At 32.8% G+C, this 57671-nt stretch carries 48 protein-coding genes (1 of these 48 cut by a window edge); 13 read left to right on the top strand and 35 right to left on the bottom strand.

What is annotated here, in order from left to right; genetic code table 11:
- The 4 genes from FHK87_RS12135 to FHK87_RS12150 form a co-directional block, all read left to right on the top strand.
- A protein-coding gene (locus FHK87_RS12135) for a NifU family protein (RefSeq protein WP_140593211.1) crosses the window boundary here: on the top strand, positions 1-298 show its 3' portion. The gene continues 608 nt to the left of window position 1, outside the view; 298 of the gene's 906 nt are visible here — the last part of the coding sequence; its start codon lies off the left edge, out of view; the stop codon is at positions 296-298.
- Between the two features lie 163 nt (positions 299-461).
- On the top strand, positions 462-662 hold the full coding sequence (locus FHK87_RS12140; protein WP_140593213.1) for a dodecin family protein: 201 nt from the start codon (positions 462-464) through the stop codon (positions 660-662).
- Between the two features lie 147 nt (positions 663-809).
- Entirely contained in the window at positions 810-2915 is a 2106-nt protein-coding gene (locus tag FHK87_RS12145; protein WP_140593216.1) for a thioredoxin domain-containing protein, read from the top strand.
- Between the two features lie 218 nt (positions 2916-3133).
- Entirely contained in the window at positions 3134-3841 is a 708-nt protein-coding gene (locus FHK87_RS12150) for a hypothetical protein (RefSeq protein WP_140593218.1), read from the top strand.
- Here the strand turns inward: FHK87_RS12150 and tsaB are convergent.
- The 15 genes from tsaB to cyoE all read right to left on the bottom strand — a co-directional run bounded on the left by tsaB (position 3795) and on the right by cyoE (position 17246).
- Entirely contained in the window at positions 3795-4460 is a 666-nt protein-coding gene (gene tsaB / locus FHK87_RS12155) for a tRNA (adenosine(37)-N6)-threonylcarbamoyltransferase complex dimerization subunit type 1 TsaB (RefSeq protein ID WP_140593221.1), read from the bottom strand. The genes FHK87_RS12150 and tsaB overlap by 47 nt on opposite strands.
- Positions 4461-4565: 105 nt before the next feature.
- Positions 4566-5852 carry an efflux RND transporter periplasmic adaptor subunit gene (locus FHK87_RS12160; protein ID WP_140593223.1) on the bottom strand — a complete coding sequence of 429 codons (1287 nt, stop codon included), beginning with the start codon at positions 5850-5852 and terminating at the stop codon, positions 4566-4568.
- A gap of 80 nt (positions 5853-5932) precedes the next feature.
- Complete coding sequence (locus FHK87_RS12165; protein WP_140593225.1) at positions 5933-7267, bottom strand: TolC family protein; 1335 nt, start codon at positions 7265-7267, stop codon at positions 5933-5935.
- 129 nt (positions 7268-7396) lie between these two features.
- Positions 7397-8512, bottom strand: coding sequence for an efflux RND transporter periplasmic adaptor subunit (locus FHK87_RS12170; RefSeq protein WP_140593228.1), 1116 nt, complete (start codon positions 8510-8512; stop codon positions 7397-7399).
- A gap of 65 nt (positions 8513-8577) precedes the next feature.
- Entirely contained in the window at positions 8578-9843 is a 1266-nt protein-coding gene (locus FHK87_RS12175; protein ID WP_140593230.1) for an ABC transporter permease, read from the bottom strand.
- Between the two features lies 1 nt (position 9844).
- Positions 9845-11092 carry an ABC transporter permease gene (locus FHK87_RS12180; protein ID WP_140593233.1) on the bottom strand — a complete coding sequence of 416 codons (1248 nt, stop codon included), beginning with the start codon at positions 11090-11092 and terminating at the stop codon, positions 9845-9847.
- Positions 11085-11786: an ABC transporter ATP-binding protein gene (locus FHK87_RS12185; RefSeq protein WP_140593235.1), complete on the bottom strand. Its 702-nt coding sequence runs from the start codon at positions 11784-11786 to the stop codon at positions 11085-11087. Before FHK87_RS12185 ends, FHK87_RS12180 begins: the two co-directional genes overlap by 8 nt.
- A gap of 217 nt (positions 11787-12003) precedes the next feature.
- The gene (locus FHK87_RS12190; RefSeq protein WP_140593237.1) at positions 12004-12237 is read right to left on the bottom strand and encodes a hypothetical protein; all 234 of its coding nucleotides are present in this window, start codon (positions 12235-12237) and stop codon (positions 12004-12006) included.
- 30 nt (positions 12238-12267) lie between these two features.
- The gene (locus FHK87_RS12195; protein WP_140593240.1) at positions 12268-12816 is read right to left on the bottom strand and encodes a DUF420 domain-containing protein; all 549 of its coding nucleotides are present in this window, start codon (positions 12814-12816) and stop codon (positions 12268-12270) included.
- Positions 12809-13543 carry an SCO family protein gene (locus tag FHK87_RS12200; protein ID WP_140593242.1) on the bottom strand — a complete coding sequence of 245 codons (735 nt, stop codon included), beginning with the start codon at positions 13541-13543 and terminating at the stop codon, positions 12809-12811. Before FHK87_RS12200 ends, FHK87_RS12195 begins: the two co-directional genes overlap by 8 nt.
- Positions 13544-13553: 10 nt before the next feature.
- Positions 13554-14207, bottom strand: a complete 654-nt coding sequence (locus tag FHK87_RS12205) for a hypothetical protein (RefSeq protein WP_140593244.1) — start codon at positions 14205-14207, stop codon at positions 13554-13556.
- Between the two features lie 147 nt (positions 14208-14354).
- A complete protein-coding gene (locus FHK87_RS12210) occupies positions 14355-14714 on the bottom strand; it encodes a cytochrome C oxidase subunit IV family protein (RefSeq protein ID WP_140593246.1) in 360 nt (119 codons plus the stop codon).
- 25 nt (positions 14715-14739) lie between these two features.
- A complete protein-coding gene (locus FHK87_RS12215) occupies positions 14740-15723 on the bottom strand; it encodes a cytochrome c oxidase subunit 3 (protein WP_140593249.1) in 984 nt (327 codons plus the stop codon).
- Positions 15724-15771: 48 nt separating this feature from the next.
- Positions 15772-16353, bottom strand: coding sequence for a cytochrome c oxidase subunit 3 (locus FHK87_RS12220; protein ID WP_140593251.1), 582 nt, complete (start codon positions 16351-16353; stop codon positions 15772-15774).
- Complete coding sequence (gene cyoE, locus FHK87_RS12225; protein WP_140593253.1) at positions 16344-17246, bottom strand: heme o synthase; 903 nt, start codon at positions 17244-17246, stop codon at positions 16344-16346. The genes FHK87_RS12220 and cyoE overlap by 10 nt, the downstream gene beginning before the upstream one ends.
- 252 nt (positions 17247-17498) lie before the next feature.
- Between cyoE and FHK87_RS12230 the strand changes: the two genes are divergently transcribed.
- Complete coding sequence (locus FHK87_RS12230; protein ID WP_140593256.1) at positions 17499-18380, top strand: MBL fold metallo-hydrolase; 882 nt, start codon at positions 17499-17501, stop codon at positions 18378-18380.
- A gap of 67 nt (positions 18381-18447) precedes the next feature.
- Here FHK87_RS12230 and FHK87_RS12235 read toward each other — a convergent pair whose 3' ends face one another.
- The 10 genes from FHK87_RS12235 to FHK87_RS12280 all read right to left on the bottom strand — a co-directional run bounded on the left by FHK87_RS12235 (position 18448) and on the right by FHK87_RS12280 (position 35248).
- Positions 18448-19191 carry an energy transducer TonB gene (locus FHK87_RS12235; protein WP_226294218.1) on the bottom strand — a complete coding sequence of 248 codons (744 nt, stop codon included), beginning with the start codon at positions 19189-19191 and terminating at the stop codon, positions 18448-18450.
- Positions 19192-19300: 109 nt separating this feature from the next.
- Entirely contained in the window at positions 19301-20026 is a 726-nt protein-coding gene (locus FHK87_RS12240; protein WP_140593260.1) for an energy transducer TonB, read from the bottom strand.
- Positions 20027-20157: 131 nt separating this feature from the next.
- Positions 20158-20553: a VanZ family protein gene (locus FHK87_RS12245; RefSeq protein WP_226294219.1), complete on the bottom strand. Its 396-nt coding sequence runs from the start codon at positions 20551-20553 to the stop codon at positions 20158-20160.
- Positions 20543-20923: a glycine cleavage system protein GcvH gene (gene gcvH, locus FHK87_RS12250; RefSeq protein WP_140593265.1), complete on the bottom strand. Its 381-nt coding sequence runs from the start codon at positions 20921-20923 to the stop codon at positions 20543-20545. The genes FHK87_RS12245 and gcvH overlap by 11 nt, the downstream gene beginning before the upstream one ends.
- A 131-nt stretch (positions 20924-21054) precedes the next feature.
- The gene (gene sov / locus FHK87_RS12255; protein WP_226294220.1) at positions 21055-28275 is read right to left on the bottom strand and encodes a T9SS outer membrane translocon Sov/SprA; all 7221 of its coding nucleotides are present in this window, start codon (positions 28273-28275) and stop codon (positions 21055-21057) included.
- A gap of 5 nt (positions 28276-28280) precedes the next feature.
- Complete coding sequence (ruvA, locus tag FHK87_RS12260; protein WP_140593267.1) at positions 28281-28862, bottom strand: Holliday junction branch migration protein RuvA; 582 nt, start codon at positions 28860-28862, stop codon at positions 28281-28283.
- Between the two features lie 254 nt (positions 28863-29116).
- Positions 29117-31426 (bottom strand): NADP-dependent malic enzyme, encoded by a 2310-nt coding sequence (locus FHK87_RS12265; RefSeq protein WP_140593270.1) that lies wholly within the window; start codon positions 31424-31426, stop codon positions 29117-29119.
- A 308-nt stretch (positions 31427-31734) separates the two neighbouring features.
- The gene (locus FHK87_RS12270) at positions 31735-33666 is read right to left on the bottom strand and encodes an alpha,alpha-trehalase (protein ID WP_317133544.1); all 1932 of its coding nucleotides are present in this window, start codon (positions 33664-33666) and stop codon (positions 31735-31737) included.
- A 125-nt stretch (positions 33667-33791) separates the two neighbouring features.
- Entirely contained in the window at positions 33792-34718 is a 927-nt protein-coding gene (gene queG, locus FHK87_RS12275) for a tRNA epoxyqueuosine(34) reductase QueG (protein ID WP_140593272.1), read from the bottom strand.
- Positions 34715-35248, bottom strand: coding sequence for a mechanosensitive ion channel domain-containing protein (locus tag FHK87_RS12280; RefSeq protein ID WP_140593274.1), 534 nt, complete (start codon positions 35246-35248; stop codon positions 34715-34717). Before FHK87_RS12280 ends, queG begins: the two co-directional genes overlap by 4 nt.
- Positions 35249-35586: 338 nt before the next feature.
- Between FHK87_RS12280 and FHK87_RS12285 the strand changes: the two genes are divergently transcribed.
- The 8 genes from FHK87_RS12285 to FHK87_RS12320 all read left to right on the top strand — a co-directional run bounded on the left by FHK87_RS12285 (position 35587) and on the right by FHK87_RS12320 (position 43050).
- Entirely contained in the window at positions 35587-35886 is a 300-nt protein-coding gene (locus tag FHK87_RS12285) for a hypothetical protein (RefSeq protein ID WP_140593948.1), read from the top strand.
- Between the two features lie 115 nt (positions 35887-36001).
- Complete coding sequence (locus tag FHK87_RS12290; protein ID WP_140593276.1) at positions 36002-36523, top strand: hypothetical protein; 522 nt, start codon at positions 36002-36004, stop codon at positions 36521-36523.
- Positions 36524-37176: 653 nt separating this feature from the next.
- Positions 37177-37560: a tetratricopeptide repeat protein gene (locus FHK87_RS26230; RefSeq protein ID WP_226294242.1), complete on the top strand. Its 384-nt coding sequence runs from the start codon at positions 37177-37179 to the stop codon at positions 37558-37560.
- A gap of 96 nt (positions 37561-37656) precedes the next feature.
- Positions 37657-38133, top strand: a complete 477-nt coding sequence (locus FHK87_RS12300) for an SRPBCC family protein (protein ID WP_140593280.1) — start codon at positions 37657-37659, stop codon at positions 38131-38133.
- A gap of 197 nt (positions 38134-38330) precedes the next feature.
- A complete protein-coding gene (locus tag FHK87_RS12305; protein WP_140593282.1) occupies positions 38331-39341 on the top strand; it encodes an alpha/beta fold hydrolase in 1011 nt (336 codons plus the stop codon).
- A 181-nt stretch (positions 39342-39522) separates the two neighbouring features.
- Positions 39523-40374, top strand: coding sequence for a helix-turn-helix domain-containing protein (locus FHK87_RS12310; RefSeq protein WP_140593284.1), 852 nt, complete (start codon positions 39523-39525; stop codon positions 40372-40374).
- Positions 40375-40463: 89 nt separating this feature from the next.
- Positions 40464-41300, top strand: coding sequence for an NmrA family NAD(P)-binding protein (locus FHK87_RS12315; protein WP_140593287.1), 837 nt, complete (start codon positions 40464-40466; stop codon positions 41298-41300).
- Positions 41301-42123: 823 nt separating this feature from the next.
- Positions 42124-43050: a WG repeat-containing protein gene (locus tag FHK87_RS12320; RefSeq protein ID WP_140593289.1), complete on the top strand. Its 927-nt coding sequence runs from the start codon at positions 42124-42126 to the stop codon at positions 43048-43050.
- A 116-nt stretch (positions 43051-43166) separates the two neighbouring features.
- Here the strand turns inward: FHK87_RS12320 and FHK87_RS12325 are convergent, their stop codons facing one another.
- The 10 genes from FHK87_RS12325 to FHK87_RS12370 all read right to left on the bottom strand — a co-directional run bounded on the left by FHK87_RS12325 (position 43167) and on the right by FHK87_RS12370 (position 57575).
- A complete protein-coding gene (locus FHK87_RS12325) occupies positions 43167-44492 on the bottom strand; it encodes a cytochrome P450 (RefSeq protein ID WP_140593292.1) in 1326 nt (441 codons plus the stop codon).
- A 16-nt stretch (positions 44493-44508) separates the two neighbouring features.
- On the bottom strand, positions 44509-45531 hold the full coding sequence (ruvB, locus tag FHK87_RS12330) for a Holliday junction branch migration DNA helicase RuvB (protein ID WP_140593295.1): 1023 nt from the start codon (positions 45529-45531) through the stop codon (positions 44509-44511).
- 182 nt (positions 45532-45713) lie between these two features.
- On the bottom strand, positions 45714-47540 hold the full coding sequence (locus tag FHK87_RS12335) for a cytochrome c oxidase subunit I (protein ID WP_140593299.1): 1827 nt from the start codon (positions 47538-47540) through the stop codon (positions 45714-45716).
- Positions 47541-47582: 42 nt separating this feature from the next.
- Positions 47583-48659: a cytochrome c oxidase subunit II gene (locus FHK87_RS12340; RefSeq protein WP_140593301.1), complete on the bottom strand. Its 1077-nt coding sequence runs from the start codon at positions 48657-48659 to the stop codon at positions 47583-47585.
- Between the two features lie 34 nt (positions 48660-48693).
- Positions 48694-50022 (bottom strand): quinol:cytochrome C oxidoreductase, encoded by a 1329-nt coding sequence (locus tag FHK87_RS12345; RefSeq protein WP_140593303.1) that lies wholly within the window; start codon positions 50020-50022, stop codon positions 48694-48696.
- Positions 50023-50055: 33 nt separating this feature from the next.
- A complete protein-coding gene (locus FHK87_RS12350) occupies positions 50056-50709 on the bottom strand; it encodes a c-type cytochrome (RefSeq protein ID WP_140593305.1) in 654 nt (217 codons plus the stop codon).
- Between the two features lie 5 nt (positions 50710-50714).
- Positions 50715-51254, bottom strand: coding sequence for a DUF3341 domain-containing protein (locus FHK87_RS12355; RefSeq protein ID WP_140593308.1), 540 nt, complete (start codon positions 51252-51254; stop codon positions 50715-50717).
- Between the two features lie 6 nt (positions 51255-51260).
- Positions 51261-53018: an NrfD/PsrC family molybdoenzyme membrane anchor subunit gene (gene nrfD, locus FHK87_RS12360; RefSeq protein WP_140593311.1), complete on the bottom strand. Its 1758-nt coding sequence runs from the start codon at positions 53016-53018 to the stop codon at positions 51261-51263.
- A gap of 34 nt (positions 53019-53052) precedes the next feature.
- The gene (locus tag FHK87_RS12365) at positions 53053-56190 is read right to left on the bottom strand and encodes a TAT-variant-translocated molybdopterin oxidoreductase (protein ID WP_140593314.1); all 3138 of its coding nucleotides are present in this window, start codon (positions 56188-56190) and stop codon (positions 53053-53055) included.
- 62 nt (positions 56191-56252) lie between these two features.
- Positions 56253-57575 carry a c-type cytochrome gene (locus FHK87_RS12370; RefSeq protein ID WP_140593316.1) on the bottom strand — a complete coding sequence of 441 codons (1323 nt, stop codon included), beginning with the start codon at positions 57573-57575 and terminating at the stop codon, positions 56253-56255.
- Positions 57576-57671 lie beyond the last annotated feature (96 nt).

Genomic DNA, 57671 nt, shown 5'->3' on the forward strand with positions numbered 1-57671 from the left:
AACTGTATCTAAAAAAGAAATCGAAAAGCGAGCAGACGCAGACTTCGAAAAACTAGATGATGTTTCAAAAGATATCGTAAACATCATAGATGAGTATATAAAACCTGCTGTTGCCAGTGATGGAGGGAATATATTATTTGATTCTTATGATCCAGACAGCAAAGGTGTAAAAGTAGTATTACAAGGAGCCTGTAGTGGTTGCCCTTCTTCAACATTTACACTTAAAAACGGTATCGAAAATATGCTCAAAGAGATGCTAAAAGGTAAAGTGGAATATGTAGAAGCCATTAATGGATAGCGTAAACTACATCTCAAAAAATATTTTTTTTAAACAACTAAGAAAACTCTATTTGTAACCTCTATGCTTGTGTTATAAAACACTTCTTTATTGATACAAAAAATAAAGAAATTATATCGTATCTTTATAAAAGACACAAATTTTTAACTAAAAAAATTAAAAAATGGCAATTATTAAAGTTATAGAGGTACTAGCAAACTCAGAAGAAAGTTGGGAAGATGCTACAAAAAAAGCGATAAAACAAGCTGGCAAAACTGTAAAAAATATTCGTTCTGCATGGGTAGCCGACCAAAGCGTAGTTGTAAAAGACAATGAGGTAACAGAATTTAGAGTCAATCTTAAAATATCTTTTGAGATCAATTAAAAAATTAGATTTTATTTATAAAAAGCATCCTGATTAATTCAGGATGCTTTTTATATTTTTAGATAATCATAAAATAAAACAGAAATATTGATGGCTTGTTTTGTATATTACCTTTTTTACAATGTATTATAAAAGTAAATTCAAAAGATGAAATATTGGCTCATCATTCTAATCATTACATTAATTTCTTGCAATAGTCAAAACACTCCTCCGATGGAACAGCAGCATACATATACCAATGATTTGGTTCATGAAACCAGTCCTTATTTATTACAACACGCACATAATCCCGTTGATTGGAAACCATGGGGGCAATCAGCATTAGAACAAGCCAAAAAAGAGAATAAATTAATTATTATCAGTATCGGTTATGCAGCGTGCCATTGGTGTCACGTCATGGAGCATGAAAGCTTTGAAGATCCAAAAGTGGCAGAAGTAATGAACAAAAATTATATCAACATAAAAGTTGATAGAGAAGAGCGTCCTGATGTAGATCAAGTATATATGAATGCTGTACAGTTGATGACCGGCAGTGGTGGTTGGCCACTTAATGTAATTGCTTTACCAGATGGCAGACCTGTTTGGGGAGGCACCTATTTTCCTAAAGAAAATTGGATGGATGCCTTAGACCAAATTGCAGGTATGTATAGCAAACAACCCGAAAAAATTCTAGAATATGCACAAAAGTTAGAACAAGGCATTAAGTCCATAGATATTGTAGAGCCAAATAAAGACGAAATCAAATTTGATAAAGAGTTTCTAGCATCTGCCGTAAAAGAATGGAGCAAAAATTTTGATCATCAAAAAGGAGGAACAAAAAGAGTCCCCAAATTTATGATGCCGAATAATTATCAATTTTTATTGCGATATGCATATCAAACAGGAGACAAAGAGTTATTAACATTTGTAAAAAACACATTAACCAAAATATCATTTGGCGGTGTTTATGACCATGTTGGCGGAGGATTCTCCAGATACTCAACAGACGCAAAATGGCACGTTCCTCATTTTGAAAAAATGTTATATGATAATGCCCAATTAGTAAGTTTATATGCCAATGCCTATCAAGTTACACAAGATGACTGGTATAAAGATGTTGTATATGAAACTCTAGCCTTTGTAGAAAGAGAACTTACTAATACAGAAGGCGCGTTTTATTCATCTCTAGATGCAGATAGCACTACCCCAGAGGGCGAATTAGAAGAAGGAGCTTACTATGTTTGGAAAAAGGAAGAATTAAAGGCATTACTAAATAATGATTATGATCTATTTTCAAAATATTATAATATTAATTCTTATGGTTTATGGGAAAAAGAAAACTTTGTACTTATAAGAAATAGTAATCAAGAAGAGTTTTGTTCTCAAAATAAAATCACAAATGATGTTTTGAACCAAAAAATCAGTGATTGGAAAAAAATCTTGTTTCAAGAACGAGAAAAGAGAGCTAGACCAAGATTAGATGATAAAACATTAACTTCTTGGAATGCTTTAATGATAAAAGGATATCTAGATGCATACAGTGTCTTTGGGGAAGAAAAGTTTATAAATGCTGCAATTAAAAACGCAGATTTTATCATTAAGAATCAATTAAAAGACAATCAATCACTATTTCATAATTACAAAAATGGAAAAAGTACTATTAATGGTTATTTAGAAGATTATGCAATGGTTATAGAAGCATTCATTGTTTTGTATGAAAATACATTTGATCATAAATGGCTTGATATTTCAAAACAGCTTACAGACTATACACTAGAACATTTTTATGACGCAGAAAAAAACATATTTTATTTTACTTCTGATGAAGACCCCGCATTGATTACTCGTACTATAGAATCAAGTGACAATGTAATTCCTGCTTCTAATTCTGTAATGGCAAAAAATCTGTTTTTATTATCTCACTATTATGATGCTAACACCTATAAAGAAATTAGTAAAAAAATGCTTCATAATATAAAGCCACAGATAGGCCCATATGCATCAGGGCATTCAAATTGGTTAGATCTGATGCTAAACTACTCTTTTAACTTTTATGAGTTAGTAATTGTAGGAGAAGAAGCCAAAGCAAAACTTCAAGAATTAAATAAAATATACATTCCAAATAAATTAATTGCAGGAAGCGAAATAGAATTAGATAAGCCTTTACTTAAAAACAGATATACCGAAGGAAAAACGCTAATTTATACTTGCGTGAATAATTCTTGCCAATACCCTGTAGAGGAAATAAACAAAGTAATTAGCATAATAGATTAATTCTCTTTTTAATTATAAATCAGCCTTTTATAATTTACAGTTACGGTTTTCGCGTAAAAATTATATGTATTTTTTTCAAAAAAACACTTAATGAACTGTTAATTTTTAGGTGTTTTTAGTTTTTTATTATCAATACCGAAAAAATAATACGAAAACTTAAATAAAATTGGTGATATAGTGTGATTTATCTAAATTTATAAGACCTAAATCTATAAATTATGAAAAAAATACTACTTTTTTTATCATTAATATCATCATCTTTGATATTCTCTCAATTACCCAAAAGTTTATTAACACCTATTGAAAAAACATACACTTATGATGAGTATGAAGGCTCAATTTATATGAAAGGCAGGTATAAAGAATCTAGTGTAATAGACGAAAAATCCGGAACCTATGATACAAAGCTTAAGTATAATATTTTAACTGATGCTTTAGAATACACTTCAAATTCAGAATTATTTGAAATAACAAAAAGCGCAAAAATACACGCCAGAATTGATGGTGACTATTTTTACTATTGCAACTTTGAAACGCAAAGAGGCATGGAAAGGGACGGCTACTATATATTAGTAGAATTGACCGATAACTATCGTATTTACAAAAAATATACTCTAAAGATTACAGATCCTGAGCCTAAGAAGATGGTACAAGCAGGCACTCCTGAACCTGGAAGATTAAGAACTATTATAACTTATCTTATTGAAGAAAATGGAATTATAATGGAATTACCTATGAAAAAGAAAGATTTCTTAGCTACTTTTAGTGACAAGGAAGATGAGTTGAAACAATATCTAAAAAAGGAAAGCATCCGTTTTAAAAAAGAAGAAGATTTAATACGTCTTGTTGCAAGATATAATGCATTAAAAAACGCAGACGCTACCCCGTCACAAAGTCTTTTAAGTAATAGGGGTCGAAATAACTAACATTTTCGAACTCCTCTTTTATATATTTTTGATAGCTTAACAGAGCCATTTCTTTTGCAGAAGGTAGTTTATCTTTAATAAAGGTTGCATTGTCAATATCTGAGCATATTTGAGAAAATTTTTCTACTCCATTACCAATAAAAAATACGCTCTTGTTTTTTAAATATTCTGAGAAAGAAGTTTCTGTAAGAATTTCAGCTTTTGTTTCTCTTAATTCTATATGCTCTTCAGAAAAAACTGAAGAGTAGACCTCCATTCTTCTTGCATCAAGCATAGGAATGATATAAGCATTTTTTTTACCCATTACCTGCATTGCCAAAGTCTGCAATGTAGGTACAGATATTAATGGGATATCTAGCGCATAACAAAGCCCTTTGGCCGCAGAAACACCAATTCTTAACCCTGTATATGAGCCTGGTCCTTTACTTACAGAAATTGCAGATAAATCTTTGATAGAAATCTCAGACTCTTTGATAATCTCGTCTATAAAACTATGCAATCGTTCTGCGTGAGAATATGTCTTATTATAATCTTCCTTTAATAAAACTAATTTCTCATCTTTCACTAAAGCAACAGAACAATTTGTCGTAGACGTCTCAATGCAAAGAATATAAGCCATATAAAAAATTTTGGCAAAGATAATTGAAAACAATCTAGTATGGGAGTTCTTAAGATTCTTTTAATGAAACATTACTGTAAACAAATACTTTGATGCTGTATTTTCTTAATCTTTTTTGGTGCCTTGAGCATCCAAAGAAGTTATATTGTCACCATTTTTTAAAATCTTAGTCACAATGTTATAAGGACCTGTAACGATTTCATCTCCCTCTACTAAACCACTGGTTATTTCTATATTACTATCATCTTGAATGCCTGTTTTAATAACTCTTAATTTTGCTTTTTCACCTTGTTTTACAAAAACGCATTCATATTTTTTGTCTTCAGCAGTTGAAATTTCAGATGGCTCTGTTTTTGAAGATTTTGTAATACTGGTAGTATCATTTTTTATAACTATAGAGCTTATTGGTACACCGATCACATTTTCTCTTTTATCTGTAATTATATCTACAGTAGCAGTCATCCCAGGTCGAAAAGGAGAAAAATTTTCGGGCTTGCCCTCTATAAGATCTTTATATGATTCTTCAAGAATTCTAACTTTTACCTTAAAATTAGTAACCTGATCTGCTGTTACATCATTCTCTGCTGAGTTTGCTATTTCGGTTACTATGCCTTTGAATTGTTTTTTTAGATACGCATCTACCTCAACAATTGTAGAATCTTGAATATTAACCTTTACAATATCATTTTCATTAACATCTACTTCTACTTCCATATTACTTAGATTTGCTATACGAAGAATTTCTGTACCTGCCATTTGTTGAGTTCCCACAACTCTTTCTCCTAACTCTGCTGATAGTTTTGATATTGTGCCACTCATAGGGGCATAAATAGACGTTCTGCTTAAGTTGTCTTTTGCTTCATTTACAGAGGCCTGAGCACTTCTTACATTGTAATATGCCGATTTTTTTGAAGCTTCTGCAACCTCATATCGTGACACGGCAGCATCCCATTCTGACTTAGAAATTACTCCTTTTTCAAACAATCCTTTATTACGATCATAACTAAGTTTTGCTTCTTTGAGACTCGCTTCTGATTGTTCCAAAACTGCTCTAACATTTTCTAATGCCGCTTGAGATCTATTTAACCCTGACTGAATGATATCGGGATTAATACGCACTAATAAATCCCCTTTTTGCACTTGTTGCCCTTCTTTGATCGGTAATTCTATGATTTCTCCCGAAACCTCAGATGATAACTTCACCTCTACTTCTGGTTGGATTTTTCCCGTTGCAGATACCGTTTCTACAATATCTATATTTTTAATTTTTGTAATAGAAACTTCTTTATAGTTACCGTTTTTGCCATACCAACCTGCTTTTTTTCCATAAATAAGTAATCCAAGTACAACAACTACAATACCCAAAATCAGGAATATTTTTTTCTTATTCATAATGTAATCCTAATTAATACCTACACTTGTGAAAATACAATCTTTTATGGCATGTCATATCGAAATTAGAAATTTAATTTCTATAATTTAATGTTTGCTATTCGTATACCAAAGTAAAGTTCTAGTACTTTCAATTTAAAAATATAATCAAATTTATTTTGTACTTCTTGACTTTGCGCATTTTCTAGCCTGAATTTTGATTGACTAAAATCAAAAGCGTTTGTTAATCCTACATCATATCTATCTTTTGCATAGTCATAAGCTCTTTCTTGTGCTTTTACAGAAACTTGTGCAGCTTCATATGCTTCTGCAGAGGCTTTTGCATCTAAATATGCTTGATATACATTACTATCAAGATCTAATTGAGCTTGTTCTAACTGAAAAGCAGTTCGTTCTACATTGATTTTATTTCTTTTTACCTGACTTCTGGAAGCAAAACCATTCAAAATTGGCACATTAAGTTGTAAACCATAAGAGAATCCGTCATTTTCATACAACTGTTCTGTAAATCCTCTGTTCAAAAAATCATTATCTGCCCAACGTGTATTATACCCAAAAAATGCAGAGAGTGTTGGATAGTAGCTACCTCTCGATATTTGTAGATCTTTTTTTGCTATTAATGTATTTTGTTCGGCAATCTGCACCTCATATCTTGATTGTCTTGCTTTATTAACAATCTCATTAATTGGTTTTTCTAGAATTTCTGCGGTAGGTACTAAATATTCTTGTTCTGCTATATCAAAAATTTCATAGTCTTTGATCAATAGGTTTTGAGCAAGACTGATTAATGATATTTGAACTGCATTTTCTGCCTGTACAATACGAGTAAGTTCATCTGCCGAGGTTGCTTCTATTTCCAAAAGATCTCCTTGAGGCAGCACCCCTGCATCTACAAGTTCTTTTGTTCTTTTTAATTGTTCTATAGTAATCTCATGCTGTTTCTCAATTACTTTTAACGATTCTTTATTAAGTAATACTTGTAAATAACTATTAGCAACTAACAAAATAATATCATCTTTAGACTGAGCTAAATTATACTGATTCAACACTTTATTAATCCTTGCCCTCTGCAATTGTCTTAGATTACGTAGCCCATCGAATAGATTAACTCCCATATTTACAGAAGTTGTAAAAGAAGTAAAGGTATTCGTTTCAAAAGCATTGGTAACCGGGTTGATATTTGCCCCCGTGTTTGAAGACAACGTTCCTGAACCGCTTAATGAAGGCACAAAATTACCGATTGCCTCTAACTTATCTATAGAAGCGTTTTCTACATTAAGCTCTGATTGTTTTATGGTTATATTATTTTCAAGAGCATATTCTACACATTCTTGCAGTGTCCATTTTTTATCTTGTGATTGTCCTTGCGAGAATGATAAAATGGTAACTAATAAAATTAGAGTTTTAATTTTCATAGGTTTAAAATGCAAAATTCTTTTGTAAAATAAGAATATGCCCGGATGTTTTTTTGATTTCATACTAACAGCTGTATATGTATCTATTTAATCAACATTGTTACATTATATTGTAAAAACAAATCGAATTTAATTTTCATCAAATTCTTCTTCTTTAATTTGATTCCACACTTTTACTTTATCACTTTTAGAGATTCCATTTTTTATTTCGACATTAATTCCATCACTTATACCTAATACTACATCTTTCTGCTCAAATGTTTGCTCCCCAGTTTCTATTTCTACATAAGGTTTTTTTGTATTCTTGTCATATTGGATCAGGGCTTCTTTGAGTGCCATAACACCCTCAGCTCTGGCAAGAATAATAGATGCGTTTGCACTTAGTCCAGCTCTAATAAAAGTTGTATCTTTTTTATCCAGTGTTCCTTTGATTTCAAATTGTATTGCTCCATTTTCATCTTTTCCTTTTGGAGCAATATAATCCAATACTGCATCAAATTGTTTGCCTTCTATGGCTCCGACTGTAATTTCTAAAGGAAGATTTTCTTTAATTTTTCCTACTTCGCTTTCATCTACTTTTCCTTCAAAAATCATTTCTCCCACATCGGCAACGGTTGCTATTGTGGTTCCATCATTAAAATTGTTTGCCTCGATAACTTGATTTCCTACTTTGACAGAAACTTCTAGCACCATACCTGTTACAGTAGATCGTATTAGTGTATTAGCAACACTACCTAATCCTCTTGCTGTACCTGTCCTAACGATTTGAAAATTTTGTTTTGCAGATTCATATGATTGCTTAGCTTGTTTATAAGCAACATCAGCAGAATCAAACTCGTTTGCAGAGATGACTCCTTTTTCGAACAATTCTTTTTGTCTATTATATACTCTATCTTGATTCTCTAGATCGATACGTGCAGATTGTACTGCATTTTGTGCACTTTGCATAGAAGAAATATCAGGAATGACTTTGATTTTGGCTATTAAATCTCCTGATTTAATCTGGTCTCCTGCTTCTATATAAATCTCATCAATAATACCAGAAATATTAGGTTTAATCAAAACTTCTTCTTTTGGCACTATACTACCTGTGGCAACTGCTTTTTTGATAATGGTTTCGGTCGTAGCCGTTTCTGTCTCAAAGGTTACAGGCGCTTCTTGATTTTTTTGATATAGGTAAAATAAAGAGATTCCAAATACTAATACAATGAGAAGTAAAATAATAATAGTTACCGTTTTTTTCATTTTATTGATATTGATTAATGTAATATCCGGTTGTTAAAAGGATATAAGATTGATTGATTTTTTAATTATTCTGTTCGCAATGCGTCTATGGGTTTTGTTTTTATCGCTACCTGTGCCGGAATAAGCCCAGCTAATAATCCACTAGTAATCAGTATCACAAGTGCTACAAATATCACTACTAAATCTACACTTGGATTAGCAAACATTGTATCTTTGCTATCGGGATTTCCTTCCAACATTTTATTAATCAAATAGATAATCCCTGTAGAAGCTGCAATACCTGTCATACCAGATATAATGGTTAGAAAAATTGATTCTAATAAAATTTGCCCTCTAACTGCCCAAGGTGAAGCCCCAAGTGCTCTGCGTATGCCTATTTCTTTTGTTCTTTCTTTTACTACAATAAGCATGATATTACTAATCCCAATAATTCCTGAAAGTAATATAAGTACCCCAACAAAATAAGCAACACCATTAAGCGCTATAAACAAACCATTAACTTTATTAAATTCTTCATATAAATCAAAATTTCCTACTGCACGATTATCTTCAGGGTGTATTTTGTGATTTGTTTTAACGACTTCAATAATATCATCTTTTAATTCTGAAATTGACTCATTATCCTTTGCTGTAATAGCCATCCACCCTACTCTATCTCCAAAATTAAATGCCTGTGAAAAAGAAGTAAAAGGAACATATATTTCTTTTTGTCCTTCTTCTGCATCTCCATTGTTATTTCTCTTGGTATAGGTACCGATGACCATAAAACTTACTCCTTGTATTTTTATGTAGTCTCCTATAGGTTCTTCACCATCAGGAAACAATTCTTTTTTTACCCCTTCACCTATTACGGCTACTTTTCTACGATTACCAATATCTCCATAATTAATAAATCTACCTGAGGTAATACTAATCGGGTCTTGTCTTATAATCTCCGGATAGTCCCCAAATACATTGAAAGCACCTGTGTTTAATCCCCTAGTAACATTATTAGTTCCTCTAAAACCTCCTAATCGATTTCTTGGTGAAATATATTCTAATCCTGGCACTTGATCTCTAATTGAAGCTACATCTCCAATTTTGAAATCAAAACGTCTTCCTTTTGGTAAGCCTTTATATGGTTTTGATGCGGTTTGTGTCCACATAAACATAGTGTTTGTAGCAATATCACCAAAACCTTGTTTTACCCCATTTTCTAATCCTTTTCCTGCCGCTAGAAGGATCACCAATATAAATATCCCCCAAAACACCCCAAAAGCGGTAAGCAATGTTCTGAACCAATTTGCAGTCAGTGCTTCTAATATTTCACTCCATTGATCTCTATTAAACATATTATTCGTCTCTAAGTGCTACAATAGGTTTGATTCTTACTGCTCGCCATGCTGGAAAAAATCCTGCCAAAGCACCTGCAAGGATAAGTATTAATACAGTAGTAATAGCTACATTAAAATTTACTGAAGGGTTTGCTATAAAGTTTGTCTGTATCATCGGGCCAGCAAATTCTAACAACGTTAAACCTAATATCAGACCTGTAAACCCTGCTATTGTCGTCACAAAAATTGCTTCTTGCAAAATCATAGTAATAATAGAACCAGGCTGAGCTCCAAGTGCTTTTCTAATACCGATTTCTTTTGTTCTTTCTTTTACTATGATGAGCATGATATTGCTCACCCCTACAACTCCTGCAATGATTGTACAAATACCTACCCACCAGAAAAAGGTTTTAATCATAAACATCAAATTATAAAAACGCTTCGCTCCTTTCAAACTATTATTTACACCTATAGCTCTCTTATCTTCTGGTGAGATCACATGTTTTTCTTTGAGGTAGCCTTTCATAGATGCCACAAATTCTTGTGATTTGCGTACTGCAGTTTCAAAATCTTTTTCAGGTTTTAGTGTATAGGCTAGGCCATCTATCCCTTGTCCTTTGCTAAATATTTGTTGTGCTATTGGAGATGGAACAAATACTCTATCTTCTTCTCTTTCTCCTGCTTTATCATGAAATACCCCTACTACCATAAATGGAATATCATTAATTCTGATCAACTCTCCTATTGGATCTTTATCTTTTTTAAAAAGATCTTTTTTCACTTTATTTCCAATAACAACAACTTTGTTTCTCTCTTTGATATCATTTTGATTGATAAATCGTCCTGAAATCATTTCTTCATTTTCTATCATTTGAAAATCAGGAAATATACCTTCTACACCATAACTCCCTGATTCTTTTTTATAAGAAACTACAATCCCCCAATCTCTTGCTCTTGATGATTTATATTCTAGATACTTTTCATTTTTTCGATTAATAAAGTCATAATCTTGATTGGTCATTATGATTTCCCGACCCGGATTTAGTCCTTTATATTCTACAGAAGTTGTTCTTGTCCATACCCAAATACTATTTGAAGCATCACTTTCAAACTCTTTAGCTATACCATTTTGCATCCCTTGCCCCACTCCTAGAAGAAGTACAAGAATAAAAATCCCTGAAGCTACAGATACTCCTGTAAGAAATGTTCGTAATTTGTTTTTCCCTATGGCATCAAAAATTTCCTGCCATCGTTCTATATTAAACATATGCGGCTGCCTTTACTTGCTTAACAATGGTATCATCAATAATTACCCCGTCTTTAAGATTTACGATACGTTTTGTCATATCTGCTATATCCGGTTCATGTGTAACAATCAAGATCGTTTTTCCTTCATCATTAATCCCCTGGATTAACTCCATTACCTCGTAAGATGTTTTGGTATCTAGAGCTCCTGTAGGCTCATCTGCAAGCAAAACTTTTGGCTCAGATGCCAGTGCTCGCGCAATAGCAACTCTTTGTTTTTGTCCTCCGGAAAGTTCATTTGGAAGATGTGTTGCCCAATCTGCAAGACCAACCTTAGATAAATAATGCATCCCTTTTTCTATTCTCTCTTTACGTTTAATCCCTTGATAGTAGAGTGGTAATGCTACGTTATCTATTGCATTTTTGTAAGTGATCAAGTTAAATGACTGAAAAATAAACCCCAAAAATTGATTGCGATACTTTGCTGCAATCTTTTCGTTCAGATTTTTGATAGGCATACCATCTAGAAAGTAACTTCCTGTATCGGCTTCATCTAACATTCCTAAAATATTAAGTAATGTAGATTTTCCTGAACCTGAAGACCCCATGATAGAAACCAATTCTCCTTCTTTTACACTAAAATTAATTCCCTTAAGCACATGAAGAGAATTGCTTCCCATTTGGTAAGATTTATGTAAGTCTTTTATTTCAATCATAACATGAGATTAAAATTATTGAGTATTGATCTTTTTAACAATACCTATTATAAAAATGTTAAGACTTACCAACTAAATTATTTACTAAAAAGAGTTTTTTTAAAATAATTAAATATACTTGTGGTCAGTTAGGTCTTGTATGATAAGACTAACCATTATATATTTTTGTTACACGAAGAAACGTTATGAAAATGTTAAAAATTTAATCCTGATAAAATTATGGTGTATCAGTAGTTTTTGATTTTTTCCTGTTGTTATAAACAACATATCCTACGACACCTATCAAAACATAAGGTATAATCATAAGGTATACAATACCGTTATTAATTCCTTTTGCGGCAGTTTGTCCTTCTTCGCTTTCTAAAACTGCTCTACACATTGCACATTGAGCTTCTACCGGAACACTCACTAGCATTAAAATTAAAAGTATATAGACTAATTTTGTATTCATTTTCTTATGCTTATCATTAACATTTTTCATTTAATGGACATAGTATGGCGAAATCATTATATAAACTACAACTCCAGTTATAGCGACATATAACCAGATTGGAAATGTAATTTTTGCAATTTTTCTATGCTTATCAAATCTTTCTGAGAGAGCTCTCACATAAGTAATCAATACTAAAGGAATGATGATTATAGATAAAGCTATATGCGTTATTAAAATAAAAAAGTACACATAACGTATCACTCCTTCTCCTCCAAAAGATGCAGAATCACTTGTCATATGATAGGCAACATACATTACCAAAAACAATACAGAACAAAGAATTGCCCCTTTCATTAATTTTTCATGCAGCTTAATATTTTTATTCTTTATCGCCCATAGTGCTGCAATTAAAATTACAGCTGTTATTCCATTAATCGTAGCATAAATCGGTGGCAAAAAAGTAAGTGGTTCCACCTGAAAGCCCATCTTTCTTAGATTGACACCAAATAAGGCTGCAACAGTTATCGGTATAACTACAGATAATATTACAATCCACTTATTATATTTCTTTTCTACATCTGAAACGCTATTACTCATCTTCTTTCAATAATTTTTTTATGTCTTCTAATAGAATTGTTATTTGTTCTTCTTCACCATTTTCATCCATTTTCTCATCCACTCCTATAGTACCTCTATAATAAATAATTGGATTTCCAGAAGCATCATATCTAGACCTGATAAAACCTTTTTTGTCAATCAAGGCGAAGTACCCATTATGCTCAAAACCTCCAGGTACTTCTGGGTTTTCTGCAGCATAAATATTAAAACCGGTATTTGCAAGATCGTAAATACGTTCTCTATCACCAGTTAAAAAATGCCAATCCGGATTAGTGACTTTATATCGTTCTGCATACTTTTTGAGTCTTCCTGGAGTATCAAATTTTGGGTTGATTGTAAAAGAAGCCACACCGAAACCTTCTTCTTCTTTTAATTTATCTTGCAAATAGACCAAATTAGAAGTCATCTTAGGACATATTGTAGGACAACTGGTAAAAAAGAATTCTGCTATATATACTTTACCCTTAAAATCATGATTTGTAATAAGAAGGCTATCTTGATTCAAAAATGCGAATTCAGGCACTTTTTTAGGCTCTTCATTAAGTTTAATATAGGATAATTTTTCATTTGTAACAGGGTTTTCTGCACTCATCCTATCATTTGAAACGATTGAGGTTTCTTTTACTCTATTAACAATTTTAGGAATGAAAATAATTCCAAAAATCAATATAATAAATGAGATACCTACATAAGAATACTTTTTCATTGATCAAGAATTATTTACTATTACGATCTGCCTTATATTTTTTAAGTGCTAAACGATATTCAGCAAGAATTACTTTGACATCATCGGTCATCACATTTGCCAGATCAGCTACAGAGCTAGCATCATAACCATACGTTTTAGAATTATCGTCTTTTACACTTCCATCTCTTCCTCTTAAATTACCATCTTTATCAATAATAAACACAAAGTTAGTTGCTAAATTAGCATCCAATGTATGAGGAGTTTCTAAACTATTAAACAACATTTTTATCTTTTCTGGTGTACTAAAAAGAAATTTCCAACCTGAAACATCTGCTATATCGTCTAATTCTTCTAATAAGTCTTTTGCAGCATTTTCGCTACCAATTGGTAAGATCATTACAAATTGAAAATCCTTAAATTGATGGTTTTTTTTATAAATCTTCTGATTCAAGTTAAAGGCATTTCCTTGTTTGTTATACATATCCTTACCCAAAAAACCGAGGACAGTAATATTATCTTTGAAAGTAGCCTCTTGATTGGTTGAACTTTTTAAGACATTTACATCCAACACTTGATCGTTTAATACCGGTAATTTTGCAAAATTATGGACTCCCGAGGCAAAAAATAAATACGCAACTAATGGTAATACAAATAAAATACCTAAAACAAGAAATTTTTTCATTTCACAACTATTTTTCCTTACCCAAACAAAGTAGACAGAACAACTTCTTACCCACTATAATCTGTTGTTACAAATAATATATAAAATTAAAAAAAGACGGTATAAATACCCGTCTTTTTACAATGCTTTTAACTTATATGATAAAGATTAAAAATCCCAACTTACGTATCCTGATTTATAAACTTCATATATATAATCTCCTTCTGTAAGAAGTATAAAAATTAGATAACAAATTAAAAATACAGAGGTCCAAACGACAGATCTTCTTAATCCTTTTGTTTCACCTTCCATATGCATAAATGCCCATGTAATATAATATGCTTTCCAAATTGTTAGAATTATAAATATCCAATTAAGAAGCTTCATACTTACCAACTTAATATCTACAAGAAAAGCTGGTTTTATAATTCCTAAGATTACTTCTACTATTGTAATTACAGAAAGAATGATAAATACGTTCCATATTCTTTTTGTATTCGACTCGTGGTGTGCTGTATCGTGTGCCATAATAGTTATACTATCAATATTTTTATTAAACCAGGTAAAAGAAAGTAAATACAAATACCCAAACTAAATCTACAAAGTGCCAGTAAAGACCAACTTTTTCTACCATTTCGTAATTCTTTCTTCTTTCGTAAGTTCCTAAGATTACGTTGATAAAAATGATAATATTGATCACAACTCCAGAGAAAACGTGAAAACCATGAAATCCTGTTATAAAGAAGAAAAAATTAGCAAACAGCGGTGTTCCGTATTCGTTATGACGCAAATTAGCTCCTTCTACAATACCGATAGCTTCCGCATTTAATTTCTTTAATGATTCCTCTCTAGAAAGAACAGTCTTATGACCATCTTCGGTTAAGATTTGGGTTCTAATAAGAAGATCAGATTTTTTAGCAAAACCATTTCTTATTTCCTCAATTGTATAAGTTGGTAGTGTACCTTCATCAGTATACCAAATACCATTTTTTCTTTCGTGTCGTACTCTTTCTTTATGTGTATCAATTACCGCAACGTCGTTAAGAGAAACTCTATGTCCTTCTGCATCTACAAATTGAAGAATCTGTCCACCTTTGGTTTCTACAGCCCCATACTCTCCTTTTATAAAGTTTTTCCATTCCCATGCTTGAGATCCCACAAAAATAATACCTCCTATGATGGTAAGAAACATATATAAAATAACTTTTTTCTGTTTCATATGATGACCAGCATCTACCGCCAATACCATTGTTACCGAAGAGAATATAAGTATAAAAGTCATCAAAGCCACATAATACATTGGAGCATCTACTCCATGTAAAAAAGGAAAGTGATTAAACACTTCATCAGCGATAGGCCAAGAATCTATAAATTTAAATCTTGAAAAACCATATGCAGCAAGAAAACCTGAGAACGTAAGTGCATCAGAAAGGATAAAAAACCACATCATCATCTTACCATAAGTCACTTTGAGTGGCTTATTGCCTCCACCCCATAATTTATCTTCGGTGCCTGTATTAGGAACAGCTGTTTCCATATAAAGAATTTGGTATTATTAAATTTTTCACAAAAGTAAGGATTTTTATTATCTCACGAAATATAAAAACAAAAAGAGATAAACCCATAAAAAATCAACAAAATGCCAATACATAGCACCTAGTTCTAAACCAATGGTTTGTCCTTTTTTATACTTTTGTTTAAAATGATTATAAATTACTACTAAAATTACTAATAACCCGCCAATAATGTGTGCTAGGTGTGTTACAACGATTATAAACATAAAAGTTGATATAATATTTGATGTAGGACCAGTAAAGTGATACCCCTGACGAATTATATCATTAAAACCTTCAAATTGCAAAAAAACAAACACAACTCCCAATGCCAGTGTAGAGAGTAAGAGTATCGTTGCCAATCCTCTATTTTCTTTTTCTATTGCTTTTTTTACAAAATGAAATGTAACACTACTCGCAATTATAACAAATATACTGTAGATAAAAGGCATTGGAAAAGTAAGATCTATTTCCCAATCTTTTCTAGATTTGCTAACTACATATGCACTAGTAAGTCCTGCAAAAACCATTGCCATACTAATCATAGCAAACCACATCATGGTTTTTTTAGACTTATTAATTTTTTCTTGATCTGTACCTTGTGTTAAATCCATGCACGAATAAATTTATCTGCTACATAAACAATTTGCAATAACGTAATATATAAAACACTCATAATCATCAACCGCTTCGCCGTTTTTGCATCTCTTATCTTATATAATCGAATTGCATATTTCAACAAAACAAGTCCCAAAATCAGTATAATACCCCCAGATACAGGTGTGATATAAAGTTTACCTGTAACTCCAAAAACAGGAATTAAAGAGGTTACTATTGTCCAAACTGTATATATAATTACTTGTATTGCTGTTCCTTTATCCCTTTTTCCGGTAGGCAACATAAAAAAGCCTCCTTTTTTATAATCTTCATAAAGCAACCATCCTATTGCCCAAAAATGTGGAAATTGCCAAAAGAATTGTACCATAAACAATGTGCCTGGCTCAATTCCAAATTCATTCGTTGCCGCTACCCATCCTAACATAAAAGGTATAGCCCCTGGAAAAGCTCCTACAAACACTGATAATGGTGTTTTCGTTTTTAAAGGCGTATATAGACTTACATAAATAAAAATCGAAATCGCCCCAAACATAGCTGTTTTAGGATTAATATTATATAAAACAGTAATCCCGGCAATGGTAAAGATTGTAGCTATTGCAAAAGCAGTGTTCACAGACATTCTCCCCGAAGGAATAGGTCTATTTTTTGTGCGATCCATCAACTTATCAAGATCACGTTCTATAATTTGATTAAAAGCATTAGAAGCACCAACCATAAAGTATCCGCCTATAGCAAGTAAAATAAGAGTACTCCAGGAGATCACATCAACGCCCAGTAAATAACCTGCAAGGGAAGAAAATACAACACTCAATGCCAAACGCATTTTTGTGATTTCTTTAAAATCCTGTACAATAGAGGTTTTTACGGTATTAACTTGGGTAACGCTCAAATTTTGCACTTTTTTAGCTTATTTTTTATAAAAGTGGTGCAAAGATAATTTTTAAATGCGGTTTAGACAACAATATAACTAGTTATCATTCACCTTTTAACAACTGTATAAGGTAGCAAAACACTTCTAGTAGCAGAAAAACAAACCGTAGTCACACTTCTATGATTTTATAAACACCTTAATTTCAGCTTGTAATTTACAGATTGATTTAACGACCAAATCAACTTATCAAAACATACAAAACTTATTCTTATGAAGAAATTAATATTTCTGATAGCACTATTTTTTACAATTATTAGTGAAGCTCAACAGAATAAAGAGGTTACAATAACGCTCGATTCTATCTCCAAAAACATATACATGCTCACAGGGCAAGGAGGTAATATTGGAGTGTTCAAAAATGAAAAAGGTCTTTTTATCATTGACGACCAATTCGCAAGATTATCAAAAAGAATACTTACTAAGCTTAAAAGCATAAGCAATCAACCTGTCACCATGGTGATTAACACTCATTTTCACGGAGACCACACAGGAGGTAATAAGAATTTTACCGAGCAGGGCGCTACAATTTTTGCACAAAAAAATGTAAGATCTAGAATGGTATCCAAACAAAAAGAAAAAGGAGATGTTATCTATGAGACTTTACCTGTAATTACTTTTGATGAAGGATTACAATTATACTTCAAAAACGAAAACATAAAAGCATATCATGTACACAATGCACATACAGACGGAGATGCTATTATTTATTTTGCAAATGGAAATGTATTACATATGGGCGATACTTTTTTTAATGGCCGCTATCCATACATTGACTTAAAATCCGGTGGAGATATTAATGGATACATAAAAGCTTCAGAAAAAGCCTTATTACTCATTAATGATGATACTAAGGTCATCCCCGGCCATGGAAAACTAGCTTCTAAAAGTGATCTAGAGAATTTTTTAAAAATGCTAAAAGAAATTACCAATGCAATTCAAAAAGAAATTGATGCCGGTAAGTCTAAAAATGACATCATCAAAAACACATCTTTAACCGCTTTTTATGATTCAAAAGGATTTGGAGATGGTTTTATAAATCCTGAACGTATGAGACAAACAATCTATACAAGCCTCACCCAAAAAAAGAATTAAAAAGAAACGCCTAAAATCAAAATTCCAGATCAATATCTATTCCTTTGATTTTAGGCGTCTGCTATTATTATCCTTGTATTTTAAATACAATTGGCAATTGGTATTTTACAGTTACCGGTTTTCCCCTTTGTTTTCCCGGTGTCATTTCAGGAAAAAGCTTAATAACCCTTTCAGCTTCTTCCTTTAATTTAGGATGAGGAGCTCTAATTTGGATATTTTGAATAACACCATCAGATCCAACTTCAAACATTGTGTATATTCTTTGTATCCCTTTCAAGCCATATCTTTCTCCAAGACCAGTATTAAATTTTCTAGAAACAATTTTTCCAACTTTTTCAGAAAAGCATTGTGCTTTTTCTTTATTAGTACCCATTACTTCGCATCCAGGAAAAACAGGCACATCTTCTACCAGAATAAACGGCACTGTAACAGGCTCATCATTGTCATCAATATCAACAATATCGCTTGGATTGACAGGAGTAGACTTTACTGGTTCTTCATGCTTATACTCCTTATCCATATCCTTGATAACCTCATCATCTTTAACAATTTCAGGATCTGAGAGATCAACAGATTTTTGAGGTTTTACTTTAACAGCCAATTCTTTTTCAGGCTCTTTTTCAATAACAAAATCATCCATAGTAAAATTAAATTCTTCTTCTACTTCGGATACAGTTGTAGTTGAATTGATTATTGGTGAAGCAGTGTATACTTCAAATAAAACATAGGTAAATAAAAGACTTGCAATAAGTCCAATCTGAAAATTCAACAAAGTACTTTTTCGTACATTAGCGTCGTGCTTGTTACTCATAATATTTAGATTTAACGTTACAACTAAACCTAAATCAACAAGCATACCAAAAAAAGAATCCCGCTACTTATGTAACGGGATTCTGATATTAAAAACTTTATATTCTGTCTTAGTCTTGTACTTGGAATACAATAGGAAGCGAGTATAATACACCTACAGCTTTACCTCTTTGCTTTCCTGGTGTCATTTTAGGAAGCAACTTTACTACTCTCTGTGCTTCTTTTTCTAATCTTGGGTGAGGTCCTCTTGCTTGAACACCTACAATATTACCTGCTCTATCGATTTTAAACCTTACATAGATACGGTTTACACCGGATAATCCTAATTCACTACCAAGTTCTGTATTAAATTTACGGTTAACAAATTTCTTAACCTTATCACTCATACATTTTTTCTTAGCTGCGTTACCTCCAGCTTTTTCACATCCTGGAAAAACAGGTACATTCTCAATAACTGCAAATGGTACATCTGCAATTTCTTCTTCTTCTTCTACATCCTCTACTTCTTCTACCTCAACAATTTCTTCTTCTTGATTTGTCTCTGTAGATTCTATAATAGTTTCTTCTACTTCTTCTTCATCTTCTACTACGTCAATAATCTCTGGAGCAGGAGGTGGTGGTGGAGGTGGTGGTGGTGTATTCAAGTTTTGAGTAATTGGCACATCTTCTTCTTCTAACTCGTCAAGATTCACCTGACCTATATCAATATTACTTCTATCATAAGTTTTCCACTCTATTCCTTGCCATGTGATAAAAAGAACTAGGATAAGACCTAATTGAAGGAATAAACCGCTCTTTTTACTTAAATCTGCTTTAGGATTTTTCTTTGGTTCCATATTATTTAAATCATTATAGGATTGCTAAAATAGCTAATTTCTTTTGTAATTTCCAATTAAAGATCGAAATGTAAAATAAAAAATACTTTTTTTAACTTTTATTGACCGATTATTTGAAATAAAAATCAATATTAATTACTTATTTTTCTAAATGCAATTAATTTATTTTTAAAAAGACTACATATTATCACCACAAAAACTGTTCCGCTTGTATTTGCAATCATGTCATACCAATCAGAACTTCTATAATTTGTAATCAAGGCTTGCAAGATTTCCATCAATCCACCGTATAGAATGCAGATTATTGAACTTATCAGTATGCTTTGTCTAAAATTCCTGTTTTGTTTCTCTGAAAAGAAAAAAAACAAAAACCAGATTAAAGTCAAACCAAAATACGCAATAAAATGACCTATTTTATCGCTTCCTTGAACTCTTATCGGAACAGGAGATGCAATTTTTGCAAGAGATGCCCAAGTAATGATTAGCATAGCTAAACTTACTAAAGCAAAAAGGGTTTTATGCCCCAATAACTTCCTTATAGCCATCTGCAGACAATAAACTATCGATCTGAGAAGTATCTGATATTTTTATTTTTATCATCCATCCTTCTCCGTAAGGATCATTATTAACCAACTCCGGATCACTTTCAAGGGCTTCATTAAACTCTATAATTTCACCTGATAAAGGCAAAAACAGATCTGATACTGTTTTAACAGCTTCAACGGTACCAAAAACCTCTTCCTGATCTAATTCTTCTCCCATTGTTTCAACATCAACATAAACAATATCACCTAATTCGCTTTGCGCAAAATCTGTGATCCCTACGATAGCGATATCATCTTCTATTTTAATCCACTCGTGGTCTTTTGTATACTTTAAATCTGAAGGAATATTCATTTCTAAAATGTTTTTTTATTTGTTTAATTTTATAGAAGACGAAAATAAATTTATTTTATCAGATTTTCAGAACAACAGACAAAAAAATATCATAAAATGATTTTCACTGTCTATTAAACAATAAAAACACTCTAATTTCCGAAATTGTATCTAATAGTAAAACCTCCTCTAATAGTCGTTTGTGGAAATGCTGTTGATATCGAATATTCTGAGAATGTGTGATCATAAAAGAATAATGCGGTTAGGTTCTTACTCAATGCATAATCCGCAGTAAGCTTAACCCCATAAATATCTTGTCCCGCAGTAATTTGAGTATTATCTACATCCAAAAACCTGGTAAATGTTTCATTTCTTCTTAGAGAAAGGTCTGCTCTAAGATTAAGATCACTCTTAATGATTTGTTTTCTACCTGTAATCCTAGTTGCAAAAGAAAGATCTTTTAATCTATAACCTAAACCAATTATATACTCGTTTCCTTGAATTTCTGTAAGCAAATTATTATCAAAACTTAAAGACAATGCTCTATCTTTTTTCCATTCTGCAAGAATTTTTATAGAACTTTTCATCTCCATATCTAATCGTACAAGAGGGCTAAATTGCTCTGTTAGATTGATATTAGAAAATAGAATTGGATTTCTGAAATTACCTGATTGATCTACATCAGTAGGGTTTCTAAATTCTAAATTTGTTTGAAATTGATTTATAGAATAATTTGCTCGATATCCATGAGCTACAGAAAATCTCTTAAAACGTTTTTTAAACCATTTTAAGTTCATTAAACCGGTATATTTTACATCCCAATTAGGCAAAGGCACATCTCGAAAAGCCCCTTTCTGCACTTTTGAAGGATCAGCACCAGAATATGCAGATAAAAACGCAGGTAAAAGAACCGCTTGATTTGTTTTACCAAATCCTATAGGATAGCGATAGCCATTAGGCTCTTGTTCTTCACTTCTTGGAAAATTAGTTGTTCCATAAAAATCTTCGGCCAAACGATCTGCAACAACTTGTCTATTTTGTCTAAACTCTTCAAATGCTTCAGAATTAAACTCATCACTGGTTTGAAAAGCTGTACTGATAAGCATTGTAGAAATCGTGAAATTACCAAAAGTATTAGGAGTAAGTGAAGAATATGGGTTATCTACATCTATATTACCATCAGTATCAAGATTCACCCTATAATTTTCGGTATAGGTTTCAGAATAATTTCTATTTGCACTAATATCAATTTTCAGATCTTTAATAAGACCAAGAGACGCCTGAACATTCAATTGTCTTCCTTCAACTTCTCTATATTGCTCATTAAAATCTTGATACAAAGTTAACCAACCATTACGAGCTGCTATATCTCTTATTTCTGCTTGACTACCAAAAACAAAACCTGCTCCCGGCTTAAGGGTTCCCATAAACCCTGGTTCTCTTACATATCCAGGCAAAAAGATTCCATTATCCTGTTGATAATTAATATTTACTTTTTTGATAGCTGTAAGTAAACCTATGACAGAATTATATGCTTTTTCTCCTACAGTAAGCTTTCCTCTTCTTTTTCCTGAGCTACTGCCTCCTGATGCTTTTCTAGAAGGTTCTGGTTCTCCCAGAGCTTTAGCATTTTTATCTTTATTCTTCTTATCAGATTTTTTCTTTGATTTTTTTCGTTGCCCTGGTTTTTTCTTTGTTAATCCTACGTACTTATAAAGCGTATTCATATCTAAAGACCCGTTCAATGTATGCACATTAGCATTTTGAACTGTATTCCCCAAGTCAGGAATATCCTCTAACGTTTTTAAAGCTTCACTTCCTTTTACCCATTGAAAGTCTGCATTATAAGAATATGTTCCCCTTATAAACTTAAAAAGAGGTATTTTATTAATAGGAATCTCATAATTAACCTGTAATTGCTGATTAAGTGTGTTTGCATCTCCTATATCAAAAAATCCACTCCAGATATCTATCTCATTATCTACATTATTATTTTCGTCTATAAAATTCTTTACGATTCTATTATTAGAAGAGGTAAAACTAAAATTCAATGATTTTGATAAGTTGTAATTTATTCCATATTGCCAATCATAAAAGAAATTACGCTGAAACAAGGTTGGAGGAGATATATTATCTTCATTATCTGACAGACTAAGATCTCTAAAAACCTGCTCATTATACTGTCGATTAATATTAGTCCCTACAGATATATTTGTTGGAAGAAGGTTAAAATTAAAATCCTTGAGTATATTCAAATATTTACTTTTGCCTAAAAACTTAGCGTTTTTAAGAGGCTCTATTTCCTTTGGCTGAAAACTAAAATCATATGTAGCCCCTACTCTTACTGTTTGCTCAAGAGATCTTTCTATTTCAAAATCTCTATGGTCTTCTTGGTTATATGTTCCTGAAAATGTTAAATTTTCTACATCATATGGCATAGGTTTTTTATCCCCTGTTCGTTCTTTACGAAGACCAATAACATTAAAACTTTGCCTTTTTGTATAACTTGTAGATTGCCTTTCTATACGTTCTCGTTCTTGAGGATCAGCCGTATTATCTAATCTATCTTGCAATTCAAGGTCTTGAAATTCCTGATCATATTGAGGTGTAATCAATTCTTCTCCTCTACTATAGTTAAAAGGTATCTGAAGTCCCCATTTTTTAGGAAATAATTGTCCTAAGTTTACATTAGTTGTTAGGTCATATTGTTTGATATCTTCAAGACTTCTTTCATTAGGCCCTTGCTCGATCCCCCCAAATCCTATAGTGCTTATTCTACCCGAAGCACTAATGTTTGCAAAATCAGCAATATTAGCATCCAAACTACCAACAGTAGCCCATCCACCTCTATTTTTAAGATCGCTCAATCTCATTTCATTAAACCAAACCGTACCGGATTGATCGCTTCCACTATCATTTTTTATCCCTACCATTAATACTCTAATGTCACCTAGGTTTGGATTACCTTTTATCCCAACTCTTAAATTATCTGGTCCCGGAAAAAAGTTTAAATCTGTAGAGGCAAAATTTTGATCGCCAATTACATTTGATTTTATTCTTTGAAGCACTTCTAAAGGAAGGCTTAATCGGTTAGCATCCGGCCAGGTTTCTTCAGAAGTAGGAGAGGTATCTGTTCGATCTGAAACCACTAATGGAAGTTCTATCTGATAAAAGTTATCGGTAAAATCGTTACCCATTCTAACAAAAGCGGTAAGTTCTCCATCATTGATAACAGGCTCATTCGGTACGCTTTCGGCATGTAAAAACAATTCGAGATTCTCATACTGCCTCATATCTACATTAAAGTTCTTGTAAACTCCTCTTGCATCTCCTGATTGTAATCTATTTACTGTAAGCGCCAAAGACCGTTCATCCTCTCGAATGATATTGTTATTGTTATTTAACTGCTCTCTTACTACTCCCGGGGGGACAATATAATTAGGTGTTTCTTCCTCACTCACAGATGTAACAATCACCTCACTATCACCAAAGACATTGATACCACTAGTTGGGTTTGTAGTTGTATTCCCTTCAACAACGTATCGTCTATAATCTCCTCTTACCAAATCCATATTTGCAAAACGCAATAATGTAGGTTGAGAAAAATTAGTAAGATACATTCTCATAAATCGTATAGATCTAAAGTCGCTAATATTTATAGATCTATCCGGCTCATATATTGGAACTTTGAATCGTACCCACCTTGTGCGGATCACACGACCAAATGCATCAGTCTCAATATCTCTAACATCAGAAATATATCCTGTACCTCCATCATTTCCGATATCCATTCCTCTAAAAATCGGAATTTCATACTCAAAATAACTATTAATAGTATTCATTGTATTATCCCTATTCACGTCTTCTGCTGTAGGAAATGTAGTATTACCTCGATCATCATTTGTTACAGTAGTAGGAGAGTTCCCTTCTACTCCATTAAAATTTCTATAGCGTTCAAGAACATTACCTTCTGCTTGTAAGAAATATGTGTAGTTATCACCCGAAGGATCATCTAAAGACTGAAAAGCTCCGTATTCTGGTTTTTGTCTCTCATCTGCATCACCTAATCCATCAAAACCTGTATCTTGATTTACTCTTGCCTGTCCTTCTGTATCAAATGCATAAATCAAAGATTGGTTAACAGGCACTCTAGCATAATCAGTATCCAAAACATTTGCATTACCAGTACCGTCGGGCAATCCATTTTCATATTGTTTTCGACCATCTTTTAATACATCTTCACTAATATTACCCAAGTTAAAAACTATAGTTCCTCCCGGATTATCTATATCATCATATTGAAAAGGATCCAATAACCAGAATTCTATAAATTCTACATTTGCCTGTTCAAAATTTGTAGAGGTTAATTGTCTTGTAATCCCTGCAAAATTATCTCTAGGATCAGGAGCAGGAAGACTGCTTCCCGGAGCGTAAGCAGGATTAAAATTGTACTGACCTCTTGTACCCGGATCGTAATTTAAATCTAATGTAAAAAGCGCTAAAGATTGCCCCTGTACGACATCGGTATCAGGAAATACCTCATCAATAAACACTCTACGAGCAGTATTATCAGATATATCTTCTTCAGAGATCCCGCTAGGTCTACTATTACTATAAAATATCGGATCGATAGAATACCAGGATAATTTTGCTCTTCTATATCCTGATTCGATCCCATCAACAATTTCTTCACTGTTAGGATCATCAGGATTTCCAAAACCTACAGGCACACTACTAAGTTCCCATGATAATGGCGAGCTTACATCTACACGAGTTTGTGCCCCTTCAAAATCATCAATGTATGTAGTTACTTTACCATCAAAGTCAGCTCCTCTCGGTGCTCCGGCAATCAAATAAGCTCCTTCAGCTCTTACAGATACATTTGATGGTACATCTGTATCTATATTCGGAAGTTTATTCACCAGTCGAGTCAGCAAAGGAACCTCTGTAGCATAAGATACATTCAATCCTAATATTGTATTATTGATAGGTTCAAAATCATAATTGGATTTTTGCGTAATCGGTCTTTCATTTAAATTTAAAAATGTTCCTCCTACAATAAAATCGTCATTAAACTTATGTTCTATGTTAATTCCGGTAAATCTTTTTGTTTGTTGTCCAAACACAGCATTATTCTCTGTAGAAACCTGAATTGGTGTGTTTGAAGCTAATAAAGCCTCATCTAATATAGTCACCCTACCCAACTGATAGTTAACCGTATAATCAACTCCCTCTTGCAACACTCTTCCTCCCGCAGTTACAGTAACAGAACCTTGTGGAACATTGAATGCTCCAAGAGATATCCCATCCTGACCAGAGGACTTGTATCGCCCTTTAAGTTGAAAATAATTTTTATCCGCAGATCTTTGCTCTGCTATAACTTTTGTTTCTGTATATAAGTCTCTAAATACATATTGTTCTTGATTTGGATTATAGCTACCGGGATTATTATAATCTCCTCGTACAGGACCATTATCAAGCTTATCAAAAAGATGCCTTCCAAAAGGTTCTATAGTTGAAAAGATAATTCTACCATTTTCAGGATCTATAGTTATACCCGGCACATAATCAAAGAAACCATCACCACCTTGAATAGGGTCATTATTAGGATTAAGACGATCCATATTAAATACCTGAATAAGTGCTGTTCTTTCTACATCTTCAGGAAGTGCTACAGAAGAACCTTCTGCAGTTGTAATAAAATTAACAGGTGACGGATTTGTATATAAAATATTAAGTCTGAAATCTTCTTGTTCTAGTCTAAAAGCACCTGTACTATAAATGTTTTTCATCATCAGATCCCAATTTGGTAATCTTACATTTATAATAGGACTCTTAAGCATTTTAACGACTAAGTTCTGGCTCGATCCGGCAGTTACAGCATCTGTATCTATTCCTGTATTATTACCTACTGTAGCATCTACTCCATCATTGGCAAATTCTCCTACCTGAAATACTTCTCCTCCAACTGTATATTGAAAAGCAACCCCAAGCACTTCGTCATTATTCAATCGCTGATTCAAAGAAATGTATCCTAATTGCGTATTTACAGTATACTCACTTTCGTTTAGTTTTCTAGCATTTTCTAAAATAGCATAATCGAATCCCTCATTAAAAGAAGAAATAGCCCCTGTAAAACCTCTTTGCACGGTTGATATTTGTCTTACAGCTTCTGTGACAGGACCTGCCCCTCCTATTCTAGTAGGATCAAGATCATTATTACTATTATCAGGAAATGCTCCTGAACCTGTATTAAAGAGAGATGCAGGAATAGTAAAGTTACCTGCTACGGGAGCCTCACCTAAATCTTGCAATGCAACAATATTACGAGCATTATTAAGAGTTTGCGCACTAGTAGCTCGATTGGTAACCCAAACCTCTATTCTTGTAATCTGTACATTATTGTTTATAAAAGGATAATTTGCCAATGATCGATCATAGGTATCTCTAAAATAATGAGATAAGAAAAAATGCCTGTTTTCGTCGTAATCAAGGGCAAAAAGTTCAAAATCTTCGACCGTTCCTCCTCCTTCTACACTTACAGATCGAGTTTCAGAATTTTGTTCTGAATAGACCCCGGTAATTGTAGTTCTACCAAATTGAAGCCCCATTTTTACTCCAAAAAGACTTTGAGCTCCTTGGATCAAAGAACTGTTAAGCGGCATATTAACATTACCGACTTCTATACTTTGAATGATATCATCTTCTGTAGGAGTATATTCTAATTTTAATTGATTTTGAAAATCAAAAGTTGATTCGGTATCATAATTAGCTGTAATTTGAAGTCTTGTCCCGATTTTACCTAACAAACTCAAGCTGATTCTTTGATCAAAGTCAAAAGTTATATTACTACGGTTACGAGGAGAAAAAGCAGGGTTATCTTGTTTGGTAAACAAAAGTCCCAAATCCATTTCTACAGAACCTTGAGGTATAATTTCTATCTCATTACTACCAAAAACAGATTCAAAAAAGTTAGAATTTACATAAAAAACAGGCAATAGGTTTTTACGCTGCTCTTCACTGCCTTCTTTTTTTCCACTAAAGGCGTCTATTTTCTCTTTAAAATATGATCTTCGTTGTTCTTCGGCTACCAAAGCTTCAAATTCTTCGGGCGTCAAAAATAAAGGATAGCGAACATTAAAATCCCCGAGCATTTCACGATAAATATATCGATCAGTCACAGGGTCATATTCATATTTGGTCACTATACTATTGGGGTCAGGTAGTGTAAGTTCTCCTAAAGAATATGTAGTACTTGTAGAATCACGAACGGTTTCATTCTCTTGACTATATAATTGTGCATTGCAAAAGAGTATTGCAAAATATAGTATTACCTTAAAAAAACCAGAGCGTAATCGATGTAGTGAACCCAATGTTTTTATAAATTTTTTAGTGCTTGTTTAATAATATTTTCTACGGTTTGTTCGGGGGCTTCTTTTAAAACTCTATCAATTGCTTTCTCTGCAAGTTTTCTGTTGAATCCTAGAGTTTCTAATGCTGATAACGCTTCTTCTTTATTAGTATTGTTTTGGGATACAGAAACTTCATCAATGTCATAAACTTTAAGAATTTTATCCTTTAAATCGATGATTACGCGTTGTGCTGTTTTAGCTCCAATCCCTTTAATAGACTGTATTGTAGCCACATCGTTTGAAGCAATAGCTTCCTTAACCTGATTCGGGTGTAATGAAGACAACATTGTTCTTGCAGTACTTGACCCTATCCCCGAAACTGAAATTAAAAGCCTGAATATTTCTCTTTCTGATTTTTCGGCAAAACCAAATAAAGTATGAGAATCTTCTTTAACCTGAAGGTGAGTATATAATTGTATTGCTTCTCCTTGCGGAAGTAAAGAGAAAGTATGCAGCGAAATATGTAATATATATCCTACGCCTCCACATTCGATTACGACATCTGTTGGATTTTTTTCGACAAGCTTACCTTTGATATGTGTGATCATTTGCTGAGTTGATGTTAAGCAACCAAATGTAATAAAATTATAATATATAAGCAGTATACAAAGAAGTGCTTAACAAAATAGTTCTTAATACTCTATACAAATTTGAAATAAGAAATTTCATGTATTCTCATATTGAAAACATCAAAAAACAGTAAAGGATTATTTCTTTGATAAAGAAATAATCCTTTACTATAATTTTATACATCATAATATTATAAACCGATAGAGTTATAATTTACTTTTAAATAATGTAATTACACCCCTTTTTCCATTAATGATAGATGTAATTCTCTTTTTTCTTTCTCCTGGGCATCAATTACTGCTACTGCTGCCATATTAATCATTTCTTCCACACTCGCACCTAATTGAAGGATATGTACAGGTTTTCTCATCCCCATCATAATAGGGCCAATTGATTCTGCATTGTTTAGTTCACTTAATAATTTGTAATTACTATTTGCTGCATCTAGGTTTGGAAATACCAGTGTATTTACTTTTTGCCCATTGAGCTTAGAAAATGGAAACTTATCTTTGCGCATTTTTCTATTTAATGCAAAATTCATTTGTAAACCTCCATCTACAACCAAATCAGGATAGTATCTATGTAAATATGCAACTGCATCCTGTACTTTTGTCGCTGTTGGATGTTTTGAAGATCCAAAATTTGCATACGACACCATTGCTATAATAGGTTTAATCCCAAACATTTCTACAGTTCTAGCTGTCATCTGGGCAATCTTTGCCAGTTCTTTGGAAGAAGGGTCTATATTGATTGAAGAATCACTAATAAATAAAGGTCCTTTGTCTGTCATCATCACATTCATTGCTGCTGTTCGAGTAGCGCCTTTGGCTAAACCTATTAGATCCAACATAGGCTTCACCACACTTGGATAACTTCTTGCATAACCAGAAAGTAATGCATCAGCATCACCTTCATTAACCATCATTGCTGCAAAGTAATTACGTTCTCTCATCTTCTTTTCGGCATCATATTGAGTAATTCCTTTACGTTTATGTGTTTGCCAATATTTTTTGGCATATTTATTTTTACGCTCAAGTTCTTCGTCTGCCTTGGGGTCTATAATTTCAATTCCTTCGGGAGAAAAATCAATTTCACCCATCAATTCTAAAATCAGGTCTTTACGTCCTAACAAAATAGGTATTGCGATTCCTTCTTCTTTTACCGTTTGAGCAGCTTTTAATACATCAAGATGATCTCCTTCTGCAAATACTACTTTTTTAGGATTGGTTCTAGCTCTATCAAGTAATAATCTCACTAGTTTATTATCATTACCCATGCGCTCTAGAAGTTCATCTTCATACTTTTCCCAATTGGTAATAGGCTCTTTTGCAACACCACTTTCTATTGCAGCTTTGGCAACCGCAGGAGGAACTTTTGCAATAAGTCGAGGATCAAAGGGTTTAGGGATAATATATTCTTTTCCAAAATTTAATCTCGTCTCTCCATAAGCAATATTTACTTGCTCAGGAACAGGTTCTTTTGCTAATTCTGCCAAGGCTACAACCGCAGCCATTTTCATCTCTTCATTAATAGAAGTTGCTCTGACATCTAATGCTCCTCTAAAAATAAAAGGAAAACCAAGTACATTATTCACTTGATTAGGATTATCACTTCGACCAGTAGCCATGATAATATCATCACGCGTCTGGATAGCAAGGTTATAATCTATCTCAGGATCTGGATTAGCCATTGCAAAAACGATGGGATTGTCTGACATCGAAAGCAACATTTCTGGTGTTACCAAATTAGCCATAGACAATCCTATAAACACATCTGCATAGTGCATTGCCTCTTCTAAGGTATTTAGATCTCGACTTGTAGCGAATTCTGCTTTTTCTTTGGTAAGGTTTTCTCTATCTTTTCTGATCACTCCCTTACTATCAGTCATTACAATATTTTCTGCTTTGGCACCAAATGCTTTATATAAACGTGTACAAGATACTGCAGCTGCTCCTGCTCCACTTACGACTATTCTAACATCTTCAATTTTTTTGTTGGCGAGTTCAAGTGCATTAAGCAAAGCGGCAGCAGAAATAATTGCGGTACCATGTTGATCATCATGCATCACTGGTATATCAAGCTCTTCTTTAAGTCTTCTTTCTATCTCAAATGCTTCGGGAGCTTTAATATCTTCTAGATTAATACCTCCAAAAGTGGGTGCTATATTTTTTACGGTTTCAATAAAAGCATCCACATCTTTGGTATCTACTTCTATATCAAAAACATCTATATCAGCAAAAATCTTGAACAATAAACCTTTACCTTCCATTACTGGTTTAGAGGCCTCAGGTCCTATATCTCCTAATCCCAAAACAGCAGTACCGTTAGAAATCACTGCCACCAAATTACCTTTGGCTGTATAGCGATAAGCATTATCTTTATTTTTTTCAATTTCAAGGCAAGGTTCGGCCACACCTGGAGAATATGCAAGAGAAAGGTCTCGTTGTGTTGCATATTTTTTGGTTGGCACTACTTTGATCTTACCGGGAGTAGGCTTTGCGTGATATACTAAAGCTTCTCTTCTTTTACTTTCGATACTCATACTCAATCAAGATAAATGTGTAAAAAATTATATTTTCAGATTAGAAACCTGATCATAAATATCTAAAAAAATATCTACTATCAATATGATAACTTTGATTTTAAAACCGCTTTTTCCAAAAAAAGCAGATCAAAACTAAAATATATAAGCCAATTTTGGTCTGGTCTCTTGTTTAATATCTATTACAAAGGTACAAGTCCGAATGAGATGCAAAAATTAAAAGGGAGTAATCTTCAAAAAAATACAAATCAGAGGAGCAAATCACTTTTTTGGATAGATAATATTAATGATTACATGAGTTTTAGGCATTATTCTTTAAAAATACTATCAGGATCGGTCAATTGATCTAATTGAGACCTCAATTCTTTATTGATAAGACTTATCCCTAATTGATAGGAAGCATTCATCCAACCAAAACCACTAGGTGTAATATAATCGAACTCGGTCCCTACATTACCATATTCTGCATATACTTTATGAGTACAATTCACAACATCATATTTTTCAGGTATTGTACCATTGTAGTCCACAGCATTTTTTGTGATCGTCCACAACCATCGATATATGAGTTCTTGGGCTTCTTCTTCATATCCATAATTAAGCAATCCTCTCCACATCATCATTTGGTGTGGCGCCCAACCATTGGGGAAATCCCATTGCCGTTGTGGAGCATTTGGATTTGAATGATCTGCAATATCTCCTGTTCCTGCCAGCCCTCCTTTTTGCATCAGGTTTTTAAATAAATTCTTTACTAATGATGCTGCCTGATCTTCTGTACATAATCCAGCCCACAATGGATAGTAATTTGTTGTAGATTCTATTTGAGCCTGACTTTTTGTAACAAAATTATAATCATAGAATACTCCTACTTGTTCATTCCACATCAAAGCATTCATTAGTTTCTTGCGTTGTTCTGCTTTGCTAAGCCAATATGCAGCATTATATTTTTTATTTGCAACAGTAAAATTATCTTCAAATACATTCTTGATTAAGTAGGCAATATCTGTTTCATATTTATACAACGAACTATTTAATCCGACTGTATTAAGGTCAGCACAAACGGCATCGAGTCGATTAGAGGTATCGTGACCACTTTCTCTCATGGATCTATCATGCGTAAAATACTGATCGAGTTCTACATCCTTAATTCTTTCATCCTTATACTGCTCTACAAAAGAATTAAAATCCAATTCATGTTTATCTGCATATTTTTTCAATACAACATCAAAATGTCCTTCTTCAGTTTCAGGAGGAATTCCTACCCCTTCTCCATAAAAACGGTTAAGCCCTGTTGATGTTAACCGAACGTCTTTTTGCATCCAAACATTTTCATACTCCTGTATAACCATTTTTAATTGATCTGATATCCATTCTTTTGAAATCTGGTGATTATGTTCATAGATTTCTTTGATCAGAGAACTAAAGAAGGGAGGTTGGGTTCGCGTAAGGTAATAGCTTCTGTTTGCGTTTAAGATTTTCCCATAGTGCTTTATTTGATAACTAAAATTTTCTGCCATGGCTATAGCAAGGTCGGCTCTACCATCAATAAGTAATCCTACTGACTCAAAATAGCTATCCCAACCATACATTTCATTAAACCTACCTCCCGGAACGACAAAAGGAACGCCTTTGACTTGTTGGTCTTTGTGTGTGTATGCTAGATTAAGAATTCCAGGTTTATCATTTATGCTTTTTACAAAATGTGGAGTAATCTCTTCTGGTAGTTTAACTACTTTTAATTTTGAGAATTCATTTTCTAACTCATTAAAATATCTAAATGCTATTGAATCCTGATGAGGAATATATAATCGAAGTGTATCTACATCAGACTTTGTATCCCCTAATACTTTTTCTAAACCTTTTTTATCAATTGATCGTGTAAGATTATCCCAGTATCGAGTTTTGATCAAACGAGAAATCCTATAACTAGGCATTTCTTTTACTCTATCCAAACGAATTGTATCTTTTTCTTTTAAGATTGCTAGTTCTTGAAGAAGGTTTGACAAATGATACGTACCTTCTATTGTAGATGAAGTTCCCTTTGTATTTATAAAATCAAATTTTTTAGGTCCTTTGTCTTCAATTGTTATTTTCTTATCTCCATCAGTATCTTCTTGTTTTAGAAGATTATTCATGATCTCACTGTAGCGTATTGGTTCTTTGGTAGCTTCTTGTTTACAACTATTTAGTATAATTAAAGAAGATACAATGAGCATATATTTTAACTGAGTATTCATCATTTTTGTTGGTATTGTTAAAAGAAACAAGTAATAAAAATAATGATAAAGTTGTACAATCCTCATGTCACCACTATATTCTTAGTATTTTTTCAGATTTGTAATGTACAAAATAGAAATTCGAGCATTTACTCTCCTAAAAACTTGATATTTCTCTGCAATCCAGAAAATTTGGTTCGTTTTACAGCAGATTTTTGAAATATTTTTGAGAAAACTTCTTGTGTAATTTCCTGCCAATCTTTTTTAGACATTTCTAATAATTCCGGCTTTGGGTTAAAAAGAGGTTCATTATGTGGTTTAGAAAATCGATTCCATGGACATACATCTTGACATACATCACAACCAAACATCCAATCATCAAATTTATTTTTATAACCTGAAGGGATTTCATCTTTGAGTTCAATTGTAAAATAAGAGATACATTTACTTCCATCTACCACATAGGGTTCTACAATTGCCTGGGTAGGACAGGCATCTATACAAGCTGTACAGGTACCGCAATGATCGGTTACAGGGGTGTCATATTCTAGTTCGAGATCGATGATCAATTCTGCAATAAAATAAAAAGACCCTACTTGCCTTGTAAGTAAATTGCTATTTTTACCAATCCATCCCAAACCGCTTTTTGCGGCCCATGCCTTATCGAGAACCGGAGCAGAATCAACAAAAGCACGACCATGTACGTCTCCTATTTCTTCTTGTATAAAAAATAAGAGTTGTTTTAATTTATCTTTAATAACAAAATGATAATCTGTGCCATATGCGTATTTTGATATTTTGGGCGCTTCAGGATCTTGCTGTCCGGCAGAAGGAAAATAATTAAGTAGTAATGAAACGACACTTTTAGAACCCTCAACCAATTTGGTAGGATCAAGACGCTTATCAAAATGGTTTTCCATATACTTCATCTCTCCATGCATATTCTGATTAAGCCATTTTTCTAACCGAGGTGCTTCTTGTTCTAGAAATTCTGCTTTAGAAACGCCACAAGACAAAAAACCAAGCCGTTTGGCTTTGTCTTTGATCAATTGGGTATATTGCGTTTTAGAATTCACTTTGATTTGTTTTCTTCTTCATATTGCCTCTCGGTAACATCTCCCATAATCTGAATTCCTTTTTGTATAACCAAAGAAGTAGGTAACACAATGCTTTCGCCACGATCAGTAATCATAAATAAATAAAACCCTGTGATATCTTTGACTTGTCCTGTCCAATTAAAATCTTTATCCAAAACACGAATGCGATCTCCTATTCTAACAGGATGGCTAAAAAATAATATAATACTTGCAGTAAGATTTGATAAGATAGACCATTGCGCAAAAAATGCAATCCCAAGTATTGCTAAAATTGAAGAAATAAAAACCGTAAATTGTTCTAAATTAACTCCCCATATGACTACTATTGCAATGGCTGCTCCTGTATAATGAAACAGATAAGACAGGTTAATGATCGTTCTTCTCCTATTTGGGTTTATCGATCGTAGTACCGAGAATTTTTTGATCACTCTTTTTGTCATTAATAAAATCAAAAATAGCATCAATACTATAGCAGCAGTAAATAAAATTTCGTCTCTATGATCGATCATAACAGGAGGATTGTAAAAGCGGCTAATAATGCTGTAAAAATACCAAATAGACGATTAAAAGAAATGATATATCTTATTATTGTAGAAAAAATAATTGTTTTTTTAGGTTTTGATATTTGAAATGGGAACATTATACAAACCACATGGTAACAAAAACAACTACATTTCAAATCTTTGGATTGCCATATATGATTCTAGAAACATTAAAACCTTTAAGTTTGTAAAAAATAGAATCAGAATATGTGTATTGGTACATGTATTGAATTGTTGTAACATATTAAATCTGAATTGTGGAATTAAGTCAAATGCATAAACAAAAATTAAAATGGACAACTCGAATGGCATTCGCAAGTTGTGGAATTTTACTTTTTGCACTTGGAATTAACTTCCTTCGAGAACCTCTGTTAGGAATTAAAGAAGGTTATGCACCACACAATTTCGGATTTAACTTCATCTTTTTTATACCTTCTATGTTAGCTGCTCTTATTCTTGGTTTAGCTGTAGTAGGACGGATAATAAAGCACTGGAAGACATGGAGAGATCTGAACAAAAAATGGATTTTGATCGGAATGTCAATACCAGCAATCGGACTTTGGACATTTATGATTGTTAGAATGATTATTATTGTAACTGAATAAACAAAAAATATATCACAACAAATTGTATAGCTTATTACAGCTGGATTCCTTATTGGAATGTTTCCTTCGGAAAATTAAGCAACAAGCCATACACAAAACGTTACAACACACTACTATGAAAAAAGAAATAATTCCAATATTGATCAGTATTCTTCTCCTACTCTACTCAATCGGAATTACACTCCTCACAAATTATGTACTGAATTATAAGCATTACTTAGGAATAAGTCTCATTGGAATCTCCACAATACTTTATTTCAAGAACAAAAAATTGTTTGCTTATATATTCGGATTGACATTAGTACTCGGAATTACAAACTTAATTGACATTTATTATTCGAACATTATATTTAGTATCGGTCCTATTAACTTCAACCCAATCTTTTTAGCTTTGTTAATTATATTCCTTGCCCTGAATAAAGAGCAATTAAACGAAATGTTTCCTGAAAAAGAATTGACTGAACAAGAGTTAGCTGACAAAAATATTGAAGCGGAAAAGCTAATTAAAAGTTACCAACTAAAGTTCAAATCGAAACCTGAATCGGAATTGAAAAATATTGCGGACGAAAATAGCGGATATGTGAATGAAGCAAAAACTGCAGCGCAACGTATTCTAAAAGCAAAAAACGTGCTCTAACAACCTACATTTGACCATAGCAATTAATTGGTTAATCGAAAGTTGTTGTAGTTTCGATAAAGTTCTGAATTTTTATAAGTTTAACAATAAATAAAAATTCACAGAAAACCGAAAAGCTAGGTAACATTTTGCGCTACTACGACACATACATTTAGCGTTGTGCATAATTAAAACAAACTATGAAAATAATATTTTTAGTATTAATATTCATTTCAACTATTGGATTAGCTCAAGATAATCCAACAAAATTAAAATTTGACAAAAAATATTATGAAGCGGTTGATAAATGAGTTGCATTTCCCAAAAATGAAACAGATTCGACATTCTATTATGGATTTATATACATAGACGAACAAGCAGGATTTACTTACCAATTAGGAAATACTTTTAAAATCGACAGTTTAAATAATTACTTACCAAAGGCAATTGACTCAACTGTTAATTCAAAATATAGAATTGAACAAAATTGGAAACCTGTTTCAATCATCCCAAAAGAAAAACTTAGCGAATTAAATTTACCTGCTGAACCCAGTTGGTTAAAATATTATAAAGAAAATAGCAATAAAGTCTCATATTTAAAAAATATTGGATACCATTATAATCATGTTGGTGCTAGTGAACTAGCCCTAGACCCTCTTCTAAAAGCTTATGATATAGAGCCACATTTTGACGGTCTTGAATTTGAATTATCTTTTGCCTATAACCATTTAGGACAATATGAAAAAGCAATTCTAATTTTAAAAAGGGCCATTGAAAACAATCCTAAATACTTTTATTTCTATAGAGAATTAGGGTTTTCCTATAAGAATTTGAACAGAATTGAAAAGGCTGAAAAAACATATCGTAAGGGAATTAAAATGTCCAATAATAATTTTGAAAAAAGTGAAATGGCAATAAATATGGCTCAATCATATTTTGAATTGAGAAACAAAGAAAAATTTGACGAATGGGCAAAATTGACTAAAAAATATGCTAAAAAAGGTTCAAGATATGCTCAGTTCATTGACTTATTTGAGCAAAAGTGGAACGAAAAATAAGTATAAACAGCATGACTTATAAAATAACCGATATCAAGTAAAAGAAAGAAAACTCCCAAAATATTAAAGTTGAAAACCTTACTATAATATAAATTTATGCCGAGAATTGAGTTAAGAACTGAAATTAAAGCCATTAAAGAAGTAGTTTTCGACCTCTCTCGAAGTATTGACTTACATAAAATATCAACTGAACATACGAATGAAACTGCAATTGCAGGAACAACAAGTGGGTTAATAGGAATGAACGAAAGCGTAACTTGGCGAGCAAAACATTTTGGAATTTATCAGAATTTGACTTCCAAAATAACTGAATTTGACCGACCGAATTACTTTTCGGATGAAATGGTTAGTGGAGCATTCAGCGAATTTAAACACGAACATCACTTTGAGGATTCAAACGACGGAACGTTGATGATTGATCTTTTTGATTATAAATCACCACTTGGAGTTTTAGGTAAGTTAGCCGATAAAATATTTCTCGAAAAATATATGACTGATTTACTAACTGAACGGAATCGAATTGTAAAAGAGTATGCCGAATCAGACAAATGGAAACAAGTATTAACCAAATAAAAAGTACATATGACAACAAAATATATGTGATCATAGCAGCTAATTGATTAATCGAATAGTTCATGTATATTTGATAAGGCGAAATGCTTGCAAAAGATAAAAGTTAGCAATCAATGCGCAGAAAAATCAAAAAATACTTGAATATTTTAGCTACGTTTCATGCATGCACTTTTTGTCTGTCATTAAAGCAAATTTGAATGATAAAAAAGATAAAGAAATTTCTTAAAAAGTTTTTTCAAATTATTGGGATATTACTAGTACTAATTATTTTAGCCGGTTTGGGGTTTCGTTTGCTTGGTCCTGAATCTCATAATCCAGAAGGGAAACTCATTGATGTTGATGGCACTAGATTACATATAAATGTTTCTGGAATAAAAAACAACAAACCTACTATTATTATAGAAGGCGGCGCAAGTGCATCAACAGAATATTATCACTGGCTAAACGAAGGACTAAAAGATAGTTTGAGAGTTATTAGGTATGATCGCGCAGGAAATGGATATAGCGATTTAAGCGATAAATCTCGTAACGCAGAAACAATTGCAAAAGAGCTACATCAACTTCTAGAAAAAGCCGGAGAAAAACCACCCTATATCTTAGCAGGACATTCAATGGGAGGGCCATATATTCGCGTTTTTACAAAGCTCTATCCAGATGAAGTTCAAGCGTTAGTTTTTATAGATGCTACGCATCCAGAACAAGTTGAAAGGTTAAACGCTGCATCAAAATCTTCATTTAGATTTAAAACCACACTTTTTCTATTGAATACGGCTGCCTTTTTTTCAGATCTAGGTGTTATAGGACTTTTTGAGAGTTTTTCAGAACCATTATTAGCTGGTCATGGATTACCAAACGAAATCAATGAGAGAACGAGAGATTTTGTATTGAACGGTAAACGTACAAGAGCATATAAAAGAGAGATTGAAAGCTATCATTCTTCACTAAAAAGTGCAAGTACGGCTAATGATTTTGGCTCATTGCCTATCAAGGTTTTTACTGCAATTGAAATTGACAAAGAAGCGTATCGTAAAAGTGGGATTGATCCCGATAATTTTTTAAATGAGAAAATATTAACACAAAAAGAGTTTATCCAATTATCAACCGATGGCGAACAATTTCTTATTAATGGCAACCATCAAACAATTTTCACAAAAAAAGAAAACGCAGATTTCATAAATAAAGAAATACTTAAACTTGTAAGAAAATAAAAAATTAAAAAAGTAACAAGTACAACAATAGTCATAAATAATTGCTCATTCTCGTCTATTTTGGGAATTCCATAAGAATCTCCAACTTACTATGTGATTATTAAGTTGAGTGCAAATTCATACAATCATTCACAACCGAGATCATTAACAATAACAAAACCCCATTAAGATCAACAAAAGGATGAATCGTGAAATAATAGACATACAAGATTATACGATCCTATTGGAAGAGGCTTCTACCAACACCAATTCAATCGATTCATGTTTTTTTGACGAACCTGTAATTGCTATAGCTTTTTATGGTGCTGGAGATGTTGGTCTAAAAGTAAAATTTGAGGAAAAAATTAAAGAATTCAATCATACCAAAGGTATGGTGCTCTCTTTTTATGCAGATAATAAAGTAGAATTTGAACATCACGTTTCTAAACATAAATCGCTAAAATGTTTAGTGATAGCAACAACCATTAGAAACATTGACAAATTACCTAATGGTGAAGGTCACTTTTTGGAAAAGTTTTTACATCAGTTAGTACACCCAAAAGATCATTATGTCGAAGGCCCGGTATTTAATATGAGTCCAGAAATGTTTCAAATAGTTGAACAGTTTTTCAGCAATACATATCAAAGTGAAATTAAAATGCTGTTTTATAAAAGCCATATGACAGCTTTACTTTCTCACTATTTTGGACAATTGGCAAAACAGCAAAATACAAAACTTAACACTTCTCAACTTCAAAAAATTAATCTAGCCCAAGAAATATTAGTATCCAATTTAGATAATCCTCCTTCTTTAACAGAATTAGCACATAGAATCGGAACCAATACCAATAAGCTAAAAATAGAATTCAAAGCGCAGTTTGGTGTCCCTGTTTTCAAATACTTACAAAACAAACGTTTAACAAAAGCTTACAACTTAATAAAGAACGAACAAAAAACTATTCAAGAAGCGGCCTGGGCCGTTGGTTACGATAGTTTAGGTTCTTTCTCTAACGCCTTCGAAAAAAAATTTGGCTATAGACCTAGTCAAGTATAAAATTCTTTTCGAATAAATCATAATTCTTTTTGAATAAGTTACTGGTTTACAGCAACTATAGATTTGCATCATAATTTGAACAATTTATTATGAAATCAAACATTTTAGTTATCGGAGGAACCGGAAAAACTGGTCGCCGAGTAGTAGAGCAATTACAAAACAAAGGAATTAAACCTAGAATTGGTTCAAGAAATTCAACACCAAGCTTTGACTGGAACAACAAAGATACTTGGACTAATGCCTTAACCGACACCGAAAAAATGTATGTTACCTATTATCCTGACCTGGCTGTTCCGGGAGCCAAAGAAGCTATAGAGAGTTTAACCTATTTAGCAAAAGAGTTAGGAGTAAAAAAAATAGTTTTACTTTCTGGAAAAGGTGAAACCGAAGCAGAAACCTGTGAAAAAATCATTATAGATTCTGGCATGAAGTACACCATAGTTAGAGCTTCTTGGTTTAATCAAAATTGGAGTGAAAGCTTCTTTTTAGAACCTATTTTATCGGGAGAGGTAGCATTACCGATGTCTAATGTCTTAATCCCGTTTGTAGATGCTAATGATATAGCCGAAGTTGCCGCAACCGTTTTACTTGATGATTCTTATAACGGAGAAATCATCGAAGTAACAGGCCCAGAATTAATTACTTTTAAACAAATTGTAGATATCATTTCAAGTGCTAGTAATAGAAATTTAAACTTTTACGACATTACATTAGAACAATATGTAGAAGGCATGAAAAAAATGCAAATACCTGATGATGTTGTTTGGTTAATTGAGTATTTATTTAGTCATGTTTTGACAAATCCAAAAAATCAGCTAGTCGTTAATGACATCGAACGCGTTTTAGGCCGAAAAGCAAAATCATTTTTAGAATATGCTCAAGAAACTGCTAAGACAGGGATTTGGGATCAGGTAAAAGTCAAATAATCATTATCAATTTCATATATAAGTAATAGCGATTTCAATCTCAATTCGAGTCGCTATTATTTATATTATATAATTTACTTTTAGAGAAATAACACACATACACGTTAGACGCGAACAAAGACAAACTAAAATAGAAAAGCTAATAAGATTAACAGTCATTCATTACTATCAGATTTAAACACGCAAATCTCAAAAGTTTACCAAATCATTTCAATAATCTTGAAAACTTATAAGTATTAAATATAGGATATATAGGCATTGAAAAACTAATTAGTGATTTTTATCAACTCAAAAAATTGAACACATTAGATTTAGGAAATTCAAAATTACCAGAAGAAATCGGCAATATGAGAAATATTAAGTATCTATTTATTGATTCAGCCCAAATAACCAAACTATCAAAAGCCATTTCTCAGCTGAATTCTTTATAAATGTTAAATTTATATGGATTGAACCTTTCGCTTACAAAATATATTTATTAAAAAAATTAATGACATTATATATCAAAAAATATTTTAAAAAAGTTGGAATACCAAAAAAGGACATAAAAAAGAAGTTACCAAATTGTTTCATTTGAGCTGATTAACGAATACTTTACCAATATTAGGTACAATTCCAAAGCAATTTAGTATTAAGTGGAAGGTTGTTTCCTTTTTGTAACAGCACTAAGTTTCTATAGATTTAAGAAAAAATAAAAATATATAGATTGATTGATTGGTTCAAGTATATTTGCACTGCTACCATTAATACATTTAGTATTACATATCAATTTCCAAGGCAACTTTAAAAATCAAAAGATTAAGAATATTAAAAGCTATCGATAATGAAAAATATCTTAACTATAATAATATTATTTACTTTAACCACTCAACTATTTGCTCAAGAATTTGAGTTAATACCTTATAGGATAGATAATAAATGGGGGTTTTCTGATTCAAATAAAAAAATATTAATCAAACCAAAATTTCAAGACGTTATTCCTTTTAATAAAGGTTATGCTGCATTTAAATTAAATAATAAATGGGGGTTTATTGATGTTAAAGGTAGAGAAATTGTAGAACCCAAATATGATTCGATTTCTGAATACTTTCAGAACCTTTTTATTGGAGGTGATATTAGCTCCCCTATATACAAAACAGGAATTAAAGTCTACGAGAATAATAAATCTTTTTATGTGGATGCTAATGGAACTATATTCAAAAATAATCCTGAAACAATCTATTTTGTTGATGATGAAGAGGAAGAAATTGAAATAATCGAAAAAAATGGTAAGTACGGAATAAAAAATATCTTATTTGATCGAACTGTAGAACCAAAATACGATTCAGTACAGATTACACAAATTGGAATAATAGCTGAACTCAACGGCCAGTTTGGTGTTATTAATTTAAATACATTTTCTGTAATAGTGCCTTTTGATTACAAATCAATAGCGCCAACAGAAGATGGGCACGGTTTTTATGTAACAGATGAGAAAGGTAAAGTTGGCTATTTTAATAGAAATGGAAATGAAAAAATTGCTCCTAAATATAAAGCTTTAGTTAAAATTTCATATTCTGAGTTAGAATTTATGTTTAGTCACAATGAAGAAATATATGGTTATATAAATGTAAGTGAAGAGCCTGTAAAAGTTATTAAACCAAAATACTTGATTATTGGTAAATTTATAAATGGCTATTCAAAAATCAAAAACAAGAATGGAAAATACGGATATATCAATCATAAAGGTGTTGAATATTTTGAAAATTAATTAATTGCAGTTTGACCAATCAAAATCAATTCTCCTAAAAGTAACTTGACCACTCTGTTCTTTAAAAGAACTATAATTAACAATCATTCATTACTATATCAGGTTTAGAACACTTCTTATCTTGGTGTACACTTTAGTATTGCATTTTTAGGTTTTAATGTAATAAGTGGTTCTATTTCTATAGTTGTCCGATCAGTACTTACTTTATACTTTCTTATCAAGGAGCTTATCGTCAAAATCATTTCATACATAGCAAAATTATTACCAATACACATTCTAGGTCCTGCTCCGAAAGGAAAATACCAATCAGAATATTCTTTTTTATCAATATTAGGATCAAATCGATCTGGATCAAAAGTCTTTGGATTTTTCCAGAAACTCTTATGTCTATGAATTTCAAAAAATGAAATTAAAACCGTTGTATCTTTTGGTAACTCAAGGGATTTATATTGATCATCTTCAATTGTAACTCTATCAGAAAAATAAACAGGTGGATACAAACGCATCGATTCTTCTATGCATTGTTTGGTATACTGAAAATTCATAATCTCTTGCATCGGATCTACATGATCGTCTAATAAAGATACTTCTCGATATACCTTATCCTGAATCTGTGGATGCATAGCAAGTAACATAAATGTAAATGTTAGTGCATTTGAAGTGGTTTCATGACCAGCAGTAAAAAGTATAAGAATCTCATCAATAAGTTGTTGATTGCTCATTGCTGTACCATCTTCATATCGAGAAGATAAAAGCATATCCAAGAGATCATTGTATTCTTGATCAGATTTTTTTCGATCTTCAATTATTGTATTAAGAATGTTTCTAGCTTCTTGAGTGAGTTTAAAAGTCTCTTTTATCTTACCTGTAAGATGAAACCACCAGCGCTTATAAGGTTGTCGTATCTCTTTAATCAGTGATTTTTGAGCTGATTCTGTAATAAATTGCAATCTGGAAATTGTATTTCCTGTATCGGTATAACTAAATAAGGATTTGGCTACAATTTTGAATGCTAAATCACTCATTAAAGGATATATATCAATTCCTTGATTGGGTACAATATTCTGAAGTTCTTCTTCTATTACAGACTTTATAGTAATAACTAATATTTCTAATTTCTTTTTATGAAATGCTGGTTGGATTAATCTTCTCTGCTTTAACCATTTCTCACCACTTGATGTTAATAAACCTTCTCCTATATACTTTGCAAGATCTTTGGTTTGCAAGCCTGATTTATTATATTTTCTATGTTGTTTTTGTAACATATGCTTGGCAAAACCAGCTTCTCTTGTAAAAATCACTGATTTTCTAAACCCCAAACTTACCCTGAATATGTTTCCAAACTTCTCAAAGTTTTCATGATGAAAAGGTAATGGGTTTTTAAGAATACGATTTGCGTTTCTAAGTACATTAAAAAAAGAAACTGTATTAATAGCACTCATACACGCTGCTCAATTTTTAAAAAAGTCCTCCTTGTATTCCTCCTCTAACTCTACCCAAATGTTTATAAGCAATTTCGGTAACTTCTCTACCTCTAGGAGTACGCACAATAAATCCTTGTTGTATTAGAAAAGGTTCATAAACTTCTTCTATGGTTTCTGCACTTTCGCTAACAGCAGTTGCAAGAGTTGTGATACCAACCGGACCTCCTTTAAATTTATCAATCAAAGTAGTTAGAATCCTATTATCCATTTCATCTAAGCCATGAGCATCTACATTAAGTGCTTTTAAGGCAAACTTAGAGATTTCGATATCTATTTTACCATTTCCTTTAATTTGTGCAAAATCACGAACTCTACGTAATAATGCATTTGCAATTCTTGGAGTACCTCTACTCCTACCTGCTATCTCTATAGCAGCTTCCATAGAAATAGGCACATTAAGAATGTGAGCACTTCGCTCTACTATTGTTGATAATAATTCTGTAGTATAATATTGTAATCTAGACTGAATCCCAAATCTGGCTCTCATAGGGGCAGTAAGCAATCCAGAACGAGTAGTAGCACCTACTAATGTAAACGGATTAAGATTGATTTGTACTGTTCTTGCATTTGGCCCACTTTCGATCATAATATCAATCTTATAATCTTCCATTGCAGAGTATAAATACTCTTCTACTATTGGACTAAGGCGGTGTATTTCATCTATAAACAAAACATCTCTATCATCTAAGTTGGTTAACAACCCGGCAAGATCTCCAGGTTTATCCAAAACAGGTCCAGAAGTAACTTTAATCCCAACATTTAGTTCATTTGCCAAAATATGCGCCAAAGTAGTTTTACCTAACCCTGGTGGACCATGAAATAATGTATGATCTAAAGCTTCTTCTCTTAGATTGGCAGCCTTAACAAAAACTTGAAGGTTTTCTAACACCTGATCTTGTCCTGTAAAATCTTCAAAAGCAAGTGGGCGTAATGCTTTTTCTATATCAAGATCTTCGTTAGAATAGTTTTCATTTGTAGGATTTAGATTATCGTTCATTTATTAAAATAGCTTTAAAGAACACTTACAATAATTTTAATTGTAAATATTAAAACAAATATACTAAAAAGAGTGCCTTACCCTTAATGGATGAATGACCAATTGATTAAATTGAATTTTAAGAATAAAAAAAACCTTTCCAGAATATGAAAAGGTTTTTTTAAATTATATAAAATTATCTCTTAATGATTTAATTCTTCTTCTCCGTCTTGCAGAGGTGTTATCTGAGTAACAAAATCTTGACCTGCTATAACATATTCACCATTCTCTCTGGTCTTGCTATAATCATAAGCCCATCTGTGAACTTCTGGAATAGCACCAGGCCAGTTTCCATGAATATGCTCTACAGGAGTTGTCCATTCTAATGTATTAGATTTCCATGGATTTTGCTCAGCTTTCTTTCCATAAAACATAGAGTATATGAAGTTATATAAGAAAACTAACTGTGCTGCAGCTGTAATCAAAGCAAAAATTGTAATTAACACATTAGTATCTGCAAGGTCATCAAAATAAGGGAATGCTGAGTTTGTATAGTATCTTCTAGGCAGACCAGCCATACCAATAAAATGCATTGGGAAGAATACTCCATAAGCTCCTATCGCAGTTACCCAAAAATGTACATAACCAAGATTTTTGTTCATCATCTTACCATACATCTTAGGGAACCAATGATATACCCCAGCAAATAAGCCATAAAGTGCAGATATACCCATCACTAAATGGAAATGAGCTACAACAAAGTAAGTATCATGAACATTGATATCCAAAGTACTATCTCCTAATATAATACCGGTAAGTCCTCCTGTGATAAATGTAGAAACTAATCCAATAGAAAATAACATTGCAGGATTAAATTGAAGATTACCTTTCCATAATGTTGTAATATAATTAAAAGCTTTTACAGCAGAAGGAATCGCAATAAGTAAAGTTGTAAAGGTAAATACTGACCCTAAGAAAGGATTCATTCCTGATACAAACATATGGTGACCCCAAACAATAGTTGATAAAAATGCTATTGCTAAAATAGAAGCTACCATCGCTCGGTATCCAAAAATAGGTTTTCGAGCATTTGTTGCTATAATTTCTGATGTTATTCCTAAAGCAGGTAGTAATACAATATATACTTCAGGATGTCCTAAAAACCAGAACAAATGTTCAAAAAGTACTGGTGAACCTCCTTGATTATGTAAAACTTCTCCTTGGATGTATATATCACTCAAATAGAAAGATGTTCCAAAACTTCTATCCATTATTAACAGCAATGCTGCAGATAAAAGTACTGGGAATGATACAATACCGATTATAGCAGTTACAAAAAATGCCCATATCGTCAATGGAAGGCGAGTCATTGACATTCCTTTTGTACGTAAATTAATAACGGTTACTACATAATTTAAAGAACCTAATAAAGAAGATGCAATAAATATAGCCATTGATACCAACCAAAGTGTCATACCTGTTCCTGATCCTCCAATAGCTTGTGGTAATGCACTTAATGGTGGATAAATTGTCCAACCCGCAGAAGCAGGACCTGCTTCAACAAATAAAGACATAACCATAATAACACTACTTAAGAAAAACAACCAATATGAAACCATATTTAAAAACCCAGATGCCATATCTCTTGCTCCTATTTGTAATGGAATCAAAAGGTTACTAAATGTACCACTTAAACCTGCAGTAAGTACAAAAAATACCATTATTGTACCATGGATAGTTACTAAAGCCAAATATATACTTGGATCCATAACACCATCTGTTCCAAATTTACCTAGAAGAACTTCGTAAATTGTGAACTTATGATCAGGCCATGCCAATTGTAATCTAAATAATAATGACATAGCAATACCAATGATCCCCATAATCAAACCAGTAACCAAGTACTGCTTAGAAATCATTTTATGATCTTGACTAAAAATATATTTAGTGATAAATGTTTCTTTATGATGGTGCTCGTGATCATGGGCGTGATCGTCTGCATGATCATTTGCTTGTGCTATTGCTGACATACGCTAATTTTTTAGTGAACTTATATAATTTTTCTTTTTCTTTTAATTACTTGCTTGAGCAGACATTTGCTCTCCAAAAGTAGGTTGAGTCTTTAACCATTCTTCATAATCTTCTTCTGACTCAACAATAATTTTCATTTGCATATTATAGTGAGAAGCACCACAAATTTTATTACATAACAAGTAATAATCAAATTCGTATGGTTCTAATGCCTCATCACCAGCAGCTACTAATTTTTTACTTTTTTCTCTTCTTATTTTATTAATAGTCTCAACTTTCTCAACCATTGCATCACTATTTCTCATATCATCAGAAGTCAATGTAGGAGTATAAGAGAACTCAGTAATCATTCCTGGAACAACGTTCATTTGTGCTCTAAAAAATGGCATATAAGCAGAGTGAAGAACATCTTGAGACCTCATTTTGAAAATTACTTTTCTATTAACAGGCAAGTGTAACTCATTTACAACTTTATCGTCTTTTCCATAATCATCACTTACATCCAATCCTAGAGTATTAACACCTTCAATGAATCTTACATTTGCCTTACCTAAAACATTATCATTACCAGAATATCTGGCTCTCCAATCGAATTGGTAAGCGTATAATTCTATTACCAAAGGATCACCTTCTTCTTCATCTATATTCATGATATCAGTCCAGGTAAAAAGACCGTAAATAATAAGACCAGCCAAAACAATTACAGGAATAATCGTCCAAATGAATTCTAATTTATCGTTATCTGCAAAAAATAAAGCTTTATTTTCTTTTTTACCTCTATACTTGTAAGCAAAAAAATGCAATAGACCCTGTGTAATGATTTGTACAAACATGATAAGTACCATAGATATAAGCATTAATCTATCATAATCTACTCCATGTTCAGAAGCAGATTCAGGAAGGAAAAAGCCTCTATAAGATACAAAACAATATATTGTCAAAAGGTAAATGAACACAACAAAAGCAAGCATGAGCTTTCCTTGCATGTTATTATCTTTATCATTTGCTACTTGAGAATCATCTACTGACTTTAACTGAGATAACTTTAATATCTTAGACATTTGCCATAAAGTGATTCCAAAAAGAGCTATTACTACTATGGTTAAGAATACAGTCATTTTTTATCTATCTTCTTTTTTACAATTCTTAATTTTAATAATGGAAATGTTTACTTTCTTCAATAAACGGATTTCCTTTTGCTAATAATGGGGCCTTAGTTAATGCATTAAATACTACAAATAAGAATAACCCAGCAAATAATAATACTGCACTGATTTCACTAATACCTATGAACCAAGATTCTCCTACAGTAGCAGGCATTACCATGTTAAAAATATCTACGTAATGTCCACATAAGATAACAACTCCTGCCATTACTACAAACCAATTCATTCGTTTGAAATCACTATTCATTAATACCAATAATGGGAATATAAAGTTCATTACTAACATTCCAAAAAATGGTAATTTATAATCATCTATTCTAGTAATGAAATAGGTAACTTCTTCTGGAATATTTGAATACCAAATTAACATAAATTGTGAGAACCAAAGATACGTCCAAAAAATACTAATACCGAACATAAATTTAGCTAAATCATGAATATGACTATTATTAACAAATTCTAAATATCCTTTTGATTTTAAGTATATAGTGATCAAAGCTATAACAGTGATACCTGAAACAAAAAGACTAGCAAAAACATACCATCCAAACAAAGTACTAAACCAGTGTGGATCAAAACTCATAATCCAATCCCAAGACATCATTGATTCTGTGTAAATAAAGAACACTAAAAAACCAGCAGAAATCTTAAAACTTTTCTTGTACCACTTATTACCAGTTGAATCTTCGTCTTGTTTTCTAGAAAATTTAACTGCAAAATGACGGTATAACAGCCAACCACTTAAAAATATTGCTGCTCTTATTATAAATCCAGTACCATTTAACCATCCTGATTTGCCTTGAATCAATTTATCATGTTCAACCACTTCTGGGTCTGCCCATACAAATAGATGATTAATATGAAAACCTGACAAAGCTAAAATCACAAACATAATAATACCACCAGGAACTAAATATGCTGTGATCGCTTCCATGATTCTAAACAAAACAGGAGACCAACCTGCTTGAGCAGCAAATTGTATAGCATAAAATGCTAAAACTCCCAATGCTATCATAAAAAAGAAAAATGAAGCGACATAAAGCGATGCCCACGGCTTGTTTTGTAATTGATGTAAAACATGCTCGTAGTGTTCGTCTCCACCATGAGCTTCATCACCATGGCTTTCATTTCCATGTGCATTTGCATCTGATGTTGCTGCTCCATGACCACCACCATGTGCACCATGCGCAGCCATCTTTTCTTTTACTTCTTCTATAGACCCGGGTGTCGAAAGAAAACCTGAAATAAGTCCTACTGCACCTAAAACCATTAGAATGACAGAAAATAATTTTAGTCTATTTGATAGCGTATACATATCTTAATAATATCGTTGTTCTTTAACTTTTGATTAGTGCACTTCTGTAGTGCTATTATGTTCTTCTTCTACAGCAGGTTCTTCTTCTGTAACTTTTTCAACAACACCTCCAACATCTAATCTTGGAGTTTTGCCTTCTAGTTCAGCTTTTAGTTTTTGTACATATTGAACTATCTGCCATCTCTCGTGTTCACTTGTTTGAGAAGCATAAGAACCCATTGAATTTATACCATAATACATTACATGATAAATACTTCCTTCTGTAATTGCTCTTCCTACATCATCATAACTAGGAACACCAAGGATTTTTTCTCTTTGAACGAGAATTCCTTTTCCATCACCTTTAGCTCCATGACATACCGCACAATAGATATCATATAATTCTTTACCCTTTTCCTCGTTTTCTTTTGTATACTTGATAGGGTTTACAAGTGTATCTTTGGCTAACTGATAACCTGCCGGAGAATTTTCAAAATCATAAGGCAACCAACCTCTAGCTACTGAACCTTCTGCTGGTAACATTGCTTCTTGCTGACCAGGAAAGATTTCATATTCACCATAAGCTTCATAGCCAACAGATTCGTACATGTTAGGCATATACTGATAATTTGGTTTACGTTTGTTTTGACATGAAACAAACGAAATTATCATCGCTACTACTGCTAATATTTTTATAATATTCTTCATTATTACTAATGGTTATCTTCGTCCTTTTCTATTACTTTAATTTCAACAGCTCCTGTATCTCCTAAAAAGCTTGTTAATTGATCTATATCATGGTTTCCAGCCGATATTTCCATCAGAAAATGATCATCTGTTGTTCTAACATCAGGATTTTCAGCTTTTTTAAATGGCCATAATTTACTTCTCATATAAAAAGTAATAACCATTAAATGCGCTGCAAAAAACACTGTAAGTTCGAACATGATAGGAACAAATGCCGGCATATTTTCGATAAAACTAAAACTAGGTTTACCTCCAATATCCTGAGGCCAGTCTTCTATCATAATATAGTTCATCATAGTAATAGCAACTGTTAAACCAACACAACCATATAAAAAAGCTGTTATTGCTAAACGGGTGTGTGGTAATCCCATTACTTTGTCTAAACCATGAACTGGAAAAGGAGTATAAATTTCCTCGATATGATAATGTTCTGTTTTGACTTTTTTTACTGCGTCCATTAAAACATCATCATCTATATATAACGCATGTATAACTTTTGATGCCATACTTCTTTATTTGTTGTTTTTAAGTTGTTCTGCTTGACCAGCCCAATCATCACGTTGTGCTCTACCAGGAAAAGACCCTGTTATACTATCTAACAAGTTATATTCATTTTCTGTCATTTTACTTACCTGATCAAAAGTGAATATCCCTATTTCGTTTAATTTCTTTTCCATCACAGGACCTATTCCATTAATTTTTTTAAGGTCATCTGCTGTTTGAGAAGTTGGATCAAATGTACCTAAGTTTCCTAACAGGCTATTTATATCTTCTTCGGTTGCCTCTGGCTTGATTTCTTCAGAAACCTCTTCTACTTCATTACTTCCTTCAACTTCTTCAGTCACTACTTTTGGTTCTGATTTAGGAAGCTCGTCTCTATGGTCTTTACCTGCTTCTCTTAATTTTTTATATTTTTCACCAGAAGACTTCAAGATAGATTTTACTTCTGCCTGAGCTATCACAGGGAATGTACGTGCATATAATAAAAACAGTACAAAGAAAAATCCAATTGTTCCTATAAATATTCCTATATCAACAAAGGTCGGTGAAAACATTGTCCATGAAGATGGTAAATAATCTCTATGCAATGATGTAACGATAATTACAAAACGCTCAAACCACATTCCAATATTTACAACTATAGATATAAAGAAAGAGAACATGATACTTCTTCTAAGTTTAGGAAACCACATAAACTGTGGAGAAAACACATTACATGTCATCATCGCCCAGTATGCCCACCAGTAAGGACCTGTAGCTCTGTTTAAGAAAGCATATTGCTCATATTCTACACCAGAATACCATGCAATAAACAACTCAGTAATATAAGCCACACCAACTATAGAACCTGTAATCATGATTACAATATTCATAAGCTCTATATGCTGTATTGTTATATAATTTTCGAGATTAGATACTTTTCTCATAATGATAAGAAGAGTATTTACCATTGCAAACCCTGAGAAGATAGCCCCCGCAACAAAGTAAGGAGGGAAAATAGTAGTATGCCAACCAGGAATTACAGATGTCGCGAAGTCAAAAGATACAATCGTGTGTACCGAAAGTACCAAAGGAGTTGCTAAACCTGCAAGTACAAGAGAAACTTCTTCAAAACGTTGCCAGTCTTTTGCTCGACCACTCCATCCAAAAGATAGAAGTGCATATATTTTTTTATTGAATGGTGTAATTGCTCTATCTCTAATCATTGCAAAATCCGGTAACAAACCTGTCCACCAGAATACCAATGATACAGAAAGATATGTTGAAATTGCAAATACATCCCAGAGTAGTGGTGAGTTAAAGTTCACCCATAAAGATCCAAATTGGTTTGGAATTGGTAATACCCAATATGCCAACCATGGTCTTCCCATGTGAATAATTGGGAAAAGCCCTGCTTGAACTACGGAGAAAATTGTCATAGCTTCCGCAGATCTGTTAATTGCCATTCTCCACTTCTGGCGGAATAATAACAATACTGCAGAGATCAATGTTCCTGCGTGACCAATACCTACCCACCAAACAAAGTTTGTGATATCCCAGGCCCAACCTACTGTTTTATTTAATCCCCAGGTTCCTATACCTGTAGAAATTGTATATATTATACATCCTATTCCCCAAAGAAAAGCCACAAGAGCGATAGAAAAAACAATCCACCATGATTTATTTGCTTTACCTTCTACTGGAGCAGCAACATCAACAGTAACATCATGGTATGTTTTATCCCCTGTTACTAAAGGTTTTCGTATAGGTGCTTCGTAATGAGACATAATCCTTTATAATTGAATTAATTTTTTATTTAATTAGTTAGGCTTCTGAAGTATTTCTTACTTTAGTTTGATACATAACATTTGGTTTCGTACCTACATGCTCTAGTAAGTGATACATACGGTTATCTTCTTTAAGCTCTGCGATTTTACTTTCTTTATCATTGACATCACCAAATATCATAGCTCCAGAAGAACATGCTGCTGAACAGGCTGTTTGGAATTCACCATCTTTAACAGGCCTACCTTCACGCTTAGCATCCAAGATTGTTTTTTGTGTCATTTGAATACACATAGAACATTTTTCCATAACTCCTCTAGAACGTACTGTTACATCTGGATTCACAACCATTCTACCAAGATCATTGTTCATATGGTAATCAAACTCATCATTATTATTATATAAGAACCAGTTGAATCTACGTACTTTGTAGGGACAGTTATTTGCGCAATATCTTGTACCTACACAACGGTTATAAGCCATGTGGTTCTGACCTTGTCTACCATGTGAAGTTGCAGCTACAGGACATACTGTCTCACAAGGAGCATGATTACAGTGCTGACACATTACAGGCTGAAATACTACTTGAGGATTATCAGAAGGACTTTCCATTTCACCAAATTCTGAAAGAGAACTTCCTAATCCAGAAATGTCGTTTTTCTTTTGATTGTCATTTTCAAAACTTTCCTGAGAAGAATAATATCTATCAATACGCAGCCAGTGCATATCACGAGATTTACGAACTTCGTCTTTACCTACTACAGGAACATTATTTTCTGCATGACAAGCAATCACACATGCTCCACAGCCGGTACATGCATTTAAATCTATTGAAAGGTTAAAATGATGTCCTACAGAACGATCAAACTCATCCCAAAGATCTACTTCTGGTGAAGTTACTTCAAACTCAACATGATCTTTACTCACTTCAGGAATTGCATTCCATTCATGCTTATCTTTTGTATTGAATATTTCAAGGGTTGTTTCTTTAACAATGTCTCCTCTACCCATAAGTGTATTATGAAGCTGCACACATGCAAATTCATGAATACCATCAGCAGCAGCTATAGAAACATTTTGAACTGCATTTAGCCCCTTATATAATGGGTAAGCATTTACCCCTACATTCATTTCTTCTTTAAGCCCCTTGGATTTACCATATCCTAGAGCTAGACCAACAGAACCTTTTGCTTGACCTGGCTGAATAATAACAGGTGCAATCAATTCTGTACCTTCAACAGTTACTTTTGCATAACTACCATTCAAAGCACCATTTGCAACATTTTCGTTAACCAAACCAAGTTGATCAGCATCTGCTTTTGAAACTGTTAAATAATTATCCCAAGAGGTTCTAGTAATTGGATCAGGCATCTCTTGTAGCCATGGATTATTAGCTTGTTGGCCATCTCCTAAAGAAACCTTTGTATATAGTGTAAGTTCTAAACCATTTGATTGAACTGTCGACAATCTTCTCGCTGCAGCAGAAACATCTGGTGCTATCGTAGATTGAACTTCTTCAATCTCTTCTATTGATTCAGTATCCGTTTGTTCTTCATTAACTTCTGTTGTCACTACAGGAATAACAGAAGCGCTGGTGCCTTTAATAAAGAAACCATCTTGTAATGTTTTATTCCAAGATGCACCATTTAAAATACTCTCAGACCACGTTTTCTTGATATACTCTTGGTAAGAAGAACTATTTCCGGTCCACTTTAAAAGGGTATCTTGAAATTGTCTAGTATCAAAAAGAGGTCTAATCGTAGGTTGCATCAAACTATAGCTACCTTCTTTCAATTCTATGTCACCCCAAGATTCTAAATAGTGAGGAGTCGTAGCTATATATTGGCATAATTCTGATGTTTCATCACTATGCATAGAAAAAGCAACCGAGACATCAACTTTTTCTAATCCAGATTTAAATTCTTCGGCATTAGGTAAAGAATACACTGGGTTTACACCAGCTATTAGAATCCCTCCTACTTTACCTGCATTCATATCTCTTACAACCTGAGCAACTTCTTTTGCATTACCTTCTCGTATGGTACGAGGTGTATTTTCATTAAATGCTTTACTCTGAATTGCTTTATTTATTGCCAGGACTACTAATTGTGCATCTACATCTTGAATACCAGATACCACAACAGCATTACGCCCAGCTTTTTGTACTAATTTTGCAGCCTTAACTACTTCTCCATCAAGGTTTGAATCCAAAGAACCTTTTGAACCGAACCCTGTAATATATTTATAAAGAGCAGCAAGAACTTGTTTTTGTTGAGAAGGCGTTGCTTGAACTCTTTTATCTGCATTTGCTCCAGAAAGTGACATGTTTGCTTCAAACTGAACATGTTTAGACATTTTTCCTTTTTTAGGAATACGTCCTTTTGCATAGTCACTATCATATCCACCACCTTGCCAATCTCCTAAGAAATCTGCAGCAACACTAACTATTGTATCTACTTTAGAAAAATCATAATCTGCTAACGCTCTTTTACCATACATTAGTTGGTATGCATCTAAAGCTTCGCTACTAGAAATAGCATCATATGATACATGTTTCACATTTTGATATTTAGCCTTAAATTCTGCTATCAATTTTCTAGTTGAAGGGCTAGCAAATGTTTGAGTAAACAAAACAAGCTGTTTTCCTCCTAAAGCATTTAGCTTAGCTCCTACTTCTTTATCCAAATCTTTCCAGCTAATATCCTCACCAGCTTTCTTTGGACTCTGTACTCTAGAGTTGTCATACAATGATAACACCGAAGCATTTACCCTTGCATTGGCACTACCATTGGAAGTAGCTAAATTGTTATTTTCTACTTTTATTGGTCTTCCTTCTCTAGTCTTAATTAAAATACTTGCAAAATCAAAACCATCTGCAATAGTCGTCGCATAATAATTTGCAACACCAGGAACTATTCTTTCTGGCTGAACCACATAAGGGATTGATTTTACAACAGGCCCTTCACAAGCTGCCAAAGTAGCTGCAGCAGTACTGAACCCGACATACTTTAGAAAATCACGACGCGAAGTCGAAGAACCTTCTAAAGATGATTTATCACCTAAAAACTCATCTGTAGGAATGTCTTGAACAAACTCATTTTGTTGAAGTGTCTCAACAATAGAGCTCTTTTCGTTTAGCTCCTCAACACTTTTCCAGTATTTCTTGTTTGATGACATATATAATTGATATTAGCTTCTTATTATTTTATTTCCAAATTCAAAGAGTATCCTCTTACTTTTTAATAATGGCATTTTCCACATTCTAATCCTCCCATTTGGGCTGCCGTTAACTTATCAACACCATATTTTTTGGAAAGTTCTTTGTGAATTTTTTCGTAGTATTCATTATCTGCCACTTTTACATTTGTCTCTCTGTGACAATTGATACACCATCCCATAGTTAAAGGAGCATGTTGATACATAATTTCCATTTCTTCTACAGGACCATGACATTTTTGACACTCAACTCCTGCCACACTTACGTGCTGAGAGTGATTAAAGTATGCAAAATCAGGCAAATTATGAATACGAACCCATTTAACAGGTTCTGTTTTGCCTGTGTAAGATTGCGAATCTGCATCCCAACCTACTGCTTTGTATAGTTTCTGTATTTCACCATCATAAAATTCTTTAGAATAGTCTTCAGTAGCAGTTGCTTCTGCAACTTCACTAATTGATTTATGACAGTTCATACAAACATTAAGAGAAGGTATCCCCGAGTGCTTAGACACTCTAGCTGAAGAGTGACAATATTTACACTCGATCTGGTTCTCTCCTGCGTGTATTCTATGTGAATAATGAATTGGCTGAATTGGCTCATAACCTTGATCAATTCCAACTTGCATAAAATAACCATATACAAAGTATCCACTTGACAACAACAATAAAATTGCTGTTACCAGAACTAAGAATTGATTTTGTACAAAAGCTTTCCAAAGTGGAGTTCTTGCTTCTGGCTCAGGAAACTCGACATTATTTGCTTCGGCAAAACTTCTTAGTGTCTTATTCACTAAATAAAGCACCACCAACAACATTACAAACACTAATGCAAGGGCAGCCAAAATAATATCAGTAGACACTCCAGAACCTCCCGAAGTGGCAGCTACAACTTCACCTCCTGCAGCTGTAGGCGCAGGGTCTGCTTTTGGCACCATAACATATGCCAAAATGTTATCGATATCTGTTTCTGAAAGCTGTGGAAAAGCATTCATTGGTGTTTTATTGTACTCTTCGAAAATAGCATTTGCTCTAGCATCACCTGAAGCGATTAAAGCTGAACTATTTTTGATCCAAGAATACAACCATTCACGTTCATATTTGTCTGCGACTCCAAAAAGTGCAGGACCTGTCATTTTTTTGTATCGTTTATGACAAGCAGCACATAGAGATTTAAACAAAGCTTCTCCTTTAGCAACATCTCCTCCAGATGAGGCTTCTGTAGCAGCTGGCTCTGTAGCGGCTGCTTCTTCCTGTGCAAGAACAGGACTCAAAAAAGTAAACAAAAAAACAGTTCCTAGTATTAGGATTTTTGAGGCTGAATTTCGGTATTTCACCTGTTTCATATTATAGAGTAGAATTATCGTCTTAATTTTGGTATGATTTTTTCTATAATTTCTTTACAAAAAAGATAAAATCTATACTTTAAATTTGACGACAAA

The organism is Aquimarina algicola (genome assembly GCF_006443095.1).
Taxonomy (GTDB): Bacteria; Bacteroidota; Bacteroidia; order Flavobacteriales; family Flavobacteriaceae; genus Aquimarina; species Aquimarina algicola.

Coding starts and splice junctions, on each gene's coding strand:
- FHK87_RS12350 (WP_140593305.1), bottom strand. CDS start 50,709: ATGAAGAATATTATAAAAATATTAGCAGTAGTAGCGATGATAATTTCG.
- FHK87_RS12355 (WP_140593308.1), bottom strand. CDS start 51,254: ATGGCATCAAAAGTTATACATGCGTTATATATAGATGATGATGTTTTA.
- FHK87_RS12150 (WP_140593218.1), top strand. CDS start 3,134: ATGAAAAAAATACTACTTTTTTTATCATTAATATCATCATCTTTGATA.
- FHK87_RS12240 (WP_140593260.1), bottom strand. CDS start 20,026: ATGGAACCAAAGAAAAATCCTAAAGCAGATTTAAGTAAAAAGAGCGGT.
- FHK87_RS12300 (WP_140593280.1), top strand. CDS start 37,657: ATGCCGAGAATTGAGTTAAGAACTGAAATTAAAGCCATTAAAGAAGTA.
- FHK87_RS12305 (WP_140593282.1), top strand. CDS start 38,331: ATGATAAAAAAGATAAAGAAATTTCTTAAAAAGTTTTTTCAAATTATT.
- FHK87_RS12320 (WP_140593289.1), top strand. CDS start 42,124: ATGAAAAATATCTTAACTATAATAATATTATTTACTTTAACCACTCAA.
- FHK87_RS12235 (WP_226294218.1), bottom strand. CDS start 19,191: ATGAGTAACAAGCACGACGCTAATGTACGAAAAAGTACTTTGTTGAAT.
- FHK87_RS12345 (WP_140593303.1), bottom strand. CDS start 50,022: ATGTATACGCTATCAAATAGACTAAAATTATTTTCTGTCATTCTAATG.
- FHK87_RS12215 (WP_140593249.1), bottom strand. CDS start 15,723: ATGGAAACAGCTGTTCCTAATACAGGCACCGAAGATAAATTATGGGGT.
- FHK87_RS12280 (WP_140593274.1), bottom strand. CDS start 35,248: ATGATCGATCATAGAGACGAAATTTTATTTACTGCTGCTATAGTATTG.
- FHK87_RS12310 (WP_140593284.1), top strand. CDS start 39,523: ATGAATCGTGAAATAATAGACATACAAGATTATACGATCCTATTGGAA.
- FHK87_RS12140 (WP_140593213.1), top strand. CDS start 462: ATGGCAATTATTAAAGTTATAGAGGTACTAGCAAACTCAGAAGAAAGT.
- FHK87_RS12170 (WP_140593228.1), bottom strand. CDS start 8,512: ATGAAAAAAACGGTAACTATTATTATTTTACTTCTCATTGTATTAGTA.
- FHK87_RS12270 (WP_317133544.1), bottom strand. CDS start 33,666: ATGATGAATACTCAGTTAAAATATATGCTCATTGTATCTTCTTTAATT.
- FHK87_RS12335 (WP_140593299.1), bottom strand. CDS start 47,540: ATGTCAGCAATAGCACAAGCAAATGATCATGCAGACGATCACGCCCAT.
- FHK87_RS12200 (WP_140593242.1), bottom strand. CDS start 13,543: ATGAAAAAGTATTCTTATGTAGGTATCTCATTTATTATATTGATTTTT.
- FHK87_RS12340 (WP_140593301.1), bottom strand. CDS start 48,659: ATGACTGTATTCTTAACCATAGTAGTAATAGCTCTTTTTGGAATCACT.
- FHK87_RS12315 (WP_140593287.1), top strand. CDS start 40,464: ATGAAATCAAACATTTTAGTTATCGGAGGAACCGGAAAAACTGGTCGC.
- FHK87_RS12165 (WP_140593225.1), bottom strand. CDS start 7,267: ATGAAAATTAAAACTCTAATTTTATTAGTTACCATTTTATCATTCTCG.
- FHK87_RS12290 (WP_140593276.1), top strand. CDS start 36,002: ATGAAAAAAGAAATAATTCCAATATTGATCAGTATTCTTCTCCTACTC.
- FHK87_RS12160 (WP_140593223.1), bottom strand. CDS start 5,852: ATGAATAAGAAAAAAATATTCCTGATTTTGGGTATTGTAGTTGTTGTA.
- FHK87_RS12220 (WP_140593251.1), bottom strand. CDS start 16,353: ATGGATTTAACACAAGGTACAGATCAAGAAAAAATTAATAAGTCTAAA.
- ruvA (WP_140593267.1), bottom strand. CDS start 28,862: ATGATCACACATATCAAAGGTAAGCTTGTCGAAAAAAATCCAACAGAT.
- FHK87_RS12370 (WP_140593316.1), bottom strand. CDS start 57,575: ATGAAACAGGTGAAATACCGAAATTCAGCCTCAAAAATCCTAATACTA.
- FHK87_RS12175 (WP_140593230.1), bottom strand. CDS start 9,843: ATGTTTAATAGAGATCAATGGAGTGAAATATTAGAAGCACTGACTGCA.
- tsaB (WP_140593221.1), bottom strand. CDS start 4,460: ATGGCTTATATTCTTTGCATTGAGACGTCTACGACAAATTGTTCTGTT.
- FHK87_RS12190 (WP_140593237.1), bottom strand. CDS start 12,237: ATGAATACAAAATTAGTCTATATACTTTTAATTTTAATGCTAGTGAGT.
- FHK87_RS12145 (WP_140593216.1), top strand. CDS start 810: ATGAAATATTGGCTCATCATTCTAATCATTACATTAATTTCTTGCAAT.
- FHK87_RS12365 (WP_140593314.1), bottom strand. CDS start 56,190: ATGTCATCAAACAAGAAATACTGGAAAAGTGTTGAGGAGCTAAACGAA.
- FHK87_RS12210 (WP_140593246.1), bottom strand. CDS start 14,714: ATGGCACACGATACAGCACACCACGAGTCGAATACAAAAAGAATATGG.
- FHK87_RS12230 (WP_140593256.1), top strand. CDS start 17,499: ATGAAGAAATTAATATTTCTGATAGCACTATTTTTTACAATTATTAGT.
- FHK87_RS12325 (WP_140593292.1), bottom strand. CDS start 44,492: ATGAGTGCTATTAATACAGTTTCTTTTTTTAATGTACTTAGAAACGCA.
- FHK87_RS12195 (WP_140593240.1), bottom strand. CDS start 12,816: ATGAGTAATAGCGTTTCAGATGTAGAAAAGAAATATAATAAGTGGATT.
- FHK87_RS12180 (WP_140593233.1), bottom strand. CDS start 11,092: ATGTTTAATATAGAACGATGGCAGGAAATTTTTGATGCCATAGGGAAA.
- FHK87_RS12185 (WP_140593235.1), bottom strand. CDS start 11,786: ATGATTGAAATAAAAGACTTACATAAATCTTACCAAATGGGAAGCAAT.
- ruvB (WP_140593295.1), bottom strand. CDS start 45,531: ATGAACGATAATCTAAATCCTACAAATGAAAACTATTCTAACGAAGAT.
- FHK87_RS12285 (WP_140593948.1), top strand. CDS start 35,587: ATGGCATTCGCAAGTTGTGGAATTTTACTTTTTGCACTTGGAATTAAC.
- gcvH (WP_140593265.1), bottom strand. CDS start 20,923: ATGAATATTCCTTCAGATTTAAAGTATACAAAAGACCACGAGTGGATT.
- FHK87_RS12205 (WP_140593244.1), bottom strand. CDS start 14,207: ATGAAAAAATTTCTTGTTTTAGGTATTTTATTTGTATTACCATTAGTT.
- FHK87_RS12265 (WP_140593270.1), bottom strand. CDS start 31,426: ATGAGTATCGAAAGTAAAAGAAGAGAAGCTTTAGTATATCACGCAAAG.